Annotated in this window: 47 protein-coding genes and 1 pseudogene; 38 read left to right on the top strand and 10 right to left on the bottom strand. The window is 66.3% G+C overall.

Translation table 11 applies throughout. The features are described from left to right. On the top strand, positions 1-98 hold a 98-nt coding region (locus V8324_RS14270), incomplete at its 5' end, for an NADH-ubiquinone oxidoreductase-F iron-sulfur binding region domain-containing protein (protein WP_336420600.1). Positions 99-167: 69 nt separating this feature from the next. After that, positions 168-1,376, top strand: a complete 1,209-nt coding sequence (gene ftsY / locus V8324_RS14265; protein WP_336420595.1) for a signal recognition particle-docking protein FtsY — start codon at positions 168-170, stop codon at positions 1,374-1,376. A gap of 31 nt (positions 1,377-1,407) precedes the next feature. Here the strand turns inward: ftsY and V8324_RS14260 are convergent, their stop codons facing one another. Then, entirely contained in the window at positions 1,408-1,875 is a 468-nt protein-coding gene (locus tag V8324_RS14260) for an MgtC/SapB family protein (protein WP_336420599.1), read from the bottom strand. 127 nt (positions 1,876-2,002) lie between these two features. On the opposite strand from V8324_RS14260, the pseudogene V8324_RS14255 reads away from it, so the two are divergent. Beyond that, a pseudogene (locus tag V8324_RS14255) lies at positions 2,003-2,905 on the top strand (EamA family transporter). A gap of 33 nt (positions 2,906-2,938) precedes the next feature. Continuing rightward, positions 2,939-3,547: an inner membrane-spanning protein YciB gene (locus tag V8324_RS14250; protein ID WP_336420594.1), complete on the top strand. Its 609-nt coding sequence runs from the start codon at positions 2,939-2,941 to the stop codon at positions 3,545-3,547. 299 nt (positions 3,548-3,846) lie between these two features. On the opposite strand, the gene tkt is transcribed toward V8324_RS14250, so the two are convergent. Beyond that, complete coding sequence (gene tkt / locus V8324_RS14245) at positions 3,847-5,862, bottom strand: transketolase (RefSeq protein ID WP_336420593.1); 2,016 nt, start codon at positions 5,860-5,862, stop codon at positions 3,847-3,849. A 216-nt stretch (positions 5,863-6,078) separates the two neighbouring features. Here tkt and V8324_RS14240 point away from each other — a divergent pair, with 216 nt between their 5' ends. The 3 genes from V8324_RS14240 to V8324_RS14230 are packed head-to-tail and all read left to right on the top strand — an operon-like array spanning position 6,079 to position 7,404. Further along, entirely contained in the window at positions 6,079-6,573 is a 495-nt protein-coding gene (locus V8324_RS14240; protein WP_336420592.1) for a hypothetical protein, read from the top strand. Then, positions 6,573-6,968: a cell division protein ZapA gene (locus V8324_RS14235; protein WP_336420591.1), complete on the top strand. Its 396-nt coding sequence runs from the start codon at positions 6,573-6,575 to the stop codon at positions 6,966-6,968. Before V8324_RS14240 ends, V8324_RS14235 begins: the two co-directional genes overlap by 1 nt. A 34-nt stretch (positions 6,969-7,002) precedes the next feature. Further along, a complete protein-coding gene (locus V8324_RS14230) occupies positions 7,003-7,404 on the top strand; it encodes a DUF1499 domain-containing protein (protein WP_336420590.1) in 402 nt (133 codons plus the stop codon). Here V8324_RS14230 and V8324_RS14225 read toward each other — a convergent pair. Next, complete coding sequence (locus V8324_RS14225; RefSeq protein WP_336420598.1) at positions 7,342-7,623, bottom strand: hypothetical protein; 282 nt, start codon at positions 7,621-7,623, stop codon at positions 7,342-7,344. The genes V8324_RS14230 and V8324_RS14225 overlap by 63 nt on opposite strands. Positions 7,624-7,689: 66 nt before the next feature. Here V8324_RS14225 and prfA point away from each other — a divergent pair, with 66 nt between their 5' ends. The 7 genes from prfA to V8324_RS14190 all read left to right on the top strand — a co-directional run bounded on the left by prfA (position 7,690) and on the right by V8324_RS14190 (position 15,363). Beyond that, a complete protein-coding gene (gene prfA, locus V8324_RS14220) occupies positions 7,690-8,736 on the top strand; it encodes a peptide chain release factor 1 (protein ID WP_336420597.1) in 1,047 nt (348 codons plus the stop codon). After that, positions 8,733-9,608: a peptide chain release factor N(5)-glutamine methyltransferase gene (gene prmC / locus V8324_RS14215; protein ID WP_336420589.1), complete on the top strand. Its 876-nt coding sequence runs from the start codon at positions 8,733-8,735 to the stop codon at positions 9,606-9,608. The genes prfA and prmC overlap by 4 nt, the downstream gene beginning before the upstream one ends. Positions 9,609-9,796: 188 nt before the next feature. Beyond that, positions 9,797-10,429: a DUF4167 domain-containing protein gene (locus tag V8324_RS14210; RefSeq protein ID WP_336420588.1), complete on the top strand. Its 633-nt coding sequence runs from the start codon at positions 9,797-9,799 to the stop codon at positions 10,427-10,429. 150 nt (positions 10,430-10,579) lie between these two features. Further along, on the top strand, positions 10,580-11,323 hold the full coding sequence (locus V8324_RS14205) for an RNA methyltransferase (RefSeq protein WP_336420587.1): 744 nt from the start codon (positions 10,580-10,582) through the stop codon (positions 11,321-11,323). 55 nt (positions 11,324-11,378) lie between these two features. After that, the gene (gene ctaA / locus V8324_RS14200; RefSeq protein WP_336420586.1) at positions 11,379-12,530 is read left to right on the top strand and encodes a heme A synthase; all 1,152 of its coding nucleotides are present in this window, start codon (positions 11,379-11,381) and stop codon (positions 12,528-12,530) included. Further along, positions 12,527-13,993, top strand: a complete 1,467-nt coding sequence (locus V8324_RS14195; protein WP_336420585.1) for a carboxypeptidase M32 — start codon at positions 12,527-12,529, stop codon at positions 13,991-13,993. The genes ctaA and V8324_RS14195 overlap by 4 nt, the downstream gene beginning before the upstream one ends. A gap of 50 nt (positions 13,994-14,043) precedes the next feature. Beyond that, positions 14,044-15,363 (top strand): MFS transporter, encoded by a 1,320-nt coding sequence (locus tag V8324_RS14190; RefSeq protein ID WP_336420584.1) that lies wholly within the window; start codon positions 14,044-14,046, stop codon positions 15,361-15,363. Positions 15,364-15,370: 7 nt separating this feature from the next. On the opposite strand, the gene bmt is transcribed toward V8324_RS14190, so the two are convergent. Together bmt and V8324_RS14180 are read right to left on the bottom strand one after the other, a co-directional pair. Then, on the bottom strand, positions 15,371-16,381 hold the full coding sequence (gene bmt / locus V8324_RS14185) for a betaine--homocysteine S-methyltransferase (RefSeq protein WP_336420583.1): 1,011 nt from the start codon (positions 16,379-16,381) through the stop codon (positions 15,371-15,373). 54 nt (positions 16,382-16,435) lie between these two features. After that, entirely contained in the window at positions 16,436-16,750 is a 315-nt protein-coding gene (locus V8324_RS14180; RefSeq protein ID WP_336420582.1) for a DUF1476 domain-containing protein, read from the bottom strand. A 179-nt stretch (positions 16,751-16,929) separates the two neighbouring features. Here V8324_RS14180 and purC point away from each other — a divergent pair, with 179 nt between their 5' ends. From purC to V8324_RS14150, 6 genes are all read left to right on the top strand, one after another. Then, positions 16,930-17,691: a phosphoribosylaminoimidazolesuccinocarboxamide synthase gene (gene purC, locus V8324_RS14175; RefSeq protein ID WP_336420581.1), complete on the top strand. Its 762-nt coding sequence runs from the start codon at positions 16,930-16,932 to the stop codon at positions 17,689-17,691. A 12-nt stretch (positions 17,692-17,703) separates the two neighbouring features. Then, positions 17,704-17,943, top strand: a complete 240-nt coding sequence (gene purS, locus V8324_RS14170) for a phosphoribosylformylglycinamidine synthase subunit PurS (RefSeq protein WP_336420580.1) — start codon at positions 17,704-17,706, stop codon at positions 17,941-17,943. Between the two features lie 306 nt (positions 17,944-18,249). Beyond that, positions 18,250-18,924, top strand: coding sequence for a phosphoribosylformylglycinamidine synthase subunit PurQ (purQ, locus tag V8324_RS14165; RefSeq protein WP_336420579.1), 675 nt, complete (start codon positions 18,250-18,252; stop codon positions 18,922-18,924). Positions 18,925-18,962: 38 nt separating this feature from the next. Further along, the gene (locus tag V8324_RS14160) at positions 18,963-20,720 is read left to right on the top strand and encodes a sensor histidine kinase (RefSeq protein WP_336420578.1); all 1,758 of its coding nucleotides are present in this window, start codon (positions 18,963-18,965) and stop codon (positions 20,718-20,720) included. Between the two features lie 6 nt (positions 20,721-20,726). Continuing rightward, positions 20,727-22,061 carry a sigma-54-dependent transcriptional regulator gene (locus V8324_RS14155; RefSeq protein WP_336420577.1) on the top strand — a complete coding sequence of 445 codons (1,335 nt, stop codon included), beginning with the start codon at positions 20,727-20,729 and terminating at the stop codon, positions 22,059-22,061. Positions 22,062-22,501: 440 nt separating this feature from the next. Continuing rightward, complete coding sequence (locus tag V8324_RS14150; RefSeq protein WP_336420576.1) at positions 22,502-25,249, top strand: Rne/Rng family ribonuclease; 2,748 nt, start codon at positions 22,502-22,504, stop codon at positions 25,247-25,249. Between the two features lie 94 nt (positions 25,250-25,343). Here the strand turns inward: V8324_RS14150 and V8324_RS14145 are convergent, their stop codons facing one another. Then, the gene (locus tag V8324_RS14145) at positions 25,344-25,574 is read right to left on the bottom strand and encodes a sulfurtransferase TusA family protein (protein WP_336420575.1); all 231 of its coding nucleotides are present in this window, start codon (positions 25,572-25,574) and stop codon (positions 25,344-25,346) included. A gap of 92 nt (positions 25,575-25,666) precedes the next feature. Between V8324_RS14145 and V8324_RS14140 the strand changes: the two genes are divergently transcribed. The 3 genes from V8324_RS14140 to V8324_RS14130 are packed head-to-tail and all read left to right on the top strand — an operon-like array spanning position 25,667 to position 29,040. Continuing rightward, complete coding sequence (locus V8324_RS14140; RefSeq protein ID WP_336420574.1) at positions 25,667-26,419, top strand: cytochrome c biogenesis CcdA family protein; 753 nt, start codon at positions 25,667-25,669, stop codon at positions 26,417-26,419. A gap of 51 nt (positions 26,420-26,470) precedes the next feature. Beyond that, complete coding sequence (locus V8324_RS14135; RefSeq protein ID WP_336420573.1) at positions 26,471-27,673, top strand: hypothetical protein; 1,203 nt, start codon at positions 26,471-26,473, stop codon at positions 27,671-27,673. Further along, entirely contained in the window at positions 27,670-29,040 is a 1,371-nt protein-coding gene (locus V8324_RS14130) for a cytochrome P450 (protein ID WP_336420572.1), read from the top strand. Before V8324_RS14135 ends, V8324_RS14130 begins: the two co-directional genes overlap by 4 nt. Positions 29,041-29,286: 246 nt before the next feature. Here V8324_RS14130 and V8324_RS14125 read toward each other — a convergent pair whose 3' ends face one another. Beyond that, entirely contained in the window at positions 29,287-29,478 is a 192-nt protein-coding gene (locus tag V8324_RS14125; RefSeq protein ID WP_336420596.1) for a DUF1127 domain-containing protein, read from the bottom strand. Between the two features lie 477 nt (positions 29,479-29,955). Here V8324_RS14125 and V8324_RS14120 point away from each other — a divergent pair, with 477 nt between their 5' ends. Next, entirely contained in the window at positions 29,956-30,450 is a 495-nt protein-coding gene (locus V8324_RS14120; RefSeq protein ID WP_336420571.1) for a L,D-transpeptidase family protein, read from the top strand. A gap of 16 nt (positions 30,451-30,466) precedes the next feature. Here V8324_RS14120 and V8324_RS14115 read toward each other — a convergent pair whose 3' ends face one another. After that, positions 30,467-31,120, bottom strand: a complete 654-nt coding sequence (locus V8324_RS14115) for a YggS family pyridoxal phosphate-dependent enzyme (RefSeq protein WP_336420570.1) — start codon at positions 31,118-31,120, stop codon at positions 30,467-30,469. A 135-nt stretch (positions 31,121-31,255) separates the two neighbouring features. Here V8324_RS14115 and V8324_RS14110 point away from each other — a divergent pair, with 135 nt between their 5' ends. Further along, complete coding sequence (locus V8324_RS14110; RefSeq protein WP_336420569.1) at positions 31,256-31,735, top strand: DUF3576 domain-containing protein; 480 nt, start codon at positions 31,256-31,258, stop codon at positions 31,733-31,735. Here the strand turns inward: V8324_RS14110 and V8324_RS14105 are convergent. After that, positions 31,717-32,352, bottom strand: coding sequence for a cation transporter (locus V8324_RS14105; RefSeq protein ID WP_336420568.1), 636 nt, complete (start codon positions 32,350-32,352; stop codon positions 31,717-31,719). The two genes, V8324_RS14110 and V8324_RS14105, sit on opposite strands and share 19 nt — an antisense overlap. A gap of 76 nt (positions 32,353-32,428) precedes the next feature. Between V8324_RS14105 and V8324_RS14100 the strand changes: the two genes are divergently transcribed. Then, entirely contained in the window at positions 32,429-32,881 is a 453-nt protein-coding gene (locus V8324_RS14100; protein ID WP_336420567.1) for a MerR family transcriptional regulator, read from the top strand. On the opposite strand, the gene V8324_RS14095 is transcribed toward V8324_RS14100, so the two are convergent. Further along, positions 32,842-34,083 (bottom strand): glycosyltransferase, encoded by a 1,242-nt coding sequence (locus V8324_RS14095; protein WP_336420566.1) that lies wholly within the window; start codon positions 34,081-34,083, stop codon positions 32,842-32,844. The genes V8324_RS14100 and V8324_RS14095 overlap by 40 nt on opposite strands. Positions 34,084-34,245: 162 nt before the next feature. On the opposite strand from V8324_RS14095, the gene leuS reads away from it, so the two are divergent. From leuS to V8324_RS14035, 12 genes are all read left to right on the top strand, one after another. Further along, positions 34,246-36,807: a leucine--tRNA ligase gene (gene leuS, locus V8324_RS14090; RefSeq protein WP_336420565.1), complete on the top strand. Its 2,562-nt coding sequence runs from the start codon at positions 34,246-34,248 to the stop codon at positions 36,805-36,807. Continuing rightward, positions 36,794-37,282: an LPS assembly lipoprotein LptE gene (gene lptE / locus V8324_RS14085; protein ID WP_336420564.1), complete on the top strand. Its 489-nt coding sequence runs from the start codon at positions 36,794-36,796 to the stop codon at positions 37,280-37,282. The genes leuS and lptE overlap by 14 nt, the downstream gene beginning before the upstream one ends. Next, positions 37,279-38,307, top strand: a complete 1,029-nt coding sequence (holA, locus tag V8324_RS14080; RefSeq protein ID WP_336420563.1) for a DNA polymerase III subunit delta — start codon at positions 37,279-37,281, stop codon at positions 38,305-38,307. The genes lptE and holA overlap by 4 nt, the downstream gene beginning before the upstream one ends. A gap of 176 nt (positions 38,308-38,483) precedes the next feature. Then, on the top strand, positions 38,484-39,203 hold the full coding sequence (locus V8324_RS14075) for a VPLPA-CTERM sorting domain-containing protein (RefSeq protein ID WP_336420562.1): 720 nt from the start codon (positions 38,484-38,486) through the stop codon (positions 39,201-39,203). A 124-nt stretch (positions 39,204-39,327) separates the two neighbouring features. Continuing rightward, the gene (locus V8324_RS14070; RefSeq protein ID WP_336420561.1) at positions 39,328-39,924 is read left to right on the top strand and encodes a phage tail protein; all 597 of its coding nucleotides are present in this window, start codon (positions 39,328-39,330) and stop codon (positions 39,922-39,924) included. A 104-nt stretch (positions 39,925-40,028) separates the two neighbouring features. Continuing rightward, a complete protein-coding gene (chrA, locus tag V8324_RS14065) occupies positions 40,029-41,276 on the top strand; it encodes a chromate efflux transporter (protein ID WP_336420560.1) in 1,248 nt (415 codons plus the stop codon). A 78-nt stretch (positions 41,277-41,354) separates the two neighbouring features. Continuing rightward, positions 41,355-41,810, top strand: coding sequence for an SspB family protein (locus V8324_RS14060; protein WP_336420559.1), 456 nt, complete (start codon positions 41,355-41,357; stop codon positions 41,808-41,810). Positions 41,811-41,922: 112 nt separating this feature from the next. After that, on the top strand, positions 41,923-43,314 hold the full coding sequence (gene fumC, locus V8324_RS14055; protein ID WP_336420558.1) for a class II fumarate hydratase: 1,392 nt from the start codon (positions 41,923-41,925) through the stop codon (positions 43,312-43,314). Then, complete coding sequence (locus V8324_RS14050; protein ID WP_336420557.1) at positions 43,311-43,493, top strand: DUF4169 family protein; 183 nt, start codon at positions 43,311-43,313, stop codon at positions 43,491-43,493. Before fumC ends, V8324_RS14050 begins: the two co-directional genes overlap by 4 nt. 64 nt (positions 43,494-43,557) lie before the next feature. Beyond that, complete coding sequence (locus V8324_RS14045) at positions 43,558-43,785, top strand: ribbon-helix-helix domain-containing protein (protein ID WP_336420556.1); 228 nt, start codon at positions 43,558-43,560, stop codon at positions 43,783-43,785. A gap of 287 nt (positions 43,786-44,072) precedes the next feature. Further along, positions 44,073-45,722, top strand: coding sequence for a BCCT family transporter (locus V8324_RS14040; RefSeq protein WP_336420555.1), 1,650 nt, complete (start codon positions 44,073-44,075; stop codon positions 45,720-45,722). 440 nt (positions 45,723-46,162) lie between these two features. Further along, the gene (locus V8324_RS14035; RefSeq protein ID WP_336420554.1) at positions 46,163-47,869 is read left to right on the top strand and encodes a BCCT family transporter; all 1,707 of its coding nucleotides are present in this window, start codon (positions 46,163-46,165) and stop codon (positions 47,867-47,869) included. Positions 47,870-48,419 lie beyond the last annotated feature (550 nt).

Below are 48,419 nucleotides of genomic sequence, written 5' to 3'. Positions count from 1 at the left end.
TGTGCCAGGTGATGGGCGACGCCTCGATCTGCGGCCTCGGCCAGGCCGCCCCCAACCCCATCCGGCTGGTGATGACGCATTTCGCCGATGAGATCTGAGCGCGGCGCAGGCTTTCATATCCTTTCGATCCGCATTAAGTCACAGGTGATACGCGGATCGGAGGGCGCATGGCGTTTTTCACGAAACTGAAAGAGCGGCTGTTCAAATCCTCGTCGAAGCTTGACGAGGGGCTGGACGAGATCGTCGAGGCGGGCGGCACGCCCGACCCGCAGATCCCCGAACCTGATCCGGCCCCGGACCCCAAGCCCCAACCCGATCCCACCCCCGAGCCGCCGGTCATCCCGCCGAAACCCGACGAGACGCCGCCACCCCCGCCGCAGGAGACCCCGGTCGAGCGCCCCGAAGAGGTGCCGCCTTCGCCCACCGGCGCCACTGCCCCGCCGACACCGCTGGAAATCCCCGACACGCTGCCGGAAACCACGCCGCGCTCCGGGCTGCTGGGGCGCCTTCTGGGCCGGGACGCGCCGCGTACGGTCACCCGCCGCGCGCTCGACGACGACATGCTGGAGCGTCTCGAGGATCTGCTGATCACCGCCGATATGGGGGTCGAGACGGCGATGCGCGTCACCGCCAACATGGCCGAAGGGCGCATGGGCAAGCGCCTGTCCTCGGACGAGATCAAGGCGCTTCTGGCCCGCGAGATCGCGCGCATCATGGACCCCGTCGCGCGTCCCATGCCGCTTTATGCCAAGCGCCCGCAGGTGGTGCTGGTGGTGGGGGTGAACGGATCGGGCAAGACCACGACGATCGGCAAGCTCGCCAGCCAGTTCAAGGCGGCCGGCAAATCGGTGGTGATCGCGGCGGGCGACACGTTTCGCGCCGCCGCCGTGGAACAGTTGCAGATCTGGGGCGACCGCGCGGGCGTGCCGGTGCTGACCGCACCCGAGGGATCGGACCCGGCAAGCCTTGCCTATGACGCCATGACCCGCGCCGAGGCCGATGGCGCGGATCTTCTGATGATCGACACGGCGGGGCGCCTGCAAAACCGCGCCGACCTGATGGAGGAGTTGTCGAAGATCGTCCGCGTGATCCGCAAGAAGGATCCCGACGCGCCGCACAACACGCTGCTGGTGCTCGACGCCACGACGGGGCAGAACGCGCTGAGCCAGGTGGAGATCTTCCAGAAGCTCGCCAATGTCACCGGCCTCGTGATGACCAAGCTGGATGGTACGGCGCGCGGCGGTGTCCTCGTGGCGCTTGCCGACCGGTTCGGCCTGCCCATCCATGCCATCGGCGTGGGCGAGCAGATCGACGATCTCGCCCCGTTCGATCCCGAGGAATTCGCCGCCGCCCTGACCGGGCTGGAGACCGGATGAGCCTGTCCGCAGCACGGCGCGGCACGCATGGCTATCTCTCGACCAGCCGGATCAGGAACAGCACCACCAGCACGATCCCGGTCGCCATCGCCGCCAGCGGCATCTGGCCCGCGCCGCAGGCCAGCCCGATCGCGCCCGCCAGCCACATCGACGCGCCGGTGGTGATGTTGTGCACCACGCCGCCCGACGAGAAGATGATCCCGGCGGCAAGGAAGGCGACGCCTGCCGTCACCGCCTCGATCAGGCGCAGCGGGTCGACGCGCAGCGCCTCCTCGGCGCCGAAGGGCAGGGCCGCGAGTTGCTGGCTGATCAGGATGAACAGGCAGGCCGCCATCGACACCAGCATATGCGTGCGCAGCCCCGCCGGCTTTTCCTTGTATTCCCGCTCTGCGCCGATCAGCGCGCCAAGCGCGAGGGCCGCCACCAGCCGGGTCGCGGCGATGATCGGGGGCACGGCGCTGAAGGTGCCCGAAAGTTCGTCGGTGATCGTGTCCAGCATCCCGGCGCTGAAAACGGACGAAAGCTGCTCTTTGATCGTCTCCCACATCCCGGGGCCCCATATCGTTCCGAACGTCGCGTGATGGCGTGCGTAACACGACAGGCCGCGATGATGCGAGGCCCGCTTTGTGAGTGACTGGCTGATCTCGCTGGAAGGCACCGAAGCGGGGCAGCGCCTGGCGATGATCCTCGCGCTCGCGGCGGCGGTCCTGCACGCCGTGTTCGGCGCGCTGCAGAAGGGCCGGCACGACCCGTGGCTCAGCCGCGGCGCGATCGATGCCAGCTATTCGATGATGGCAGCACCTTTCGCGCTGTTCGTCGTGCCCTGGCCCGAGGTGCATATGTGGCCGATCTTCGCCGGGGCGGTGGTGATCCATGTCGGCTACAAACTGCTGCAGGCGATGGCCTATTCACGCGGCGCCTACACGGTGGTCTACCCTGTGGTGCGCGGCACCGGGCCGCTTTTCGCGGTGATCGGCGCGTGGCTGATCTTCGGCGAACTGTTCACGCCAGTGCAGTGGCTGGGCCTCGCGGTGCTTCTGTCGGGGATCTTCGGGCTGGCCGTCTACAACCTGCGCACCCTGACGCTGGACCGCGAGACGATGCCGCTGGCCCTCGGGCTGGCGGTGGCGACGGGGCTGTTCGTTTCGCTTTACACCACCTATGACGCCTACGGCATCCGCGCCGCCGCCGATCCGTTCACCTTTCTCGCGTGGTTCTTCTTTCTCGACGGGCTCAGCATCCTGCCCATTGCCGGGCTGCGCTACCGGAACATGGCCGCGCGTCCAACACTGGGGCCGCTGGCGCTGCGCGGCGTGTCGGGCGGGCTTGTGGCGTTTTTCTCCTTCGGGTCGGTGATGCTGGCCACGCGGCTCGACAAGGTGGGCGAGGCGGCGGTGCTGCGCGAGACCTCGACGGTCTTCGCGGCGCTCATCGGCTAGCTGGTGCTGAAGGAAACCGTGGGCCCGCGCCGCATCGCGCTGATGGGCTTGATCGCCGCGGGGGCGGTGATAGTTGAATTGGGAAGTTGACGATGCGCAAAGACGACAGGCAAGGCAGGCAAGATGAATGATACCCCGACGCCCGGATGGGTCAAGCCGGTGCTCGAGATCGGCCCCGTGCTGGCCTTCTTCGTGGCATATCTCTGGCTCAAGGATCGCGTCTATACCTTTGGCGGAACCGAGTATGACGGCTTCATCGTCGTCACCGCCGGATTCGTGCCGGTGTTCCTGATCTCCATGGCGGTGCTGTGGCGGGTCACCGGCCACCTGTCGCGCATGCAGGCGGTGACGGCGGCGCTGATCGTGGTCTTCGGCGGGCTGTCGGTGTGGTTCAACGATCCCGCGTTCTTCAAGATGAAGCCGACGATCATCTACCTTCTGTTCGGCGGCATCCTCGGGGTCGGTTTGCTGCGCGGGCGTTCCTATCTGCAATTCGTGATGGACGGGGTGATCCCGATCACCGATTTGGGCTGGATGACGCTGACCCGCCGGCTGATGCTGTTCTTCTTCGGGCTGGCGGTCCTGAACGAGGCGATCTGGCGCACGCAGACCGAGGAGGTCTGGGTCTATTTCAAGACCTTTGGGCTGACCGCGGCGATCTTCGTGTTCTTCATCTCGCAGGGCGCGCTGTTTCGCGACCACTCGACAGAGAAGGACGACGACGCGGCGTGAAAGGGGGCAACCTGCCGCGGGTGTTGGTTTTGATATCTTGCGAGGGTTCTCAGGTTCGCCTTGCGCGGAAACACGGCCGAAGGCCGCCGCGCATCGCCGGGCCGCCCCCCGGCACGGCGATTTGGCTGCCATGCGCGCGACGCAATGATGTCACGCGGACTTGGCTGACATAAAACAACGCAACGGCCCTGTTGGATCGCCGCACCGCGGCCCGCCGATACGCGGCTCGGCTCTCGCCAGAATGTTGGACACAAGGAAATTGCGGCCGCGTGCGATACCCATCACGGCCACACCTGTTCTCACAACAGCGATTTCACCTTATCGGCCACGGCCTCGGGGGTGATGCCGAACTGCTCGAAAAGCACATCCGCCGGCGCCGACGCGCCGAAATCGTGCATCCCGACAAAGCCGCCCTTTTCGCGGCGGCCGCGCTCGCCGTAAAGCCAGCGGTCCCAGCCGAAACGGATCGCCGCCTCGACCGCCACGCGGACCGGGCCGGCGGGCAGGACGCGGCGGCGATAGCTGTCCTCCTGCTCCTCGAACAACTCCCAGCAGGGCATCGAGACCACCCGCGTGCCGATTCCGGCCTCCTGCAGCACCTCGCGCGCCGCCATCGCGACCGCGACTTCCGAGCCCGTCGCCAGCAGGATCGCCTGCCGCTTGCCCGTCGCCTCGGCCAGCACGTAGGCGCCCTGCGCGCTGAGGTTGCGGGTCTTGTGCTCGCGCCGCAGCGTGGGCAGGCCCTGCCGGGTCAGCGACAGCACCGACGGTGTCTCTTTCGAATTCAGCGCCAGCTCCCACGCCTCGGCGGTCTCGACCGTGTCGCAGGGGCGGAAGACCCAGGTGTTGGGCGTCGCGCGGCTGATCGCCAGATGCTCGATCGGCTGATGCGTGGGGCCGTCCTCGCCAAGGCCGATGCTGTCATGCGTCATCACGAAGACCGTGGGGATCTTCATCAGCGCCGCCAGCCGCATCGCGGGCCGTGCGTAATCGGTAAAGCACATGAAGGTGCCGCCATAGGGGCGCACCCCGCCATGCAGGATCATGCCGTTCATCGCCGCGGCCATGCCGTGCTCGCGAATGCCGTAATGGATGTAGCGGCCCTTGCGGTTGCCCTCGTCGAAGACCGTCATGTCGCCCGAGCGGGTGTTGTTCGACCCCGACAGGTCCGCGGACCCGCCGATGGTCTCGGGCATGACGGGGTTGACCACCTCGAGCACCATCTCGCTCGACTTGCGGGTGGCCACGTTCGGGGCCTCTTCGCTGACCTGCTTCTTCAGCGCCTTGATCCGCGCCGACAGCTTGGCCGGCACGTCGCGGGCGAAGATCCGCGCAATCTCGGCCTGGCGCTGCGGCGAGGCCTCGGCAAGGCGCGCGCGCCACTCGGCCTGCTCGGCGGCCCCGCGAGCGCCGATGGCCTCCCACGCTGACTTGATCTCGGTGGGGATCACGAAGGGCCCTTGCGTCCAGCCATAGGCCTCTTTCACGGCCGCGTTCTGATCCGGATCGGTCAGCGCGCCATGCCCCTTGGCGGTGTCCTGTGCCGCGTGACCGAGCGCGATATGCGTCTTGCAGGAGATCATCGAGGGTTTGCGCGTGCGCTTGGCCTCTGTCAGCGCCGCGTCGATCGCCGCCGGGTCGTGGCCGTCGATCTCCTGCACATGCCAGCCCGCACCGCGGAACCGCTTGACCTGGTCGGTGCGGTCGGCAAGATCGACGCTGCCATCGATGGTGATGTTGTTGTTGTCCCACAGCGCGATCAGCTTGCCCAGGGATTGCCGCCCGGCCAGCCCGATCGCCTCGTGGCTCACACCCTCCATAAGGCAGCCGTCACCGGCGATCACGTAGGTGTGGTGATCCATCAGTTTCTTGCCGTAACGCGCGCGCAGGCTCTCCTCGGCGATCGCGAAGCCGACAGAATTGGCGAGGCCCTGACCCAAGGGACCGGTGGTCGTCTCGATCCCCGTGGCGTGGCCGTATTCGGGATGGCCCGCGGTGCGCGACCCCCATTGCCGGAAGTCGCGGATCTGCTCGATCGTCATGTCCGCGTAGCCGGTGAGGTGCAGCAGCGCGTAAAGCAGCATCGATCCGTGACCCGCCGACAGGATGAACCGGTCGCGATCCGGCCAGTCGGGGTTGGCCGCGTCGAATTTCAGGTGCTTCTCGAACAGCACGGTCGCCACGTCGGCCATGCCCATGGGCATCCCGGAATGGCCGGATTTGGCGGCGGCGACGGCATCGAGGGCAAGCGCGCGGATCGCGGCGGCCTTCATCCAGTGATCGGGGTCGGCAGAGCGCAGGGCGGCGATATCCACGGGGCGGTTTCCTTCGTAAGTGACGCGTTCGGCATGCTGCATACCAGCCCGACCGCGAAGATCAAGCGCACGCCCGGCCGCGGGCGGCGCGTATCGGCCCGCGGCCGCGCATTTTCAGCCTCATGCGCAAGCCTGCGCGGCTAGGGTTTGCCAAATGCGGCGCGATATGCGATTCGTCGAAGTCATTGATCGAAGACGCGCGAGAGGTCGGACGTGATGAGCGACATAGACGCCCTGCAGGCGCGGATCACCGCGGCGCTGGACCGGATTGCCAAGGGGCTCGAGGCGCGCGCGGACGCGCCGGATCCCGAAGCGGTCCGGGCGCTGGCGCAGCAGTTCGACGAGGCGCAGGCGGCCAATGCCCGGCTTGCCGCAGAGGTCGCCGCCTTGCAGGAGACCGTGCAGGCGCGCGACTCGGCGCTTGCAGCCGCCGAAGAGGCTAGGGGCGAGACGTTGACGCGCCTCGATGCCGATCTGCAGGCGCTGCGCGCGGCCAATCAGCAATTGCGCGACAGCAACCGGGCCCTGCGCGAGGCGCATGCCGCCGGCATTCCCGAGCCGCAGTTGATCGACACCGCCCTGCAGGCCGAGATCGACGGCCTGCGCGCCACCCGCGCCGCCGACCGCGCCGAGGTCGAGGCGGTACTGGCCGAACTGGCCCGCGTGATCGCCGGGGCCGGGACCGCAGACACCACGACGGAGGAGGCCTGATGCCCGAGGTGAAGATCGAGATCGGCGAGCGCAGCTTCGAGGTCGCCTGCAATGCCGGCGAGGAGGACTACCTGCACGCCGCCGCCAAGATGCTCGATGACGAGGCCAAGGTGCTGGCCGCGCAGATCGGCCGCATCCCCGAGACGCGGATGCTGCTGATGGCGGGGCTGATGCTGGCCGACCGGGCCGTCGCGCTTCGCGACAAGCTCGACGCGGCCGAAACGCGGGCGGCGGACGCCGAGGCAGAGCTCGAGCGTTTGCGCAACGCGCCACCGCCGGACCCCGAGCGCGTCGAGGTGCCGGTCGTGCCGCAATCGGTCACCGACACGCTGGCCGAGATCGCCGCGCGCACCGAAGCGCTGGCCGAAACCGTGGACGGGACACGCGCGGGATAGGCGCGGAAAAAGGCCCGACAACAGGTGGGATCGCATGATTAAAACGCTGGCCGTCCTGCTACTCGCGGCCCTCGTGGCGGCGATGGTCTATATCCGCGCGGCGCCGTCGGATCCCGACCGCTGGCACCGGATGCCCGAAAGTGTCTCGGACCGCGATCTCGAAGGCGGTGCGATGCGGCGGGTCGAGGGGGAGATTGCGGCGCTCGACGCGATCATCCGCGACACGCCCCGCACGCGGGTGCTGGCCGGCAGCGTCGAGGCGGGCATGATCACCTACATCACCCGCAGCCGCGTGTTCGGCTTTCCCGACTACACCACGGTGCGCCAGGACGGCGAGATGCTGGAGATCTTCGGGCGGGCGCGCTTCGGCAAGTCAGATCTGGGCGTCAACGCCGCCCGCATCGACGGCTGGCTGGGGCAAGTTCAGGCTCGATGACAGGCAGCCATCCGACACCTTGCGCCACATCGGGTTGTTGAGCGACATCTGGCACTGCGCCATGAACATCTTTCCGTCCACCTGCAGGCAGATCGTCTCGCCCATCTCGACGCGGTCGCCGTTGCGATCGGTGCAATAGCATTCGGTCGTCTTGCCGCCGGTCGTGCTGTCCGACAGCGCCGGGGTCGCAGCAAGCAGAAGGGGCAGGATTAGCTTCATGCGCAAGGTTTAGCACAGCCCGCCGCACTTGACCAAGGCACTTGAATGGGACAGACGATCATCGTCATGGTGCCACTGGAAAAACTTCACGAGATCACGCAACGCTTCGAATATATCGAGGCGCGCATGACCGAAGGTGGCGGCGACATCGCCCAGCTCGGGCGCGAATATGCCGAACTGCGCCCCGTGGTCGAGGAAATCCGCGCCTACCGCCAAACTCTTGCCGATATCGAGGCGGCGCGCGCCATGCTCGACGACCCCGAGATGCGCGACCTGGCCCGCGCCGAGATCGACGCGCTAGAGGCCCGGCTGCCGGAAATGGAGGAGACCTTGCGCCGCGCGCTGCTGCCCCGCGACGCCGCCGATGCGCGCCCCGCGATCCTCGAGATCCGGCCCGGGACGGGCGGCGAGGAGGCGGCGCTGTTCGCCGCCGACCTGATGCGCATGTACCAGCGCCACGCCGAGGCGCATGGCTGGTCCTTCGAGGTGATCGAGGAACAGCACAGCGAGTTGGGCGGCCTGCGCGAACTCGTGGCGCGCGTGGGCGGGCAGGGGGTGTTCGCCCGGTTGAAATACGAATCCGGCGTGCACCGCGTGCAGCGCGTCCCCGAGACCGAAAGCGGCGGCCGCATCCACACCTCGGCGGCGACCGTCGCGGTCCTGCCAGAGGCAAAGGATGTCGATATCCAGATCGACCCGGGCGACCTGCGCATCGACACGATGCGCGCCTCGGGCTCGGGCGGGCAGCATGTCAACACCACCGATTCAGCGGTGCGCATCACGCATCTGCCGACGGGTCTGGTCGTCACCAGCAGCCAGAAATCGCAGCACCGCAACCGCGAGATCGCGCTCGACGTGCTGAAATCGCGGCTGTTCGACATGGAGCGCCAGCGGATGGACAGCGAACGCTCGGCGTCACGCGCGGCAATGATCGGCAGCGGCGACCGCTCCGAGCGGATCCGCACCTACAACTTCCCGCAGGGCCGCGTGACCGATCACCGCATCAACCTGACGCTCTACAAGCTCGACCAGGTGATGCAGGGCGATCTCGACGAGGTGATCGACGCGCTGACCGCCGACGCGCAGGCCAGCCTGCTGGCCGAGATGTCGTGACCGCACGCGACGTGCTTGTCGTCGCCACGAACCGGCTTGCGGCGGTGGGGATCGAAGGTGCCGGCGGGGACGCCCGCGCGCTGCTTGCCGCGGCGATGGACGTGCCGCGCGACCGGCTGACTCTGCACCTGGGCGACACGCTCGACCCCGCCGCAGGGGCACGGTTCTGCGCCATGATCGACCGCCGCGCCGCGTATGAACCCGTGGCGAAGATCCTCGGGCAGCGCGCCTTCTGGGGGCGGATGTTCGAGGTGACGGCGGACGTCCTCGATCCGCGCCCGGAAACCGAATGCCTGATCGCCGCAGCCCTCGACGGCCCCGCGCCCGCGCGCCTTCTCGATCTCGGGACCGGCAGCGGGATCATCGCGGTGACGCTGCTCGCGGAATGGCCCGACGCCCAAGGCGTGGCCAGCGATACCAGCGCGGCGGCCCTCGAGGTCGCGGGGCGCAACGCGGCGCGGCACGGCGTGGCGCCGCGACTCGATCTGCGGCGCGCGGACTGGCTCGAAGGAATCGAAGGACAGTTCGACCTGATCGCGTCGAACCCGCCCTACATCACGGCCGCCGAGATGGCGGGGCTGGCCCCAGAGGTGCGCCTGCACGACCCGCCCGCAGCGCTCGGCGATGGCGCGGACGGGTTGACCGCCTGCCGCGCCATCGCCGCCGGCGCGGGCGCGCATCTGCGTCCCGGCGGGCGGATCCTGCTGGAGATTGGGCCGACGCAGGGCGCCGCGGCAAGCGCGCTTCTGAGCGCGGCAGGGTTCACTTGCCTCCGAATCCTGCCCGATTTCGACGGCCGCGACCGGGTCGTCTGCGGTATCCGGGGCGAAGAATCCGGGGTGACCGCGCCAAAATCCGCGCCGAACGGATAAAATTGCCGGTTTACCCTTGTGCGGCGCGGTCTGGCATGTTTAGTCACAAGCATCGGGTCGCGGATATGCCATAAAGGCGTTCCCCCGGATGCCAAGCCAACACATGTCAGATCTGACATATTGAGACGCCTTATAGCGTCAGTCGGGTCAAGCGACGCACAGACCACCAAGGCTGGACTGCAAAAAAAATGAGATCATCCAAGTCACGTTCGCGCAACAAGCCGAACCGCAACCGCCCGGTCGGGAATACCGTCAACCGGGTCTTCGACAGCTCGGGCCCCGAGGGCAAGGTGCGCGGCACGCCGCAGCAGATCATCGAGAAATACAACCAGCTCGCACGCGACGCGCAGCTTTCGGGCGACCGGGTCGCGACCGAGAACTTCCAGCAGCACGCCGAGCATTACCTGCGTCTGCTTGGCGAGGCGCAGCGCGAACAGGACCAGCGCCGCGACGAGCAGGAGCGCCAGAACCGCGACCGCCAGGCCGAGCGAGACCGATCCGAGCGCCAACCCAACCGCGAGCAGGACAAGAACGATGCCACCCGCAGCGAGGCCGATCGCGGCGAGTCCGACCGTGTCGACGATCCCGCGCAGGCCGCGCAGCCCGATGTGCTGGATGCCGGCAACACCGCCGGCTCGGAAAGCGGGCTTGTCGAGACACCCGAGGCGCAGGACACCCCGCAGCCGTCGGCGCCGCCCAAGCGGGCGCGCAAGCCCCGGGCGCGCAAGCCGGCCCAGCCCAAGGGCGATCAGGATCAGGGCTCCGGGGACGACGGCAAGGATTCGGCCTCCGACAGCGGGCCGACCAAGGCCACCGGCTGACGGCGTGCGCGCCGGATCGCAGGCCGCGCGCCGCCCAATGCTCGTCGCGGGCCGGGATGTCCGGATCATGAGTATTTGAAGAAAGATGAAGCCGCAGGTGGATGACCGGTCGTCGCCGTCCTTCATCCGCCACCTGTCTGAAAAGAGCCGATGCCCACCGACCGCCCGCAACCCGCCTTCGTGCTCGTGCGCCCGCAGATGGGCGAGAACATCGGCGCGGCCGCACGGGCGATGTGGAATTTCGGGCTCGACCGGATGCGTGTCGTGGCGCCCCGCGACGGCTGGCCCAATCCCAAGGCCGCCGCGATGGCGAGCGGCGCGGGCCGGCTTCTGGACGAGGCGCGGATCATGGCCGACACCGCCGAGGCCGTCGCCGATTGTTCCTTCGTCTTCGCCACGACCGCGCGCGCCCGCGACCTGACCAAGCCCGTCCTCAGCCCCGAACGCGCGATGGCGATGGCCGCCGAGCGTATGGCGGCGGGCGAGAAGGTGGCGGTGCTTTTCGGCCCCGAACGCGCGGGGCTGGCGAACGACGACATCGCCCGGGCCAACGCAATCATCAACGTGCCGGTGAACCCGGATTTCGCGTCGCTCAACTTGGCGCAATGCGTGCTTTTGACGGGGTATGAATGGCAGCGCGCCGCGGGCGACGTCGTGCATGAACGCTTTGAGACCGCGCGCACCGGCTGGGCCACCCAGGTCGAGGTCGAGGCGCTGGCGGCGCATTACGAAACCCGGCTCGACGAGGCGGGGTTCTTCTTTCCCGATCACAAGGCCGCGCCGATGAAGATCACCCTGCGCAACCTCTGGAGCCGCCTTCCCCTGACCCGTGCCGACGTGCAAATGCTGCACGGCGTGTTGCGGCAGATGGTCCGCTGGAAGGAGCGTGGTTGAAGCCCGCGCGCGCGCGCCCTAAGCTGTTCCGCGTCGGGGACTGGAAAGGCGGGTCATGAGCCGCAAGCGCAACATTTTCGAGGATGTGGACAACACCGGACGCAACCGCGATTCCGCACCCGCGGGCGGCATGATCGATGCCGGACGGCGCGGCGCGCGGCGCGGCATACGGATCTGGCTTATGGCGCTCTTCGCGCTTGTCGTGGTGATGATCGCCGTGGGCGGGCTGACGCGGCTGACCGATAGCGGGCTGTCGATCACCGAATGGGCGCCGGTCACCGGGGCGCTGCCCCCGATGAACGCCGCCGACTGGCAGTCGGAATTCGAGAAATACCGCCAGATCCCGCAATACCAGCTGCTCAACGAGGGCATGAGCCTGTCCGAGTTCAAGGTGATCTACTGGTGGGAATGGGGCCACCGGCAACTCGGCCGGGTGATCGGCGCTGTCTGGGCGCTCGGCTTTCTGGGCTTTCTTTTGGCGCGGCAGATCCCCACCGGCTGGACCGGGCGGCTGCTGCTTCTGGGCGCACTTGGCGGCACGCAGGGTGCGATCGGCTGGTGGATGGTCGCCTCGGGGCTCACCGGCGACATGATCGCCGTGGCCTCCTACCGGCTGGCCACGCATCTGGGGCTGGCCTTCGTGATCCTCGGGCTGATCGCGTGGTACGTGCTGGCGCTTGGCCGCGAGGAGCGCGAGCTGATGCAGGCCCGCCGCGCGCGCGAGCCGAAGCTGTTCGCGCTGGCGACCGGGCTTGCCGCCGCCGCATTCCTGCAGATCATCCTCGGCGCGTTGGTGGCGGGTATCGATGCCGGGCGCAGCTATACCGAATGGCCGCTGATGGCCGGTGGGTTCCTGCCGCCCACGATGATGGATCTCGAGCCCTGGTGGCGCAACTTCTTCGAGAACCCCGGAACCGTGCAGTTCATCCATCGGGTCGCCGGCTACCTGTTGGTCGTCTTTGCCGTGGTGGTCTGGCTGCGCGCCCGGCGCAGCGCGCATGTACTGACCCGCGGTGCCTTCAACGCGGCCTTCGCGGTGCTGGCCTTGCAGATCGTTCTGGGGATCATGACGGTGATCTACGCCGCACCGTGGTACCTCGCGATCGTGCATCAGTTCCTCGCGGTCGTGCTGTGGGTGCTGATCCTGCGCGCGCGGTTCCTCGCGCGGTACCCGCGCAGCACATCGATCCGGGGGGTCCATGCATGACGGCTTATGGCGATCTGATCACGTCTGAACGCGAGATGCAGGCGCTGGCACAGGTGGCCGGACGGCTTGGCTGGGACCAGGAAACCATGATGCCGCGCGGCGCCGCCGATCAGCGATCCGAGGAATCGGGCGCGATGCAGGCGGTGCTGCACGCACGCCGCACCGAGGCGCGGCGAGGCGATCTGCTGGCCGCCGCCGAGGCCGAGGAAACGGACGCGGTCGCTGTTGCGCAGCTTCGCCACATCCGCCGCGATTTCGACCGCGCGGCGCGGGTGCCCGCCGATCTTGCCGTGGCTCTCGCCCGGCTGACCTGCCGCGCCCAGGGCCAATGGGCCGAGGCGCGCGCAGCCGATGATTACGCGGCCTTCGCGCCGGTGCTGGCCGAGGTGGTGCGCCTCAAGCGCGAAGAGGCCGCGGCGGTGTCGCAGGACGGCGATCTCTACGATGCGCTGATCGACGATTTCGAGCCGGGCATGACCGCGGCAAAGCTCGATACGCTCTTCGCCGAGATGCGGCCGCGCCTTGTCGATCTGCGCGCCCGCGCGCTGGACCGCGATTGGCCCGAGATCGACGCGCATTTCCACACCGACCCGCAACTGCGCCTCGCGCGCGAACTCGCGCGCAATTTCGGCTATGATTTCACCCGCGGGCGGCTCGATCTGGCGGTGCATCCCTTCAGCTCGGGATCCGGCGACGATGTGCGCATCACCACGCGGGTCAGCGAAACCGACCCGTTCAACTGCCTCTATTCCACCGTGCACGAGGTCGGGCATGCCTGTTACGAGCAGGGGATCGACCCCGCCTTCCGCCTGACGCCGCTGGGGCAGGGCGTGTCGATGGGCGTCCATGAAAGCCAGAGCCGCCTCTACGAGAACCAGCTTGGCCGCAGCCGCGCCTTTACCGGCTGGCTGTACCACCGGATGCGCGCCACCTTCGGCGATTTCGGGGTGCGGGATGCCGAGACCTTCCACCGCGCGGTCAACCGCGTGCATCCCGGCCATATCCGCACCGAGGCCGACGAGGTGCAGTACAACCTGCACATCATGCTGCGCTTCGATCTCGAAAAGGCGCTGATCGCGGGCGATCTGGACACCGGCGATCTCGAGGCCGCGTGGAACGACCGGTTCGCCGCCGATTTCGGCTACAATGTCAACCGCGCCTCGAACGGGGTGTTGCAGGACGTTCACTGGTCGGTGGGCCTTTTCGGCTATTTCCCGACCTATGCCCTGGGCAACGTCTATGCGGGATGCCTCTACCGGGCGATGCGCGGGGCGGTGCCGGATCTCGAGGTGAACCTCAGCCGCGGCGACCCCAAGGGGGCGACCGCATGGCTTCAATCGCGCGTGCAGCAGCATGGCGGGCGGTACGAGCCGTCGGACCTGATCGCGCGGGCCTGCGGCGGGGCGACGCCCACGGCGGGGCCGCTTCTGGACTATCTCGAGGAAAAGTTCGCGACGCTCTGACGCGCCCCGCGCGGCGGTCATGCTCCGTCTGCCAAAGGTGAGGAGGAACGATGTTCGACATCCTGTCAGATCGCACCTACCGGCACCTCTTTGCCGCACAGGTCGTCGCCCTTCTGGGCACCGGGCTTGCCACCGTGGCGCTCGGGCTTCTGGCCTATGATCTGGCCGGCGGCGACGCGTCGATGGTGCTCGGCACGGTGTTCACCATAAAGATGGTAGCCTATGTCGGGATCGCGCCGATCGCCGGCGCCTTCGCCGACCGCGTCGACCGCCGCGTGCTGCTGGTCGCGCTGGACGTGGTGCGCGCGGCGGCGGCGCTGTGCCTGCCCTTCGTGACCGAGGTCTGGCAGGTCTATGTCCTCATCGCCCTGCTGCAATCGGCCTCGGCGGCCTTCACCCCGACCTTCCAGGCGACGATCCCCGATGTCCTGCCCGACGAGGCGCGCTATACCCGCGCGCTGTCGCTGTCGCGTCTGGCCTATGATCTGGAAAACATCGCCAGCCCCACGCTCGCCGGGCTGCTACTCGCGGTGATGAGCTACAACACCCTGTTTCTGGGCACGGTCGCGGGCTTTGCCGCCTCGGCCCTGTTGGTGGTTTCGGTCCTGCTGCCCAGCCCAAGCGCATCTGCGCCGCGCAGCATCCTCGACCGCACCACGCGCGGGATCCGCATCTATCTGGCCACGCCGCGCCTGCGCGGGCTGCTAGGGCTGAACATGGCGGTGGCGTCCGCGGGCGCGATCGTGCTGGTCAACTCGGTCGTGCTGGTGCGCGGCGAGCTGGGGCTGGGCGACAGCGCGCTCGCCTGGACCATGGCCAGTTTCGGCGCGGGCAGCATGATCGCGGCGCTGGCCCTGCCACGGGTGCTCGACCGGCTGCCCGACAGGCCGGTGATGATCGCGGGCGCCGCCTCGATGATCGCCGCGCTGCTGGGGATCGCGGGGGCGATCACGCTGGCGGGCCTGACATGGCCGCTGCTGCTGGCCGTGTGGCTGGTGATCGGGCTGGGCTTTTCGATGGTGCTGACACCCTCGGGGCGGCTCTTGCGCCGCTCGGCCCATCCCGAGGACCGCCCCGCGCTTTTCGCGGCGCAATTCGCGCTCAGCCATGCGTGCTGGCTGATCACCTATCCGCTGTCGGGCTGGCTGATGACCGCCTACGGCATCGTGCCGGCGCTGATCGTGCACGCGGGTCTCGCGGCGGCGGGCGGGGCGGCTGCGCTGTGGCTCTGGCCCGCTGGCGATCCACGGGAGGTGGCGCACACGCATAACAACCTGCCGGCCGACCATCCGCATCTGACGGGCGGGCGTCACCATTCGCACCCGATGGTCATAGACGAGGCGCATCCCCGCTGGGGATCGAAGTTCTGAAGCCCGCTCAGGCGCGACGCCGGCGATTGCGGCGTGGGCTTGGCGCGTCGTCGCCGGTGCCGTCGATATCCGACGAGAACGCGCCGAGCGCCTCGGTGATCTGCTCCAGCGTCGGGCGCGGGCTCGCGGGGCGGTCTTCCAGCGCCGCGCGCATCCGGCCCAGATGCTCGGGCATGGTGCCGCAGCAGCCGCCGATGATCGTCGCGCCCGCGTCGCGCGCCAGCACCGCGTAATCGGCCATCAGCTCGGGCGTGCCGTCGTAATGAATGTGCCCGTCGACGAATTTCGGGATCCCGGCATTGCCCTTGGCGATGATCGGCCGTTCGGTGCCTTGGGCCACGAAGCCCAGCACCGTGCGCAACAGGTCCGAGGCACCGACGCCGCAATTGGCGCCGAAGGCCAGCGGCGGGTTGGGCAGCGTTTCCACCATCGCCGCCATGTCCGCCGAGGTCAGGCCCATCATCGTGCGCCCCGCGGTGTCGAAGCTCATCGTGCCGCACCACGGCATGCCGGCCAAGCCGAACGCCTCGGCGGCGGCCGCGTATTCCTCGGAGGAACTGATCGTCTCCAGCCAGAGGACATCCGCGCCGCCCTCCTTCAGGCCCTCGGCCTGCTCGTGAAAGATCTCGACGGCAAGCGCATGCGTCAGCGCGCCCATCGGCGCCATGATCTCGCCGGTCGGGCCGACCGATCCGGCGACCACCACCGTGCGATCCTGCCGGTCGGCCACGTCGCGGCCCAGCTCTGCGGCGATGCGCGACAATTGCCGGGCGCGTTTCTGGGCGCCGTGCAGTTTCAGCCGCGACGCGTTGCCGCCGAAGGAATTGGTCAGGAACAGGTCGCTGCCGGCATCGACGGCGGATTTGTAGAGCTGCGTGATCCGCTCGGGATGGGTGTCGTTCCACATCTCGGGCGCGTCGCCCGATTGCAGCCCCATGTTGAACAGGTTGGTGCCGGTGGCGCCGTCCGCGAGGACCCAGTCGCGGCGGGCCATGAGCCGGGTGAGGGCGTTGGTCATTGGTCTTGGTCCGATGGTTGCGTCCGGGGCATGAGGCGCGCGGGGGTGACGGGCTCAGACCTCCTTGACGATCTGGCCCTTGGCGATCTTCAGAAGCTCGTCCATCTTGGCGCGGATGGTGTCGGCATCGGCGATATCGCCGAGATCGCCGGCCACCTTGCGCACCACGTCCTCGTGCCCGGCCTCCTCGAAATCGGCCTTGACGACCTCGCGGGCATAGGCATCGGCGTCGTCGCCGGTCTTGCCCAGCAGTTCCGCCGCCCACAGGCCCAACAGCTTGTTGCGCCGCGCCTCGGCACGGAATTTCATTTCCTCGTCATGGGCGAACTTGTTCTCGAATGCGCTTTCGCGCTCGTCAAAAGTGCTCATCGGGCCGGTCCCTTCGCAATGCGTTGCAATCACCTTATGGATATGCCGTCTGCGGCGTTGAAGGGCAAGGGGCGGATCCGCATCGACGCCTTGCGACAGTGCGGTCCATGCCCTATGAGACGACATCGGTACAGGGGCGCGCAGTTCCGCCCAGCCCCATCCGCAACGACGGAGGTTTCATGGCGCGGCGCAAGAAAATTTACGAAGGCAAGGCCAAGACCCTTTACGAGGGGCCCGAGCCGGGGACGCTGATCCAGTATTTCAAGGACGACGCCACCGCCTTCAACGCCGAGAAGAAGGCCACCATCGAGGGCAAGGGCGTGCTCAACAACATGCTCTCGGAATATTTCATGACCGGGCTGAACGCGGTCGGCGTGCCCACCCATTTCATCCGCCGCGTCAACATGCGCGAGCAGCTTGTGCGCGCCTGCGAGATCGTGCCGCTGGAAGTGATCGTGCGCAACTACGCCGCCGGGTCGATGGCCACCCGGCTGGGCATAGAGGAGGGCACGCAGCTGCCGCGCCCGATCGTGGAATACTGCCTGAAGGACGACAAGCTGGGCGATCCGCTGGTCACCGAGGAACATATCGCCGCCTTCGGATGGGCCACCAGCCAGGACATGGACGACATCCTCAGCCTCGCGCTGCGGGTCAACGACTTCATGTCGGGGGTGATGTTTGGCGTCGGCATCCGGCTGGTGGATTTCAAGATCGAGGTCGGCCGCGTCTATGATGGCGATTTCCAGCGCCTGATCGTCGCCGACGAGATCAGCCCCGACAGCTGCCGGCTGTGGGACATCGAGACCGGGCAGAAGCTCGACAAGGACGTGTTCCGCCGCGACCTGGGGTCGCTCACCGATGCCTATACCGAGGTCGCCACCCGGCTCGGCGTGATGCCCAAGACCAACGCGCCCGTCACCCGCCCGACGCTGATCAACTGAAAGGGGCCCGCGATGAAGGCACGCGTGCATGTCATGCTGAAGGACGGCGTTCTCGATCCGCAGGGCGAGGCGGTGCGCCACGCGCTCGGCTCGCTCGGGTTCGAGGGGGTCGAGGGCGTCCGGCAGGGCAAGGTCATCGAGATCGACCTCGCCGATACCGATGCCGAGGCGGCCCGCGCGACGGTCACCGAGATGTGCGAAAAGCTGCTCGCAAATACCGTGATCGAAAGCTATTCGGTCGAGCTGGGCTGAGGTCTGGTCACCGCGGGATACGGTCTTGCGCTGAATCAGGGCGCGACGCATCGCCGGGCCGCCCACCGGCACGGCGATTTGGGTGCCGCTGGCGCAATGCGTCCATGTCGTCCGGATAGGGATGGCATAGCGCTCTGCAACGGATCTGTCGCACCGCGGCCCACCTATGCGCGGCTCACCCTCCGCATAGCTTGGTCGCCCTGCTGGCCGTCGAAGAATCGTTCTGTCCGGCGCATCCGGCCCATGATGGACAAGCCCGCCACCGCGCGCTAGACCGTCGCCCGACACCACCAAGAGGCCCTTGCCATGCACGCCGCCATCATCGTCTTTCCCGGCTCCAACTGCGACCGCGACCTCGCCACTGCCTTCGCGAATGCCGGCGCGCGGGTCTCGATGGTCTGGCACAAGGACACGGCGCTGCCCGAGGGCGTCGACATCGTCGGCGTGCCGGGCGGCTTTTCCTACGGCGACTACCTGCGCTGCGGCGCGATCGCCGCCAATTCGCCGATCTGCCGGGCGGTCGTGGCGCATGCCGACAGGGGCGGCTACGTTCTGGGCATCTGCAACGGCTTCCAGATCCTGACCGAGACCGGCGTCCTGCCCGGCGCGATGCTGCGCAATGCCGGGCTGAAATACATCTGCAAACCCGTGGCGCTGACAGTGGACACCGAGGACAGCGCCTTCACCGATGGCTACCGCGCCGGTGACACCATCACCGTGCCGGTGGCGCATCACGACGGCAACTATTTCGCCGACGCCGCTACCCTCGACCGGCTCGAGGCCGAGGACCGCGTCGCCTTCCGCTATGCGCAGAACCCCAACGGCTCGGCGCGCGACATCGCCGGGATCCTGTCGGAAAACCGCCGCGTGCTGGGCATGATGCCGCACCCCGAACGCATGGCCGAGCCGCTGCATGGCGGCAGTGACGGGGCGGCGATGTTCCGCGGCCTCGTGCACGCGCTGGCCCCGGCCGAGCCATGATGCTTGAGGACGGGCGCGTCCCGGCCTAACCTGACGCCATGACGGATCGCACCGACTCCAACGCGCCGCGCGCCCGTGCCATCTCGTGGCGGGCGCGGCTGGTGCTGGTGGTGCTCTTCCTGATCGCGGTGGGGGTCGTGCTGACGACCCACCGGCTGCTGACCGACCGCTTCACCGAAACCACCCGCAACCGCGCCGAGTTGCGGCTGGTCCTCTATTCCGGCAACCTTCTGTCGGAACTTCGGCAGAACGCCATCGTGCCGCAGCTTCTGGCGCGCGACCCGACGCTCATCGCGGCGCTCAACAGCCGGGACTACGCGCAATCCACGCAGCGCCTTCTGTCCTTCGTCGAAGAGATCGGCGCGGCCTCGCTGACGCTCCTGGACATGGAGGGGCGCGCGGTGGCCACGACCGAACGCAACCGCCTCGGCGAAAGCCACAAGCAGGCCCCCTATTTCGTGGATGCGCTGCGGTCGAGTGACACGGTGTTCAAGGTTCTCCAGCAAGACGCCGGATCCTACAATTTCACTTATTCCCGGCGGGTCGAGGGGCAGGGCGAGACCCTCGGCGTGATCGTCGTCGAGGTCGATCTGCGCAAGTACGAACGCGCCTGGGCGGGGATTTCCGACGCGATCATGGTGACCGACAGCGAGGGACGGATCATCCTTGCGACCGAACCGCGCTGGCGCGGCCTGACCGAGGAAGAGGCGCTGGCCCGCGAACCCGCCAGCAGCGCCATCCAGCGCGCCATCCAGGCCACCTCCGACTGGACGGCGCTGCCCGCCGACGCCTATCTCAGCGGCGAGGCGGTGATGCGGGTCGAGGGGCGCGTGGCGTTTCGCGGCTGGCGGATCGCCAGTTTCACCGCCTACGCGGCGGTGCGCGACAAGGTGATCGGCTACCTCGCGCTGGAAATCATGGGGTTCGCCATCCTGCTCGCACTGGCCTTCTACTACCTCAACCGCAAGGCGACGCTGCGGCTGGCGGTCTTCCAGCGCGAATCGGCAGAGCTTCGCGCACTCAACGCGCGCCTGCAGCGGGAAATCGCCGAGCGCCGGCGCGTGCAGGAGAACCTCGCGCAGGCCGAACAGACGCTTCAGCAAAGCTCGAAACTCGCCGTGCTGGGCGAGATGTCGGCGGCCGTCAGCCATGAATTGAACCAGCCGCTCGCGGCGATGAAGACCTATCTGGCCGGCGCCCGCATGCTGATGACGCGCAACCGCCCCGACGAGGCGCTGACCTCGTTTCAGCGCATCGACGACCTGATCGAGCGGATGGGCGCCATCACCCGCCAGCTCAAATCCTACGCGCGCCAGTCCGGCGACGCGTTTTCGCCGGTGAACATGGCCGACGCGGTGGCCTCGGCGCTGACGATGATGGAGCCGCAGCTGCGCAGCCGCCGGATCACCATCACCCGCACCCTGCCAACCGAGCCGGTGATGGTGATGGGCGACCGGGTGCGCGTCGAGCAGGTGATCATCAACCTGCTGCGCAACGCCATCGACGCCATCCAGAACGAACCCCACGGCCGCATCGACGTGCTGCTCGCCGCCGGCGAGACCGCGGTGCTGACGGTGCGCGACAACGGCCACGGGATCGACAATTTCGAGAACCTGTTCGAGCCCTTCTACACCACCAAGGAGCCCGGCGAGGGGGTCGGGTTGGGGCTTGCCATTTCCTCGGGGATCGTCAACGACCTAGGCGGGCGCCTGCTGGCGCGCAATGCCCCGGACGGAGGGGCTGTATTCGAGGTGCAGCTTCCCATATTGCCGGTAGAAACCCGAGCCGCGGAGTGAGACGACATGCCGACCGCCATGAAGATCGCCATCATCGACGACGAGCGCGACATGCGCCAGTCGATCAGCCAGTGGCTGGCGCTTTCGGGCTATGACACCGAAGCCTTCGCCTCGGCCGAGGATGCGCTCAAGACGCTTGGCCCCGAGTATCCCGGGATCGTCGTCACCGACATCAAGATGCCCGGCATGGGCGGCATGGCCTTCCTGAAAAAGCTGATGGGCGCCGACAGTTCGCTGCCGGTGATCATGATCACCGGGCATGGCGACGTGCCGATGGCGGTCGAGGCGATGCGCATCGGCGCCTTCGATTTCCTGGAAAAGCCGTTCGACCCCGACCGCATGACGCAACTGGCCAAGAAGGCGACCAATGCCCGCCGCATGGTGCTTGACGCGCGCGCGCTGCGCCGCGACCTGTCGGATGGCGGCCAGCTGATGAAGAAACTGATCGGCACCTCCGGCGCGATGGAATGCCTGCGCGAGGACATCCTCGATCTCGGACAGGCCGACGGCCACGTGCTGATCGAGGGCGAGACCGGTACCGGCAAGACCCTCGTCGCGCATGCGCTGCATGCCGTGGGTGCGCGCGCGGGCCGCAAGTTCGTCTCGGTCGCCTGTGCGGCACTGGCCGAGGACGCGCTCGCCGCGCGGCTCTTCGGTCCGGTCCCGGCCGAGGAGTCGCGCCTGCCCGCGGTCGAGGAGGCGCGCGGCGGCACGCTGGTGCTGGAAGACATCGACGCGCTGCCCGAGGCCGTGCAGGCGCGCCTTCTGACCTTCGTCAACGACGAGGGCGCGCCGCCCGAAACCCGCGTCATCGCGATTTCCAACATGCAGGACGAGGGCCGCACCTGCGAGGACGCGCTGCGCTCCGACCTGTTCTACCGGCTCGCCAACCTGCGCATCACCGTGCCGCCGCTGCGCCAGCGGGGCGAGGACATCCTGACGCTGTTCTCGTCGTTCAGCGAGCAGTTCGCGGATGATTACGGCTGCGAGGCGCCGCAGATCTCGGCGCAGGAGGCCACGCAGCTTCTGCAGGCGCCGTGGCCCGGCAATGTGCGCCAGCTTTTCAACGTCGCCGAACGCGCGGTGCTGCAGGCGCGGCGCGGATCCGGAACGCTGACCTCGCTGCTGATGTCGGATCACGAGGAGATGCAGCCGGTGATGACCACCGAGGGCAAGCCGCTCAAGGAATATGTCGAGACGTTCGAGCGGATGCTGATCGACAACACCATGCGCCGCCACAAGGGATCGATCGCCGCGGTGATGGACGAACTGTGCCTGCCACGCCGCACGTTGAACGAAAAGATGGCGAAATACGGGCTGCAACGCTCCGACTATATCTGAAACGCGGCCCCGGCGCGGCGCCGCGCGTTTTCGCCATTGTAATTTCCGCCCGCGAGGGATTAGTGTCATATTGTGGCAGTCTAGCGCGCCGATACGCGCCTGCCGGCAGGAATTCGCTGTCTCGTCGCCCTGGCGGACCAACCCCTCCGCGCGCGGCGAAACGGACCGATTGGCTCCTTGCAAGGGACCAGACACAAGCCCGACACCCCAGAACCGGGTTGCGCGGGCGCCGAAATGGCCCCCGATCGGGGCCGCATCTGAATTGGCCCCGTCCGGGGCCGGAGAAGAATAACCGCGATGAACCGCGCGAGACATATCATCGTCACACGGGACAGGGCCTCGGGTCCGCCGTCACGCGCGCCCGTCGCCCCTACCAGACATCTGCCGCAACGCGCGGCCCCCACGGGGGCGCGCGCAGCGCCGCGATGCGAACGGAAAACATGGCCAAGAAAATGCTCATCGATGCCACCCACGCGGAGGAAACCCGCGTCGTGGTGGTGGACGGAAACAAGGTCGAGGAATTCGATTTCGAATCCGAGAACAAGCGCCAGCTCGCTGGCAACATCTATCTCGCAAAGGTAACCCGGGTCGAGCCGTCGCTGCAGGCGGCCTTCGTCGATTACGGCGGCAACCGCCACGGCTTTCTAGCCTTCGCCGAGATCCATCCCGACTACTACCAGATCCCCGTCGCCGACCGCGAGGCGCTCATGGCCGAGGAAGAGGCCCTCGCCCGGGCCCAGGCCGTCGAGGACGAGAAACCCAAGCGCGTGCAACGGTCCCGCAGCCGGTCACGGGCGCAAAAGACCGCCTCGGACGACGCCGTGACCGATGGCGACATCTCGGGCATGGAAACCATCGACATCGAGGGCGAAGAGGGTGATCAGGCGGTGCCCGAGGGCTCGTCGCCGATGGAACGCGTCGCCGAGACGCCGGTCGAGGAACCCGGCGACGACGCCGCTACGGACACCGATGGCGCCCCGGCCTCCGACGCCGCGGAGGCGACCGATACCCGCGATCATGCCAGCCATGACGACAGCATCGAATCGGTCGCCGACGAGGATGACAGCGAGGACATCCGCCCGGCCCGCAAGCCGCGCGCGCGGCGCTACAAGATCCAGGAGGTCATCAAGGTCCGCCAGATCATGCTCGTGCAGGTCGTCAAGGAAGAACGCGGCAACAAGGGCGCGGCGCTCACCACCTACCTGTCGCTCGCCGGGCGCTACTGCGTGCTGATGCCCAACACCGCGCGCGGCGGCGGCATCAGCCGCAAGATCACCAACGCCGCCGACCGCAAGAAGCTCAAGGAAATCGCCGCCGAGATCGACCTGCCCAAGGGCGCGGGGCTGATCATCCGCACTGCCGGCGCGCAGCGCACCAAGGCCGAGATCCGGCGCGATTACGAGTACCTGCAGCGCCTCTGGGAACAGATCCGCGAGCTGACGCTGAAATCCATCGCCCCCGCCAAGATCTACGAGGAAGGCAACCTGATCAAGCGCTCGATCCGCGATCTCTACAACCGGGAGATCGACGAGGTCATGGTCGAGGGCGAGATGGGCTACCGCATCGCCAAGGACTTCATGAAGATGATCATGCCGTCCCATGCCAAGAACGTGAAGCATTACATCGACCAGCAGCCGCTCTTCGCGCGCCACCAAGTCGAAAGCTACCTGTCGGCGATGTTCAACCCCACGGTACAGCTCAAATCCGGCGGCTATATCGTGATCGGCGTGACCGAGGCGCTCGTCGCGGTCGATGTCAACTCGGGCCGCGCCACGCGCGAGGGCTCGATCGAGGAGACCGCGCTCAAGACCAACCTCGAGGCCGCCGACGAGGTCGCCCGCCAGATGCGCCTGCGCGATCTCGCCGGGCTCATCGTAATCGACTTCATCGACATGGACGAACGCCGCAACAACGCGTCAGTCGAAAAGCGCATGAAAGAGGCGCTCAAGACCGACCGCGCCCGCATCCAGGTGGGCCGGATCTCGGGTTTCGGCCTGATGGAGATGTCGCGCCAGCGTCTGCGCCCCGGCATGATCGAGGCCACGACGCAGCCCTGTCCGCATTGCCACGGCACCGGCCTCATCCGGTCGGATGACAACCTCGCGCTGTCGATCCTGCGCGAGATCGAGGAAGAGGGCGTGCGCCGCCGCTCGCGCGAGGTCGTGGTCAAGTGCCCGGTGGGCATCGCCAACTACCTCATCAACGTCAAGCGCGAACACGTGGCCCAGATCGAGGCGCGCTACGGCCTGTCGGTGCGGATCGAGGGCGACCAGACGCTGGTCAATCCCGATTTCACCATCGACAAGCTGAAGACCGCCACGCGCGTCGTGGCCGAACCCGACCCCGCCCAGTTTGTCTCTGCCGGCGCGTCGCTGATGGCCGAGGTGGACGAGGCCGACGCCGAGGCCGAGGCCGAAGAGGCCGCGGTCGAGACCGCCCCGGCCGCGGCCCCCGCGCCCGAGCCCTCCGGCGAGGACGACGAGAAACCCCGCAAGAAGCGCCGCCGCAGCCGCGGCCGCCGCCGGAAATCGAAGACCGGCGAGACGGGCCAGCAAGAGACGGGCCAGCAAGAGACGGGCGAGACCGAGGCGGGCCAGTCCGAATCGGGCCAGTCCGAATCGGGCCAGACCGAAGCGGCCGACGCCCCGGCCCAGGCCGCCACCGCGAGTGACAGCGACGCGCCCGAGGCGGACACGGCAGAGGCCAAGCCCAAGCCGAAGCGTTCGCGCAGCCGCAAGAAGGCCGCGCCAAAGGACGACGCGCCGGCCGAACCCGAGGGCACGGCAGAGGACACGCCCAAGCCGCGCCGCCGCACGGTCTCGCGCAAGAAGAAAGCGCCAGAGGCCGAACCGGCGGAAACTGACACGACCCCGACGACCGAGGCCGACGCCCCCGCCAAGGTTCCTGAGCCGAGCCCGGAACCGACGGCAGAGACGGCAGCGGAACCCGTGGCAGAGCCGACGCCGGAACCCGCGGCAGAACCCGGACCGGAAACCGGAGCGGAGCCGGAGCCCGAAACGGCGACCACGGCGGCGGACGCTCCCGAATCGTCCGCGACATCCGCACCCGCCGCAGAGGTCGTCCACGCGACCGATAGCACCGAGACCGCCTCGGACACCGCGACCGTCGAGGAAGAAACCCCGGCCCCCGCCAAGCGCAAGCGGCGCGGTTGGTGGTCGGCCGGCTAGATCAGGGCGCCTTGCGTACGCAACCCGCGTACGCAAGGTACACCCTGTACGCAGGCTGTCTTGGCGCAGGTGGGGCCTCGGGCCTCTGTCTGGGTCAGCCGGTCTTGCGGATCAGGTAGGTGCGCACAGGTCCCGCGTCCTCGGTCGAGACCAGCTCGTGACCCGATTCCATGCAGAAATGCGGCACGTCGACAACCGCCGCCGGATCATCGGCGAGCAGCGCGATCTCGTCGCCGATGTTCAATGATTTCAGACGCTTGCGCAGCTTGAGTACCGGCAGGGGGCACAACAGGCCGCACGCGTCGAGGGTTTCGGATGCGCTCATGGCGCGTGCATACCGGCGCCGCCGGGGGCTGTCCACAATGTTGTGACGTTTTGCTGCGTGACGGCGCCCCCTTTGCAGGTTATCTGACACGCATGTTCGGAATCGAAATCATAGACGCCGCCCTGATCCCGGCGATGTTCGTGGCCCTGCTGGCCGGGATCATGTCGTTCCTCAGCCCCTGCGTGCTGCCGATCGTGCCGCCCTACCTCGCCTATATGAGTGGGGTTAGCCTGAACGACCTTTCGGAAAACTCAACGCAGCGCGCGCGGGCCGTGGTGCCGGCGCTGTTCTTCGTGCTGGGTCTGTCGACGGTCTTCATCTTCCTCGGCTTCACTGCCTCGGCCGTTGGCACGGTTTTCCTGCAATATCAAGACTATCTCAACGCCATCGCGGGGATTCTCGTGATGGGCTTCGGGGCGCATTTCGTGGGCGTGTACCGGATCGGGTTCCTCGACCGCGAGGCGCGCGTCGATGCGGGCGATCAGGGTGGCACCTCTTTTGGGGCCTATATCCTTGGGCTCGCCTTCGCGTTTGGCTGGACGCCCTGTATCGGTCCGCAGCTTGGCGCGATCCTGTCGCTCGCCGCGTCAGAGGCCAACGTGACGCGGGGCACCTCGCTGCTGGCGGTCTATGCCATCGGGCTCGGTGTGCCGTTCCTGCTGGTCGCCGCGTTCCTGCCGCGTCTCCAGGGGCTCATGGGCTGGATGAAGCGGCACATGCAGCAGATCGAGCGGGTGATGGGCCTGCTTTTGTGGACCATCGGCCTGTTGATGCTGACCGGCGGGTTCTCGGCCTTCTCGTTCTGGCTGCTCGAGACCTTCCCGGCCCTCGCGGTGCTCGGATAGGCCTTTCCGCGCGGTCCCTTGCTACGCTAGGTTGATCCAAAAAGGTCGGCCATGAGCAGCAATACCGAAGTGCGCCGCAGGCGCGTGTTCTACATCCCCGGATACGATCCCATGCCGCCGCGGCGTTACCGCGAGCTTTATCGCAAGGAAAGCGAGGGGCAGGCGGCGATTTCCGGCTACGAAATCAAGGTGATGCCGGGTCCGCGCCATGCGCGGTTCGGCTGGCGGGTCGAGGCCCGTATCGAGGGGCGGGGTACCCGCACGGATGTCACGGTGCTGGTCTGGTCCGACATCGTGAAGGACAGCATGGACCGGGGGATCCTCGCCACTTATGCGCAACTCTTTCGCACCGCGTGGGCGTATGTCGGCAGCGGCACGCTGTTTCGGCTGATGCGTCTGCGCAAGGGGCCGGTGATCGCCGCGCTTTACCCGGTTGTGATCCTTCTTCTGCAGCTCTTGTTTGCGCTGCTCGTCGCGTGGGGGCTGGCGCGTCTTCTGATGCTCTGGCATCCGCTGGCCGGCTGGGCCGGTCTGGGTGCCGTGCCTATCGTGCTGGCGGGGTTCCGGCGGCTGGATGGCCGTTTCTTTGCCTACTACCTGATGCATGACTATGCCCATTGCGCGCGCCTTGACGGGGCCATGCCGCCCGAACTCGAGGCGCGGCTGGCGGCGTTCACCGACGATGTCGCGGCGGCATTGACCGAGGGCCATGACGAGGTGCTGGTGGTCGGGCATTCCTCGGGAGTGCATCTGGGGGTCACGGTTCTTGCCGATCTCATTCGGGCGGGACGCGTGCCCAGCGACGGGCCGGCGCTGTCATTTCTCAGTCTTGGACAGGTAGTGCCGATGGTGTCATTCCTGCCGCGCGCGTGGCGGCTGCGCGCCGATCTGGCCTATCTCGGCACCCGCCCGGAGCTTTTCTGGCTCGATGTCAGCGCGCCGGGCGATGGCTGCGCCTTCGCGCTGTGCGATCCAATCAGCGTGTCCGGCGTGGCGCCCACGGGCAAGCGATGGCCGCTGGTGATCTCTGCGGCCTTCACGCAGACCCTGAGCCGTGCGCGCTGGCGCGCCCTGCGCTGGCGCTTTTTCCGGCTGCATTTTCAATACCTTTGCGCCTTCGACCAGCCGCACGACTACGACTATTTCCGCATCACCGCCGGGCCCCAGACCCTCGGCCGCCGCTTTGCCGGGCGCCAGCCGTCGCAAAGCCGGATCGAGCGTCCGGTGTCGCGCTACACCGATGTCGCGCCATGATCGCGCCGAAGCCGCCCGCGCGCCCTGACCGCGTTTCGCTCTGGCGGTATCTGCGGCTTTTCCGTGCCGATATCCTTTCGGCGCAGCCAGCGCGGCTTTACGGCGCGTGGATGGCCGAGTTTCGCACGCCGTTCTTTCGGTCCTACCTGTGCAATGAGCCCGCGCTCGTGGACCAAGTGTTGCGGGCGCGACCGGACGCGTTTCCGAAATCCGCGCGCGTGACAGAGGGTCTGCGCCCGTTGCTGGGCGGGTCGGTCTTCGTCAGTAACGGCGCGACATGGCGGCGTCAGCGCCGGATCATCGACCCCGCCTTCGAGGGCGGACGGCTGCGTGATACCTTTCCGGCGATGGTCGCCGCGGGTCAGGGCGCGGTCGACCGGCTCGCCGAGGTCGCCGATGGCAGCCCGCACGACATCGAGTTGCACACGAGCCACGCCGCGGCGGACGTGATCTTTCGCACGCTGTTCTCGATTCCCATCGAGAACGACACGGCCGCGAAGGTCTTCGAGGCCTTCAAGGCGCATCAGCGCAGCCAGCCGGTGCTGAACCTTGCCGCCTTCGTGCCCCTGCCGCGCTGGTTTCCGCGATTTCACCGTCGCCGCACACGCGCCACCGCCCGCGTCATCCGCGGACTCATCACCCGGCTGACCGATGCCCGCAAGGTCGAGATCGCCGAAGGCTGCGCCCCGGACGATCTGGCGACCAAGATCATGACGACACCGGACCCCGAGAGCGGCGCGTGTTTCACGACCCGCGACATGGTCGATCAGGTGGCGATCTTCTTTCTTGCCGGCCACGAGACCAGCGCCTCGGCGCTCGCCTGGGCGCTTTACCTGCTGGCGCGGTCCCCCGATTGGCAGGATCGTGTCGCCGGCGAGGCGGAGGCGGTCTTCGGCGACGGCGCGCCGGCCTTCGGCGACATGGGGCGGTTGCGCATCGCGCGCGATGTCTTCCGCGAGACGCTGCGCCTTTATCCGCCGGTGCCGATGATGGTGCGCGAGACGACCTGCCCCGAACGCTTTCGCGACCGCGACATCGCACCGGGCGCGCAGGTGGTGATAAGCCCTTGGCATCTGCATCGCCATACCCGCCTGTGGAACAATCCCGACGTGTTCGACCCGGCACGCTACGCGACGGAGAATGGCGCGGCCTGTCTGCGGACGGCCTATATCCCTTTTTCTGCGGGGCAGCGTGTGTGTCCCGGTGCCGGGTTCGCGATGATCGAGGGGCCGCTTCTGCTGGCGATGCTTGTGCGCGCCTATCGCGTCACGCCGGTTGCGGACCGCCCCGCGATGCCCCTGGCCCATCTGACGGTGCGCGGGCGCGATGGCATATGGCTGAAACTCGCGCCACGTCGTGCGTGTTGAGCGGCCCGACGGGCATTGTCCTGGTTTTCAATTGGCTGGAATCAAAAAACGGCGACACCAGGGAGGAGGAGAGGTGCCGCCGTTCTCTGTACGTCAAGCCCCAGGGAGGAGGAGGGGGCCTTTCGCAAATGGTCGGGACCGGCAATGGCCCCTGTTTACCGATCAAGCGCCTCAGGGAGGAGGAGAGAAGCGCCTGACCGTAGCGGATGCATCCAGGGAGGAGGAAAGATGCACCCGATCTCGTGATTACGACCGTCGGCCGTAAACTGTTTCCTGTGCGACCCGCCGGATTTCGCTGCGATGCAGCCCCAGATCGGCAAGTTCGCGCGCGCTCAGGTCAGATAGTTCGCTGACAGAGCGACAATATGTGCGATAATCCGAAAGGTGGTGCAGGGCCGTGCGAACCAACTCGCTCAGGTCTTGACCAAGGAGGATCATGGCAGACCGGCGCATATGGACCGTGGTTGGCAATTCTCATCCTTTCGGATATCTTCGTTTCTCCGAGCGCTTGTCTTCGTTACGCCCTCTGTTGCACTTAAAATAACGCTTTTCTGCAGCTGCACAATACCCCGGGCAAACAATGCTGCCATGCAGCATGTGCATATGAAGATTGTGACGTAACGTTATGCGTTCACGTGATTTTGTAAGCAATATGCGAACTCGGCATTGGCCTGTCGCATTGCTTTGTCGCCTTGAAGTGCGGTTTTGGTCAACTCTTGGGCAAAATGTTGAAACGGACAAAAGCGAAAACTGCGATCTGTCCCATGCGACTGTAATATCGCGTGATCGTGCAGCGAGGGCTGCCGGCCCGGTAGCGCGATTCGCGATGCAGCCGTCTGCACGTGGCGCATCGGCCCGCGGGGTGTGCCTGGAAAAGGGCTGGACCGGGACGCAGGCCGTGATATCGAAACCCCCATGACACCGCATGACATGGTTGTGACACCGCGCGGCCTCAGGTTCCTGGGGCGGACCTACCCCTGTTGCATCGGGCGCGGCGGGCTGCGCGCCGACAAGCGCGAGGGCGACGGCGCCACTCCGAAGGGCACGCATCGCATCGTCGGGCTCTTGTACCGTCCCGACCGGCTGGCGCGTCCCGCGCCCTGGGCGGTGCCGATCCGGCCGGGCGATCTGTGGTCCGACGACCCAAAGCACGAGGATTACAACCTAATGGTGCGCGCGCCCTATCCCTACAGCCATGAAACGCTGCGCCGGGCGGATCCGCTCTACGATCTGGTGATCGTGACCGACTGGAACTGGCCGCGGCCCGAGCGTGGGCGCGGGTCGTGCATCTTCCTGCATCGCTGGCGCAGGCCCGTCTATCCGACGGCGGGCTGCATCTCGCTGCGCCCGGATCATCTGCGCCGGATCGCGGCCTCCATTCGGCACGACACGCGCCTGATCGTGCAGTAGACGCGAGCAGCCCCAGTCACCCGTAATCGCGCGCCCCGAAGATCGCCGAGCCGACGCGCACATGCGTGGCACCCTGGGCGATGGCCTGTTCGAAATCGCCGCTCATTCCCATCGAGAGCCCGTCCAGCCCGTTGCGGGCGGCCATTTTTGCCAGAAGCGCGAAATGCAGGCTGGGTTCCTCCTCGACGGGGGGGATGCACATCAGCCCCCGCACCGGCAGGTCGAGCGCGCGACACTCGGCCACGAAATCATCCGTGTCGGCGGGCAGTATGCCGGCCTTCTGCGGTTCTTCGCCGGTATTGACCTCGATGAACAGCTCGGGGCACGTCCCCAGTTCCTGCGCCAGCCGCGCCAGCGTGCGCGCCAGCTTGAGCCGGTCGAGCGAATGGATCGCCTGGAAAAGCTCCATCGCCTGTCGCGCCTTGTTGCTTTGCAGCGGCCCCAGAAGGTGCAGTGCGACCCCCTCATACCGTGTGCGGAACTCGGGCCATTTGCCCGCCGCCTCCTGCACGCGGTTTTCGCCGAAAACGCGGTGGCCCTGTTGGAGCACCGCCTCGACCCGCTCGTTCGGCTGGACCTTGGACACGGCGATCAGGGTGATGACGTCGGGCGACCGCCCCGCCGCCTCGGCGGCGTCATCCATACGCGTGCGGATATCTTGCAGCCCCATGGCGGCCTCCTGTCAACATCTCGACGAGGACATGCCACAGCGCGGGTCGGCCGCACAAGTGCGCGCGTCGCCGCAAACGGCTTGCCCCGGGGGCGATGCTTGGATAGGAGGGTGGAAACAGTATCGGACGGTGCCATGATCCATTCGCGTCTCAAATCTGTCGGAGTTGCACTGGCCCTAGCGGGCCTTCTCGGCGGCTGCGGTGCGTTCGGGAATGCAAGATACGACCCCGAGGCGACACGCGTTCAGGGCGGCCGGGAACGCGACCCCGACCCGAACGAGGGCTCATTGCTCGATATCTTCCGGGGCGGCGATGACAGCGTCAAGGTGAACCGCTACCTGTGGACTGCCTCGTTGCAGGTGCTCGATTTCCTGCCGGTCGAGGCCGCGGACCCCTTCACCGGCGTAATCTCCACGGGTTTCGGCCGGCCGCCGGGTGGCGGCACCCCCTACCGGGCGACCGTCCTGATCAGCGATCCGGCGCTCGATGCGCGGGCGCTCAACGTGGCGCTTCAGTCGCAACGCGGGCCCGTGGATGCCGCCACCGAACGCGCGGTCGAGGACGCCATCCTCAATCGCGCGCGTCAGTTGCGCATTCAGGCCGCGCGGTTCTGAGTTTCGCCGGCCTCGCGCCGCTCTGACAGCGCTTGCCGGATGATCTGGACCGACGAGGTCACGAACAGCCCCGCCATGCCGCCCGCCACGATCAGGTCGGGCCAACCCGAGGCCGTTCCCCAGACACCGAGGGCCGCCAGCATCACGGCCACGTTGCCGATCGCGTCGTTGCGCGAACACAGCCAGACCGACCGCACATTTGCGTCGCCGTCCTTGTAGGCCACGAGCAACAGCACGCTTGCCACGTTCGCCGCCAGGGCGAGGAAACCGATCCCGCCCATGATAGCGGCCTCGGGCACCCCGGTGTAGATCACCCGGTACAGCGTCGATCCCAGCACCCATAGCCCCAGCAACAACAGGCTCAGCCCCTTGAACAGGGCCGCGGTGGCGCGCACCCGTACCGCCATGCCGATCACGGCCAGCGACAGCGCGTAGGTCAGTGCGTCGCCAAGGAAGTCGAGCGCATCCGCCTTCAGCGCTTGTGACTGTGCCGCCTGACCGGCGCTCATCTCGACCACGAACATCGCCGCGTTGATCGCGATCACCATCCAGAGCCGCCGCTTGTAGGCCGCCGACATGCCGTCGAACTGCGTGATTTCTCCACAACAGCCTGCCATCGCTGATCATCTCCTTTGACTGCGTTTGTCCTTGATATAACCTCTATAGTGACTAGAGCTTCAAGGAGGATCCGTCATGTTTTTCTCGATCGGTGATCTCGCGCGGCAAACGGGCGTCAAGGTTCCGACCATCCGTTATTATGAGATCCGCGGGCTGCTCGAGGCACCCAAGCGCAGCGCGGGAAATCAACGCCGCTACGAGCAGCCGGACCTGGAGCGGTTGCAATTCATCCGACATGCCCGCGATCTCGGATTCTCGCTGGAGGCCATCGCGCAGCTGATCGAGTTGCAGGACCATCCCGACCGCTCCTGCGATGCGGCGACCCGCATCGCGCAAGGCCAGCTCGACGCGGTCCGCCAGAAGATCCGCCGCCTGCGCGCGCTCGAGGCCGAGCTTCATCGCATCACCGAAGGCTGCACCGGCGAAGGGGTGTCGCGCGAATGCTATGTCCTCGAATCGCTGGCCGATCACGATCTCTGCGAGCACGATCACGCGCCGGGCAGCAGCGTGTTGACCCAGTCCACCTGACGCGGCAGGCAGACGCGGTGCAGATCAAAGTGCGCGCGAACGCGGGCGCGGCCAGTCCGGCCGAGCCTGTCGCGCAAGCGCTTGTCCTCCAGCAGTGCGCAAACCTCGTCCACCAGTGCCGCGCCGTCGAAAAAATCGACGAGGCGTCCGGTCTCGTCGTGATCGATGACTTCGCGCACGGGCCCGGTTTCGGCGGCGACGATCGCCGCGCCGCAACTCATCGCCTCGAGCAGCGACCAGCTGAGCACGAAGGGGTAGGACAGGTAGACATGCACCCGGCTGACCTGCAGTAGCCGCAGGAACCGATCGTAAGGCAGACGCCCGAGAAAATGCACGCGGGCCCAGCCCGCGTCGGGGATCTGCCCGCGCACCTCGTCGATGAACACCTGCTTCCATGTCTGCCCGTCCGGTGGAGGCCGCCCGTAGCTGACCCCGTCCTCGCCGACGATCAACACGCGGGCATTGGGGCGCGCCCGCAACAGATCCGGCAGGGCGCGCATGAAGATGTGATAGCCGCGGTAAGGTTCGAGGTTGCGATTGACAAACGTGATCACCTCGTCGTCACGGCCAAGCTCGCCGGCCCCCTCGACCGCCAGCCGACTGTCGGGGTCGGGGCGGGCCGTGTCGGTGTCGATGCCGTCATGGCACACGGTGATACGCTCGCGGAAGGGTGCCGGAAAGGTATCGGCCTGAAACCACGTCGGGCTGATGCCGGCATCGGCTGTATCGAAATGCAGATGGTTGTTGAGGTTCTTGAGCTTCAAGCGCAACGGTTCTGTGTCGGGGGCGGCGCTGGCGAATTCGGGGTCGAAATCGAGGTGCGGCCAGGCGGTTAGGTGATGAAGCTCGCAATAAAGCGCCAGCCGCGCCCCGGGCCAGACATCGCGCAGGAAGAGCGATTCGCCCCAGCCCGGATGCGCGAGGATCAGGTCGGGCGTGTAGCCCTTGGCGCGAAGGCGCGTCGCCGCGTGATAGCACGCCTCGCCACGGGTCACCTTGCTGTCGAGATCCAGCAGCCACGGGTGCACGCTCTGTTCACTGCGCTTGGGCAGGGCATAGGGCAGGACGCGGACCCCCTGCCATGTCTGCGTCTTTCGGACCCTCAGGGTCAGCGCCACGCAGTGGTGCCCCCGGCGTGCCAGAACGGGCGCAAGGTGCTTGAACTGCCCCGGGAAGTTCTGATGGATGAAAAGGATTTTCATGCCCGCGCCGGTATCCCGCCTGGTGTGCCGCCCCTCGCGCGGCTTATAGTCGTCGACCGCGGTCGCGCAAAGCCCCGCAATTTTGCCCCGCCCTCTGGACCAGCCGGACCTGAGCGCCTATCACCCGATGCAACACGAGACAGAGCAAGAGGGGCCCGGCCCATGTCGCGCTATTCACCAGCCGATATCGAAGCGAAATGGCAAGAGGCATGGGCCCAAGCTGAAATATTCCGCGCTCGCCGCGACGAGAACCGGCCGAAATACTATGTGCTGGAGATGTTTCCCTACCCCTCGGGGCGCATCCACATGGGCCATGTGCGCAACTACACGATGGGCGACGTGGTGGCGCGCTACAAGCTGGCCAGCGGCCACAACGTGCTGCACCCGATGGGCTGGGACGCCTTCGGCATGCCCGCCGAGAACGCCGCGATGGCGTCCGGCGGCCACCCCAAGGACTGGACCTACGCCAATATCGAGACGATGCGCGAGCAGATGAAGCCCCTGGGCCTCTCGATCGACTGGTCGCGCGAGTTCGCCACCTGCGATCCTGAATATTACGGCCAGCAACAGGCGCTGTTTCTGGATTTCCTCGAAAAGGGCCTCGTCTACCGTAAGAACGCGGTGGTCAACTGGGATCCGGTGGACATGACCGTGCTGGCCAACGAGCAGGTCGAGGGCGGCCGCGGCTGGCGCTCGGGGGCCGAGGTCGAGCGGCGCGAACTGACACAATGGTTCTTTCGCATTTCCGACTATGCAGGGGAACTGCTCGACGCGCTGGACGGGCTGGACGACTGGCCGGCCAAGGTCCGAACAATGCAGCAGAACTGGATCGGCAAGTCGCGCGGTCTGCAATTCGCCTTCGGCCTCTCCGACGGGCCCGAGGGCCATGACCGGGTCGAGGTTTACACCACCCGGCCTGACACAATGCTGGGGGCGTCGTTCATCGGCCTGTCGCCCGATCATCCGCTGGCCAAGACGCTGGAGCGCGAGCGCGAGGATGTGGCAGCGTTCGTGGCCGAGGCGCGGCGCGGCGGCACCACCGAGGAGGCGCTGGAGAAGGCCGAAAAGATGGGCTTCGACACCGGGCTCAAGGCCCGCCACCCGTTCGACACCGCGTGGGAACTGCCCGTCTACATCGCCAATTTCATCCTGATGGAATACGGCACCGGCGCGATCTACGGCGTGCCCGCGCATGACCAGCGCGATATGGAGTTCGCCCGCAAATACGACCTGCCGATCAGCAGCGTCTTCGTGCCGGCCATGGGCGAGGAAGGCACCTTCATCATGCCCGAGGATGGCGGCCCCGCCTATGTCCCCCCCAAGCCCGAGACCGTGCGCTATGTGCGCGGCTTTGCCGGCGACGAGGCCCAGACCGGCGCGCAGGCCATCGAGGCCGCGATCGCGTTCTGCGAGGCCAATGGCGTGGGGCAGGGTGTGACGAAGTTCCGCCTGCGCGACTGGGGCCTGTCGCGGCAGCGCTACTGGGGCTGTCCGATTCCCGTGGTGCATTGCGATGCCTGCGGCGTTGTTCCGGAAAAGAAAGAGAACCTGCCCGTACGACTGCCCGACGATGTCAGCTTCGATCAGCCGGGCAACCCGCTCGACCGGCATCCGACGTGGCGCGATTGTGCTTGCCCGTCTTGCGGCCAGCCCGCCCGGCGCGAGACCGACACGATGGACACCTTCGTGGATTCGTCCTGGTATTACGCCCGCTTCACCGCGCCGCATGCCGAGACGCCCACGGATCTGGCCGAGGCGACATACTGGATGAACGTGGACCAGTATATTGGCGGCATCGAGCACGCGATCCTGCACCTGCTCTATTCGCGCTTCTTCGCCCGCGCGATGCATGTCTGCGGCCACCTGCCCGACAAGGCGATAGAGCCCTTCGACGCGCTCTTCACCCAAGGCATGGTTACCCACGAGATCTACCAGACGACCGATGCGAATGGCCGCCCCGTCTATCACCTGCCTGAAGAGGTGACCAACGGCGCACTCGCCGATGGCACGACAGTCGACGTCGTCCCCTCGGCCAAGATGTCGAAATCGAAGAAGAACGTCGTCGATCCCTCGACCATCATCGCGCAATACGGCGCCGATACTGCGCGGTGGTTCGTGCTGTCCGACAGCCCGCCCGAGCGCGATGTGGAATGGACCGCCTCGGGCGCCGAGGCCGCGCATCGCCACCTCGCCCGCGTCTGGCGCCTTGCCGCCACGATCGCCGAGGATGACACGACGCCGAACGACCACGACGAGGCGCTGCGGCGCGAGATGCACAAGACCATCGACGAGGTCACCAAGGGCGTCGACAGCTTCGGCTTCAACGCCGCGATCGCGCGGCTTTATGCCTTTACCGCCACACTCGCCAAATCGCAGGCGGGGCAGGGTGCCCGCGCCGAGGCCGGGCGTACAATGGCGCAGCTGATGTCACCGATGACCCCGCATCTGGCCGAGGATGTCTGGGCGATGCTGGGCGGTCAGGGCCTCGTCGCCATGGCGTCCTGGCCCGAGGTCGATCCCGAGATGCTGATCGACGACACCGTGACCCTGCCCATCCAGATCAACGGCAAGCGCCGAGGCGAACTTCAGGTCCCTGCCGAGATGGAAAAGGCCGAGGTCGAAACGCGCGCGCTGGCCCATGCCGCGGTGCAGAAGGCATTGGATGGCGGACAGCCCAAGAAGGTCATCGTCGTGCCGGGACGGATCGTGAATGTCGTCATCTGACCGCCGCCTTTTCCTGCTGACCGGCCTTGCCGTGCTGGCGGGCTGCGGGTTCTCGCCCGCCTATGGGCCGGGCGGTGGCGGTACCGCGCTGCGCGGGCAGGTCGAGATCGCGGAACCCGACAGCCGCGCGGGCTATATTCTGACCCGGGACCTGGAATCGCGGCTCGGCCGTACCGCGTCCGGCCGGTACGCGTTGACGCCCGAGATCTCGCTGGGCACCGAGGCGGTCGCGATCGACCGGCGAAACGTGGCGGGGCGGTTCAACATCCTCGGATCCGTGCGCTACACACTGACCGACCGGCAAACCGGCGAGACCGTGACCCGTGGCACGGTGGACGCGTTCTCCGCGTATTCGGCGCGCGGCACGCCGGTGGCGACACGCGCCGCGCGGCGCGACGCCGAGGCGCGGCTGATGACCATCCTCGCGGATCAGATGGTAACAAGGCTGCTGGCCACGGCGCCTGAACCGCGATGAAGCTGGCCCCGCGCGACGCCCCTCGGTATTTCGCGTGCCCCGAGCCTCAGCGCACCGGGCTTCTGATCTACGGGCCCGACGCCATGCGTGTCGCGCTCAAGCGGCAGGAGGTGATTGCGGCGCTGCTTGGGCCCGGGGCCGAGGAGGAGATGCGCCTGACCCGGATGGCGGCGGGCGATCTGCGCAAGGATCCCGCGCAGCTTCTCGATGCGGTCAAGGCGCGGGGGTTCTTCCCGGGCCCGCGCGCCGCCTTCGTCGAGGATGCCAACGATGCCGTGGCCGAGCCGATCCTCGCCGCCCTTGCCGAGTGGCAGGAGGGCGACGCGCAGATCATCGTCACCGCCGCCCAGCTCAAGCCCACCTCGAAGATCCGCAAGGCCTTCGAGAGCCACCGCAACGCCTATGCCGCCGCCATCTATGACGAGCCGCCAAGCCGCGACGAGATCGAGGCGACGCTTGCCCATGCCGGTCTGCGCAACGTGCCCGGCCCGGTGATGGGTGACCTGACGGCGCTGGCCCGCGATCTCGATCCCGGCGATTTCCGCCAGACGGTCGAGAAAGTGGCGCTTTACAAATGGAACGATGACTGCCCGCTTTCGTCCGAGGATATCGCCGCCTGCGCGCCCGCCTCGACCGAGGCCGATCTCGACGACGTGCTCAACATCGTGGCCGAGGGTCGCGCGGGCGAGGTCGGCCCGGTGCTGCGCCGGCTGAAGGCGCAGGGCGTGCAGCCGGTCGGTCTGTGCATCGGCGCGACCCGGCATTTCCGCGCGCTTTACACCGCGGCCTCGGATCCGGGCGGGCCGGGCCAGGGGATCGCCCGCCTGCGCCCGCCGGTTTTCGGGCCCCGCCGCGACCGCATGCTGCGCCAGGCGCAGGACTGGGGCGGCGAGCGCCTGCAACAGGCGCTGACGATCCTTACCGATACGGACCTTCACTTGCGCTCGGCGGCGCAACGCGCGCCGGAAATGGCGCTTGTCGAGCGGGCGCTGATCCGCCTTGCCATGCTGGCCAAGGCCCGCTGAGCCGGCGTCATTCTGATGATACCCTTAACGCGCGACCGAGCGATCGGGCCGGTCCTTCTGGTCGCGCGTTCTGCGGCTGCGCAACAAAATTATTACTAGTTTCCAAATAAGCAATAAAACTTGCCAAAAAATAAAATTGATGCAACATCGTTTCCATACTTGATGGAGACAGCTTGATGAAACCTTTTCTGATTTTCGGCCTCGCGTCGCTTTGCATAGTCTCGCAGCCGGTCCATGCGGCCACCCTGACATCGCTTCTTGCCGGCGACATTTTGACCGAAGGCGACGTTCAGTTTTCGAACTTCACCTTCGAGGATTTCGACGAGTTCAAATCCGGACCGTTCCCTAGGGATTTTATCCCCGATCCCGACGAGATCACAGTCACCACCTCTGCGACGTCCAGCACCACAACTTTGAAACTTGAGTTTGACCCGGATGTTCTTGTGTCTTCGGACGGTGCTATCTTTGCTTTCTTCATCGATTTCGATGTTGCCATCAGTGGCGGGTCGAGCCACACGCTGACCGGCCTGACGCTCGGTGCCGGCGATCTGTCCGCAACAGGTGATGCCTTTGCCGAAGTGCTCTTTTTCGATGCCGAAACCGGTGGCAATCTGGTCGCTGAAATTTTCGAGGACACAATATTCGGCAGCGAGATCGAGGGAAACGCATCCTTTGACCCATCCCTGTCCTCGCTATCCCTTTTCGGCACTATCGAGGGTGAAACCAATACAAGCGGCAGCACGGCCGGTCTGAGCACCTTCGCGCTGACCTTCGGCCTCGACGGCACGCCCCCGGTAACCCCGCCGGTCACGCCGATCCCGCTGCCGGCCAGCCTGCCGCTCATCCTCGCGGGGCTTGGCAGTCTCGTCTTCTTGCGACGGCGCCATAGCGTCTGATCCCCGAACGCCCCACTTTACCCGGAAACAGGTGCAGACCCGTCCAGGCATGATTTCTGGCCTTGTTCCAGTACCGCGATTTTTTTCTCGCTCGCTTCAATCACAGACCTTGCAGGAGTATCCCATGTTCAGAAAAACGACCCTGGCCGCCGCAGCGCTGGCCGTTGCGACGACACTGTCACTCGCCCCGCAAAACGCAAAGGCGCAGGAGGCCTTCATCGGCGAGATCCGCTTTTTCGGCGGTAACTTCGCGCCACGCGGATGGGCGTTCTGCAATGGCCAGATGCTGCCGATCAGCCAATACCAGGCGCTGTTTTCCTTGCTGGGCACGACGTATGGCGGTGACGGTCGGACCACGTTCGCGTTGCCGGATGCCCGCGGGCGGGCGATGATCCATGCCGGCCAAGGGCCGGGGCTGTCGCCGCGCCGCCTTGGCGAGAGGGCGGGCACCGAGACCAACACATTGACGGCCAACCAGATGCCGGCCCATTCTCATCCGCAAAAGGCCGCGACAGCGGATGCCGATGCGGCAAGCCCGCAAGGTACCTTGATGGGCGGCACCGGCCGCGACAGCATCTATAGCGGCGGCGGGGCGGATGCCACCATGTCCGTGGATGCCATCGGTAGTACCGGCGGCGGCCAGGCGGTGAACAACATGCCGCCCTACGTGACCACCAATTGCATTATCGCGCTGGAGGGGTACTACCCCTCGCGCAGCTAGGCGGACATGCGACGTGCAGGGCGGCGTTCGCGTGGCGCTGCAATGCAGGACCGCCGCCCCAATTTCCGCTTGTGCCGGAATGCGATTGCGATACGAGTGCGCACATGCAGCCGTCGCTATTCGTGCTTTTCCGGGTCTTCCTGCGCATCGGCCTTCTGTCCTTCGGCGGTCCGGCGGCACAGATTTCCCTGATGCATGCCGAGCTTGTGGAACGCCGCAGCTGGCTGACGGAGCAGCAATTCCTCGGAGCGCTATCTTTCTGCATGCTGTTGCCGGGCCCCGAGGCGATGCAACTGGCGACCTACGCGGGATGGCGGCTGCGCGGTGTGCCCGGCGGGTTGATCGCGGGCCTTCTCTTTGTGCTTCCCGGGGCGGCGGTGATCTTCGGACTTGGCATGGGCTATGCGCTCTATGGCGGGGTGCCGCTGGTCCAGTCGGTGTTCGTCGGGATCAAGACCGCTGTGGTGGTCATCGTGCTGCAGGCGCTTCTGACGCTGGCGCGGCGGGCGCTGAGCGACCGGGCCAGCTGGGTCCTGGCCGGTCTGGCCTTCGTCGCGATGTTTTTCCTTTCGGTGCCCTTCCCCTTGATCATCGCGTTTGCGGCGCTTTGGGGATACGTGCAGGCGCGCGGGCAGGCGGCGGATGCGTCTGCGCCCCCGGCAACCGTGCCGCTCGCCCGGACGGGGCTGACGATTGTGACATGGGGCACGCTCTGGGCCACGCCGGTGTTGACCGCATGGGCGCTCGGGGCCGCGTTCCTGACGGATCTCTCGCTTTTCTTCAGCAAACTGGCGGTGGTGACCTTCGGCGGCGCCTACGCGGTGCTGGCCTACATGACCGAGACGGTCGTGGCGACAAAAGGCTGGCTGACGACCGCGCAGATGATCGACGCGCTCGGGCTGGCGGAAACCACGCCAGGGCCGCTGATCCTTGTGACCGAGTTCGTGGGGCTGTTGGCGGGCTATGCCGAGGGCGGGCCGTGGCTGGCCGTGGCGGCGGCCGCGCTGACGCTGTGGGTCACCTTCGTGCCCTGTTTCCTGTGGGTCTTCACCGGTGCACCCTATATCGAGCGTATACTGGCGCGACCGCGTCTGAAAGGCGCGCTTGCGGGGATTTCCGCCGCGGTGGTCGGGGTCATCCTCAACCTGTCGGTGTGGTTCGCGCTGCACGTGCTTTTCGCGAAGGTAAGCCGAACGCCGCTCGGCCCGGTGCCGGACCTGTCGACGCTCGCCCCGCTCAATGTCGGCTTCGTCGGGATCGCGGCCGTGCTCGTGCTGAGGCTGCGCCTGTCCGTCGTGCCGGTTCTGGGCATCATGGCGGCACTGTCGGGCATCGTGCACATCGTGATGTGACGGAGCGCATAGCAGGCCTTTCGTTTTGCCCCGAATCCCCTATGCTGGCCGCATCCCCAAGCCAGAGGCCCCCTAAGCATGTCGCGTACGATTGAATACGGAAACCTGATGCACCGCGCCATGCGTGGTCTCATCCAGGAAGTGCTCTGCGACGTGCGCGACAACGGGCTTCCCGGCGCGCACCACTTCTTCATCACCTTCGACACCACCCATCCCGATGCCGCGCTCGCGGACTGGTTGCGCGATCGCTACCCGTCCGAGATGACGGTGGTCATGCAACATTGGTACGACGCGCTCGAGGTGACGGATGACGGCTTTTCGGTGACGCTCAATTTCGGGGACGCACCGGAGCGGCTTTACGTGCCCTACGATGCGATCAAGACCTTCGTCGACCCTTCTGTGGAATTCGGTCTGCGGTTCGAGACGCAGGACGTCGACGAAGAGGCCGAGATCGCAGAGGACACTGCCCAGACGGACGAGAACACGCAGGCCGGCGAGGCGGATATCGTCAGCCTCGACAGTTTTCGCAAATAGGCCCGGTGCGCGTCCCGGTGGCTTCGTGCAGGTTCCGCGGCATTGATATTCGCGCGCAGTCCGGTAATGACATGGGCGGTATGCAGGCCCCAAAAGTCAAGGAGACGCATCGATGACCGCCACTCGGAGCGAATCGGATAGTTTCGGCCCTCTCGACGTGCCGTCCGACAAATACTGGGGCGCGCAGACGCAACGCTCGATCATGAACTTCCCCATCGGCTGGGAAAGACAGCCCGCGGCGATCGTCCGCGCGCTCGGTGTCGTGAAGAAGGCCTGCGCCGAGGCCAACAAGGCCAGCGGCAAGCTTGATGCGCGCCGTGCCGACGCGATCATCCAGGCGGCTGACGAGGTGATCGACGGGCGGCTCGACGACAATTTCCCGCTGGTCGTGTGGCAGACCGGGTCGGGCACGCAATCCAACATGAACGCCAACGAGGTGATCGCCAACCGCGCCATCGAGATCCTCGGCGGCACCATCGGATCCAAGGACCCAGTGCATCCCAACGATCACTGCAACATGGGGCAATCCTCGAACGATACCTTCCCCACAGCGATGCATGTCGCCACCGCGATGAGCGTGCGCGACGTGCTGCTGCCGGGGCTGGAAAAGCTGGCCGAGGGGCTCGAGGCGAAGTCGGCGCAGTTCAAGGACATCATCAAGATCGGCCGTACCCATACGCAGGATGCCACGCCGCTGACGCTGGGGCAGGAATTCTCGGGCTATGCGCATCAGATCCGTCAGGGTATCGCGCGTGTCAACGCGGCGATGCCGGGGATCTACGAGCTGGCCCAGGGTGGAACCGCCGTGGGCACCGGGCTCAACACCGCGCCGGACTGGGGCGACCGGGTGGCGGCGAACATGGCCAAGATCACCGGCCTGCCCTTCGTCACGGCCCCCAACAAGTTCGAGGCGCTCGCCGCGCATGACGCGATGGTGTTCCTGTCGGGTGCTTTGGCAACCGTGGCGGGGTCGTGCTACAAGATCGCCAACGACATCCGCTTTCTCGGCTCGGGCCCGCGCTCAGGCCTGGGCGAGCTGATCCTGCCGGAAAACGAGCCCGGCTCGTCGATCATGCCGGGCAAGGTCAACCCCACCCAGGCCGAAGCGCTGACGCAAGTGGCAGCACACGTCATGGGCAACGATGCCGCGATCAAGTTCGCCGGCAGCCAGGGTCATTTCGAGCTGAACGTCTACAACCCGATGATGGCCTACAACCTGCTGCAATCCATCCAGCTTCTCGGCGACGCGACCGCCAGCTTCACCGAACGAATGCTGATGGGGATCGAGGCCAACGCACCGCGGATCGAGAAACTCATGCGCGAAAGCCTGATGCTGGTCACCGCGCTCGCGCCCACCATCGGCTACGACAACGCCACGAAGGTCGCCAAGACCGCGCACAAGAACGGCACGACCCTGCGCGAAGAGGCGATCGCGCTTGGCTTTGTCGATGCCGAGACCTTCGACCGGGTGGTGCGCCCCGAAGACATGATCGGCCCGAAATGAGCGACACGCCGGTCAATCTCAACCGGGTGCGCAAGGGCAGGGCGCGGGCCGCGAAGAAAGCCCGCGCGGACGAGAACGCCATAAAACACGGGCGCTCCAAGGCCCGCAAAGAAAAGGACGACGCCGAGCTTTCGAAGGCGCGCCACGTCCTCGACCAGCACCGGCTGCGCGAGGACTGATGCCGGTTTCTTCTGGCCCCAATCATCCCGGGGGTGGTGGCGGTGCCCTCAGCCCCGGCTGGCCATGAGTGCCCGCCCAGTCAAGCATTCCCTGACGCTGCGCGGCCACCGGACCAGCGTCTCGCTGGAGGCCGAATTCTGGAACGCCTTCCGCGAAATTGCCGCGCGGGAGGGCATAGCGCTCAACGAACTGGCGGCGCGGATCGATGCAGAGCGCGGCCTGGAGGCGGGGCTCGCCTCGGCCATCCGCGTGTTCGTCCTGCGCCACTATCGCGGCCGACCGCGCGGCTGAATGCCACCTGTTCCCGTGTCGCAAGGGCTTGAAATGCCGCTCATCCGCGGGTCATTTGTCGTTTTCTGCATCTGATATACCGCTGAATGGTTGCTTTTTCATCACTCGGCTTGTTACCGTTATGGTTCTATCGCGAACGGGATGCTGTGTCTGAATATTACACCGAAACGTCACAGTGCCGGTTTGAAAAGCGCGAAACGCCAGAACGTCCGCCCACTCACGGCCCGTGTCCAGGCACGCTCGGGTGATTGGAAATCGGACGCGGCACTGGGACAGGGAGGGCCTTCATGGCCGATGAAACAGCGAACCAGGGTATCCCCGAGCCTGAAGGGCATTCGGGTATCATCGACACCGATTACGTCGTCGGTCAGGACAACATTACCGCGAAGGTTGGGCCTTTTGGGCTCGATATTCATAACCCGGTTTTCATGATTTCGGGTCTCGTCGTCATCGCATTCGTCGCCTATGCCTTGATCGCGCCCGATCAGGCGGCCGCGTTTTTCGGATGGCTGCGCCCGGCATTGACCAGTTCCTTTGACTGGTTTTTCCTGCTTTCGGCGAACGTCTTTGTTCTTTTCAGCCTGTTCCTGATCGTCAGCCCGTGGGGCTCGGTTCGGCTGGGCGGGACCGAGGCGACACCGGATTACGGCTATCCGGGCTGGTTCGCGATGCTGTTCGCGGCCGGCATGGGCATCGGCCTGATGTTCTTCGGTGTGCTGGAACCGACATATTACTTCGGCACGCCCTGGGGCGATGAGCCGCTTGGCGTCGTCCGGCCGTTCGACGAGAACGGCGACCTAATTGCGGCCAACGTCGCCGAGGCCCGCCGCATGGCGTTGGCCGCGACGGCCTATCACTGGGCCCTGCACCCGTGGGCCATCTATGCCATCGTCGCGCTGGCACTGGCGCTTTTCTCTTACAACAAGGGGTTGCCGCTCTCGATCCGCTCGGCCTTCTACCCGATCCTCGGCGATCGCGTGTGGGGCTGGTGGGGGCATACGATCGACACGCTGGCCGTCTTCGCCACCCTGTTCGGTCTGGCAACGTCCCTGGGAATCGGTGCGCAACAGGCCAACGCGGGCCTCGAATATGTCTACGGCATTCCCAACACCACGACGGTGCAGGTCATACTGATCTGCGGCATCACCGCGATCGCGCTGATCTCGGTGCTTCGCGGGCTCGACGGGGGTGTCAAGGTCCTGTCCGAGCTGAACATGGTTCTGGCCCTCGCGTTGTTGCTGTTCGTGCTGTTCGCGGCGGGTGCGGTCGGCATCCTGACCGAGTTCGTGACCGGACTCGGGGCATATGTGCAGGAGGTCATCCCGCTCTCCAATCCGTTCGGCCGTGAGGATACCGGCTACATGCAGGGCTGGACGGCCTTCTACTGGGCTTGGTGGATCAGCTGGTCGCCGTTTGTCGGCATGTTCATCGCGCGTGTCAGCCGCGGCCGCACCGTGCGCGAGTTCATCACATGCGTTCTGGTGATCCCCAGCGTGGTCTGCGTCCTGTGGATGGCGGTGTTCGGCGGTGCGGCGATCACCGATGTCATCGCCAACCCGGAAACCTCTGCCGTCAAGGCGAACGTGATCGACGCCTATTCGCCGGAACTTTCGCTTTTCGCCATGCTCGACAGCCTGCCGCTTTCGGCGATCACCTCGACCCTGGGGATCGTCCTGGTGATCGTGTTCTTCGTGACCTCATCGGATTCGGGCAGCCTCGTGATCGACACGATCACCGCGGGGGGCAAGGTCGATGCGCCGGTGTCGCAGCGCGTGTTCTGGTGCACGTTCGAAGGCCTCGTCGCGATATCTCTGCTGATCGGTGGCGGCCTGACCGCCTTGCAGGCGATGGTCATCTCGACCGGGCTTCCGTTCACGCTGATCCTGCTCGTCATGTGCTATTGCATCCTGAAGGGCCTGATGTCCGAGAAACGCTGAACGCGGTTCCCACGAACACGGCTGCGATCAAAGCCCCCCGGTTGGAATGACCGGGGGGCTTTGCCCCTTGACAGGGACCTTCATGAACGCGGACTCGTCGAAACACGGGCTATCTCCGTCAATCGCGCGCAGTTTTTCCGCGGCGATGGTGTGCCGAACCTTGGGGCAAAGTGATGCGGGCAATCTGTGGTCGCCGCGGGTTTCGGTGTCGTTTTTCAGCGCCGATCAATCGCTGGCCGGTTGCTTTTTGATCACCGGGCTTGTTACGTTCCCAGAACGAATGGATCGGTGGCGTCTTGTCTGACACTTCCCTTGGGCAAGTCACGAAACCGGTTCGCCAGACAGTAAACGCCAGAGCACCATCTTTCGCGTCATCCTTGTCTTCTGCGGGGCTGTTTCCGGGGATCGGTGCTACGGTTATGTGGCAAGGGAGGGTCTGAATGGCCGATGAAACAACGATCCAAGGTATCCCCGCGCCGGAAGGGGCGTCGGATATCATCGAAACCGATTATCGGATCGGTCAGGACAATATTCAAAGAAAGATCGGGCCGTTCGGTCTCGATATCCACAACCCCGTCTTCATGATTTCCGGCCTCGCGGTCGTGCTGTTCGTGTTCTACGCGCTGGCGCTGCCCGAGCAGGCCGCGTCCGTATTCGAATCCACGAAGAATTTCGTGATCGAAACCTTCGACTGGTTCTTTCTCGGATCGGCAAATATCTTTGTCATCTTCTGCCTTCTGCTGATCGTCACGCCCTATGGGTCTGTGCGGCTCGGTGGCACGGATGCGACACCCGATTACGGCTATACCGGCTGGTTTGCCATGCTGTTTGCCGCGGGCATGGGGATCGGCCTGCTTTTCTTCGGCGTGTCCGAGCCGATGACGCATTTCGATACCGCCCTCGCAGGGACGTCGGCCGGCGAAGGCGGGGTACGGACTGACTGGGCACCTCTGGGCGCCGCAGGCGGTGACGAGGCCGCGGCGCAGCGCCTCGGCATGGCGGCGACGATCCTGCACTGGGGTCTGCACCCCTGGGCCGTCTATTCGGTCGTCGCCCTCGCCCTCGCGCTTTTCTCGTACAACAAGGGTCTGCCGCTGACCATGCGTTCGGCGTTCTATCCCATCCTAGGCGACCGTGTCTGGGGCTGGTGGGGTCATATCATCGATACGCTGGCGGTGTTTGCCACGCTGTTCGGTCTGGCCACGTCCCTTGGCTTCGGCGCGGAACAGGCGGCGGCAGGCCTGACGTTCCTCTACGGGTCTGGTGATGCCGCCGAGGGCACACGCTCGTTCCTCGGCATCACCTACGGTAATGCCGACGAGACCGGTGTCGAGAACGACCCGATGCTGCTTGTCCTGCTGATCACCGGGATCACGGCAATCGCGCTCGTATCGGTCGTGCGCGGGCTTGACGGCGGCGTCAAGCGGCTGTCGGAGATCAACATGGGTCTGGCGGCACTCCTGCTGGTCTTCGTGTTCTTCGTGGCCGGGCCAGTCTTCCTGATCTCGTTCTTCTTCGACAGCATCTATGCCTACGCCCAGAACGTTTTGGCCCTCAGTAATCCGGTGGGTCGAGAAGACGTCAATTACAGCCAGGGCTGGACCGCCTTCTACTGGGCGTGGTGGATTTCGTGGTCGCCCTTCGTCGGCATGTTCATCGCCCGCGTCAGCCGGGGCCGCACGGTGCGGGAATTCGTGATCTGCGTGCTGCTGATCCCGACCACCGTATGCATCCTTTGGATGAGCGTCTTTGGCGGCGCCGCCCTCAATCAGTTTGTGGCCGACGGGTACGAGGGGGCAAAGAACGCCGCGCTCGAGCTGAAGCTGTTCTACATGCTGTCGCAACTGCCACTCGCCACGATCACCTCGACGATCGGGATCATTCTGGTGATCGTGTTCTTCGTCACGTCGTCGGACTCCGGCAGCCTCGTGATCGACACGATCACCGCGGGCGGCAAGGTTGACGCGCCGGTGTCGCAGCGTGTGTTCTGGTGCATCTTCGAGGGCGCCGTGGCGATTGCGCTGCTGATCGGCGGCGGGCTGGCCTCGCTGCAGGCCGCAGTCATCTCGACGGGGCTGCCGTTCACGCTGGTCCTGTTGATCATGTGCTACGCGATCTGGAAGGGCCTCTCGAACGAGAAGCGCTGAGCACCGTCTCAGCCGCCGACACGACGTGAAGCCCCCGGGTGTTGCACTGACGCGTTTTGTGTGGTGGGAGGCTCGCCAAGTTATACAAGATCACCAAACCAAGGCCGCGCTCGCAAGGGGCGCGGCCTTACCTCGCAGATTTCTTCACAATGTCCGATCCGCCTGTGAACTTGCAGCAGCTTATGCCTTGCCACTGCCACTTGATCCCTTGAACCGTGCGCCGAGCTTGGTCCGCATGTAGAGCCGTGGGCGATGAAGCATGCGGTAGATGTCGGGCTGGACCTGCGTTCCATCCTTCCGCATCTTGAAAGCATCCATGCCATGACGCATGGCCGGCGTCATTCGAGGGCGAGCGCGCCGCGCCCGCGGCGAGAGTTCAAAGAACTCCTCGGTCCCCAGTATCCGAAACGCTTGCGGTGTCAGCTTCGTAGGTTCAATGAGGTCGTCGATCTCCTCTTAGAGCCTGATCGGAAATGAGTTGAGTGAATTCAGCAGGTTGTGGTTCTGTTCAGGTGTCGAAGCTGAACGGAGATCACGATGGCCTGGACCG

Source organism: Roseovarius sp. D22-M7 (genome assembly GCF_037083785.1).
Lineage (GTDB): Bacteria > Pseudomonadota > Alphaproteobacteria > Rhodobacterales > Rhodobacteraceae > Roseovarius.
The sequence above is the reverse complement of the archived record's forward strand: the minus strand, read 5'-3'. Positions and strand labels throughout refer to the sequence as shown.

Coding starts and splice junctions, on each gene's coding strand:
- V8324_RS14095 (WP_336420566.1), bottom strand. CDS start 34,083: ATGAAAATCCTTTTCATCCATCAGAACTTCCCGGGGCAGTTCAAGCAC.
- V8324_RS14145 (WP_336420575.1), bottom strand. CDS start 25,574: ATGAGCGCATCCGAAACCCTCGACGCGTGCGGCCTGTTGTGCCCCCTG.
- V8324_RS14120 (WP_336420571.1), top strand. CDS start 29,956: ATGACACCGCATGACATGGTTGTGACACCGCGCGGCCTCAGGTTCCTG.
- V8324_RS14260 (WP_336420599.1), bottom strand. CDS start 1,875: ATGCTGGACACGATCACCGACGAACTTTCGGGCACCTTCAGCGCCGTG.
- purS (WP_336420580.1), top strand. CDS start 17,704: ATGAAGGCACGCGTGCATGTCATGCTGAAGGACGGCGTTCTCGATCCG.
- V8324_RS14115 (WP_336420570.1), bottom strand. CDS start 31,120: ATGGGGCTGCAAGATATCCGCACGCGTATGGATGACGCCGCCGAGGCG.
- V8324_RS14100 (WP_336420567.1), top strand. CDS start 32,429: ATGTTTTTCTCGATCGGTGATCTCGCGCGGCAAACGGGCGTCAAGGTT.
- V8324_RS14150 (WP_336420576.1), top strand. CDS start 22,502: ATGGCCAAGAAAATGCTCATCGATGCCACCCACGCGGAGGAAACCCGC.
- V8324_RS14130 (WP_336420572.1), top strand. CDS start 27,670: ATGATCGCGCCGAAGCCGCCCGCGCGCCCTGACCGCGTTTCGCTCTGG.
- holA (WP_336420563.1), top strand. CDS start 37,279: ATGAAGCTGGCCCCGCGCGACGCCCCTCGGTATTTCGCGTGCCCCGAG.
- V8324_RS14235 (WP_336420591.1), top strand. CDS start 6,573: ATGCCCGAGGTGAAGATCGAGATCGGCGAGCGCAGCTTCGAGGTCGCC.
- V8324_RS14225 (WP_336420598.1), bottom strand. CDS start 7,623: ATGAAGCTAATCCTGCCCCTTCTGCTTGCTGCGACCCCGGCGCTGTCG.
- V8324_RS14035 (WP_336420554.1), top strand. CDS start 46,163: ATGGCCGATGAAACAACGATCCAAGGTATCCCCGCGCCGGAAGGGGCG.
- purC (WP_336420581.1), top strand. CDS start 16,930: ATGGCGCGGCGCAAGAAAATTTACGAAGGCAAGGCCAAGACCCTTTAC.
- V8324_RS14050 (WP_336420557.1), top strand. CDS start 43,311: ATGAGCGACACGCCGGTCAATCTCAACCGGGTGCGCAAGGGCAGGGCG.
- V8324_RS14210 (WP_336420588.1), top strand. CDS start 9,797: ATGAGATCATCCAAGTCACGTTCGCGCAACAAGCCGAACCGCAACCGC.
- V8324_RS14070 (WP_336420561.1), top strand. CDS start 39,328: ATGTTCAGAAAAACGACCCTGGCCGCCGCAGCGCTGGCCGTTGCGACG.
- V8324_RS14135 (WP_336420573.1), top strand. CDS start 26,471: ATGAGCAGCAATACCGAAGTGCGCCGCAGGCGCGTGTTCTACATCCCC.
- prfA (WP_336420597.1), top strand. CDS start 7,690: ATGGTGCCACTGGAAAAACTTCACGAGATCACGCAACGCTTCGAATAT.
- V8324_RS14160 (WP_336420578.1), top strand. CDS start 18,963: ATGACGGATCGCACCGACTCCAACGCGCCGCGCGCCCGTGCCATCTCG.
- purQ (WP_336420579.1), top strand. CDS start 18,250: ATGCACGCCGCCATCATCGTCTTTCCCGGCTCCAACTGCGACCGCGAC.
- V8324_RS14195 (WP_336420585.1), top strand. CDS start 12,527: ATGACGGCTTATGGCGATCTGATCACGTCTGAACGCGAGATGCAGGCG.
- V8324_RS14125 (WP_336420596.1), bottom strand. CDS start 29,478: ATGATCCTCCTTGGTCAAGACCTGAGCGAGTTGGTTCGCACGGCCCTG.
- leuS (WP_336420565.1), top strand. CDS start 34,246: ATGTCGCGCTATTCACCAGCCGATATCGAAGCGAAATGGCAAGAGGCA.
- V8324_RS14155 (WP_336420577.1), top strand. CDS start 20,727: ATGCCGACCGCCATGAAGATCGCCATCATCGACGACGAGCGCGACATG.
- V8324_RS14250 (WP_336420594.1), top strand. CDS start 2,939: ATGAATGATACCCCGACGCCCGGATGGGTCAAGCCGGTGCTCGAGATC.
- V8324_RS14230 (WP_336420590.1), top strand. CDS start 7,003: ATGATTAAAACGCTGGCCGTCCTGCTACTCGCGGCCCTCGTGGCGGCG.
- ctaA (WP_336420586.1), top strand. CDS start 11,379: ATGAGCCGCAAGCGCAACATTTTCGAGGATGTGGACAACACCGGACGC.
- V8324_RS14140 (WP_336420574.1), top strand. CDS start 25,667: ATGTTCGGAATCGAAATCATAGACGCCGCCCTGATCCCGGCGATGTTC.
- lptE (WP_336420564.1), top strand. CDS start 36,794: ATGTCGTCATCTGACCGCCGCCTTTTCCTGCTGACCGGCCTTGCCGTG.
- V8324_RS14110 (WP_336420569.1), top strand. CDS start 31,256: ATGATCCATTCGCGTCTCAAATCTGTCGGAGTTGCACTGGCCCTAGCG.
- V8324_RS14040 (WP_336420555.1), top strand. CDS start 44,073: ATGGCCGATGAAACAGCGAACCAGGGTATCCCCGAGCCTGAAGGGCAT.
- V8324_RS14205 (WP_336420587.1), top strand. CDS start 10,580: ATGCCCACCGACCGCCCGCAACCCGCCTTCGTGCTCGTGCGCCCGCAG.
- V8324_RS14105 (WP_336420568.1), bottom strand. CDS start 32,352: ATGGCAGGCTGTTGTGGAGAAATCACGCAGTTCGACGGCATGTCGGCG.
- V8324_RS14075 (WP_336420562.1), top strand. CDS start 38,484: ATGAAACCTTTTCTGATTTTCGGCCTCGCGTCGCTTTGCATAGTCTCG.
- chrA (WP_336420560.1), top strand. CDS start 40,029: ATGCAGCCGTCGCTATTCGTGCTTTTCCGGGTCTTCCTGCGCATCGGC.
- V8324_RS14045 (WP_336420556.1), top strand. CDS start 43,558: ATGAGTGCCCGCCCAGTCAAGCATTCCCTGACGCTGCGCGGCCACCGG.
- V8324_RS14240 (WP_336420592.1), top strand. CDS start 6,079: ATGAGCGACATAGACGCCCTGCAGGCGCGGATCACCGCGGCGCTGGAC.
- fumC (WP_336420558.1), top strand. CDS start 41,923: ATGACCGCCACTCGGAGCGAATCGGATAGTTTCGGCCCTCTCGACGTG.
- V8324_RS14190 (WP_336420584.1), top strand. CDS start 14,044: ATGTTCGACATCCTGTCAGATCGCACCTACCGGCACCTCTTTGCCGCA.
- bmt (WP_336420583.1), bottom strand. CDS start 16,381: ATGACCAACGCCCTCACCCGGCTCATGGCCCGCCGCGACTGGGTCCTC.
- V8324_RS14060 (WP_336420559.1), top strand. CDS start 41,355: ATGTCGCGTACGATTGAATACGGAAACCTGATGCACCGCGCCATGCGT.
- V8324_RS14180 (WP_336420582.1), bottom strand. CDS start 16,750: ATGAGCACTTTTGACGAGCGCGAAAGCGCATTCGAGAACAAGTTCGCC.
- ftsY (WP_336420595.1), top strand. CDS start 168: ATGGCGTTTTTCACGAAACTGAAAGAGCGGCTGTTCAAATCCTCGTCG.